The sequence below is a fragment of the Cryobacterium melibiosiphilum genome, from assembly GCF_003602235.1.
In the GTDB taxonomy this organism is placed as follows: domain Bacteria; phylum Actinomycetota; class Actinomycetes; order Actinomycetales; family Microbacteriaceae; genus Cryobacterium; species Cryobacterium melibiosiphilum.
The window spans coordinates 56,336-111,996 of the sequence record NZ_QZVS01000083.1 but is presented as its reverse complement, the minus strand read 5'-3'; the positions used below and the strand labels follow the sequence as shown (position 1 = coordinate 111,996).

Annotated in this window: 42 protein-coding genes and 2 tRNA genes (1 of these 44 cut by a window edge); 22 read left to right on the top strand and 22 right to left on the bottom strand. The window is 68.0% G+C overall.

Translation table 11 applies throughout. The features are described 5' to 3' along the window. Positions 1-679, top strand: a 679-nt coding sequence (locus D6T64_RS11035) for an HNH endonuclease signature motif containing protein (RefSeq protein WP_147364526.1), incomplete at its 5' end; no start/stop codon positions are given. Positions 680-701: 22 nt separating this feature from the next. On the opposite strand, the gene efeB is transcribed toward D6T64_RS11035, so the two are convergent. The 3 genes from efeB to efeU form a co-directional block, all read right to left on the bottom strand. Then, positions 702-2,018, bottom strand: a complete 1,317-nt coding sequence (efeB, locus tag D6T64_RS11030; RefSeq protein WP_119974730.1) for an iron uptake transporter deferrochelatase/peroxidase subunit — start codon at positions 2,016-2,018, stop codon at positions 702-704. 8 nt (positions 2,019-2,026) lie between these two features. Continuing rightward, positions 2,027-3,187 (bottom strand): iron uptake system protein EfeO, encoded by a 1,161-nt coding sequence (gene efeO / locus D6T64_RS11025; protein WP_119974705.1) that lies wholly within the window; start codon positions 3,185-3,187, stop codon positions 2,027-2,029. Positions 3,188-3,250: 63 nt separating this feature from the next. Further along, positions 3,251-4,132, bottom strand: coding sequence for an iron uptake transporter permease EfeU (efeU, locus tag D6T64_RS11020; protein WP_119974704.1), 882 nt, complete (start codon positions 4,130-4,132; stop codon positions 3,251-3,253). Between the two features lie 177 nt (positions 4,133-4,309). Between efeU and D6T64_RS11015 the strand changes: the two genes are divergently transcribed. The 4 genes from D6T64_RS11015 (at position 4,310) to D6T64_RS11000 (ending at position 8,359) form a co-directional block, all read left to right on the top strand. Beyond that, positions 4,310-5,293 carry a PIG-L deacetylase family protein gene (locus D6T64_RS11015; RefSeq protein ID WP_119974703.1) on the top strand — a complete coding sequence of 328 codons (984 nt, stop codon included), beginning with the start codon at positions 4,310-4,312 and terminating at the stop codon, positions 5,291-5,293. A gap of 76 nt (positions 5,294-5,369) precedes the next feature. After that, positions 5,370-5,693: a ferredoxin gene (gene fdxA / locus D6T64_RS11010; protein WP_119974702.1), complete on the top strand. Its 324-nt coding sequence runs from the start codon at positions 5,370-5,372 to the stop codon at positions 5,691-5,693. 18 nt (positions 5,694-5,711) lie between these two features. After that, positions 5,712-6,827, top strand: coding sequence for a succinyldiaminopimelate transaminase (gene dapC / locus D6T64_RS11005; protein WP_325049793.1), 1,116 nt, complete (start codon positions 5,712-5,714; stop codon positions 6,825-6,827). 263 nt (positions 6,828-7,090) lie between these two features. Beyond that, positions 7,091-8,359 carry a citrate synthase gene (locus D6T64_RS11000; protein ID WP_119974728.1) on the top strand — a complete coding sequence of 423 codons (1,269 nt, stop codon included), beginning with the start codon at positions 7,091-7,093 and terminating at the stop codon, positions 8,357-8,359. Positions 8,360-8,812: 453 nt separating this feature from the next. Here D6T64_RS11000 and D6T64_RS10995 read toward each other — a convergent pair whose 3' ends face one another. Further along, complete coding sequence (locus D6T64_RS10995) at positions 8,813-11,446, bottom strand: penicillin acylase family protein (protein WP_119974701.1); 2,634 nt, start codon at positions 11,444-11,446, stop codon at positions 8,813-8,815. Between the two features lie 281 nt (positions 11,447-11,727). Between D6T64_RS10995 and D6T64_RS10990 the strand changes: the two genes are divergently transcribed. Then, positions 11,728-13,209 (top strand): nitronate monooxygenase, encoded by a 1,482-nt coding sequence (locus D6T64_RS10990; RefSeq protein WP_233551068.1) that lies wholly within the window; start codon positions 11,728-11,730, stop codon positions 13,207-13,209. An 89-nt stretch (positions 13,210-13,298) separates the two neighbouring features. Here D6T64_RS10990 and dapD read toward each other — a convergent pair whose 3' ends face one another. After that, positions 13,299-14,297, bottom strand: coding sequence for a 2,3,4,5-tetrahydropyridine-2,6-dicarboxylate N-succinyltransferase (gene dapD, locus D6T64_RS10985; protein WP_119974700.1), 999 nt, complete (start codon positions 14,295-14,297; stop codon positions 13,299-13,301). 29 nt (positions 14,298-14,326) lie between these two features. Between dapD and dapE the strand changes: the two genes are divergently transcribed. The 3 genes from dapE to D6T64_RS10965 all read left to right on the top strand — a co-directional run bounded on the left by dapE (position 14,327) and on the right by D6T64_RS10965 (position 16,952). Beyond that, positions 14,327-15,409 (top strand): succinyl-diaminopimelate desuccinylase, encoded by a 1,083-nt coding sequence (gene dapE / locus D6T64_RS10980; RefSeq protein WP_119974699.1) that lies wholly within the window; start codon positions 14,327-14,329, stop codon positions 15,407-15,409. Positions 15,410-15,426: 17 nt separating this feature from the next. Beyond that, positions 15,427-16,692, top strand: a complete 1,266-nt coding sequence (locus D6T64_RS10970) for a hypothetical protein (protein WP_233551060.1) — start codon at positions 15,427-15,429, stop codon at positions 16,690-16,692. A gap of 83 nt (positions 16,693-16,775) precedes the next feature. Next, entirely contained in the window at positions 16,776-16,952 is a 177-nt protein-coding gene (locus tag D6T64_RS10965) for a DUF3117 domain-containing protein (protein ID WP_119974726.1), read from the top strand. 92 nt (positions 16,953-17,044) lie between these two features. On the opposite strand, the gene D6T64_RS10960 is transcribed toward D6T64_RS10965, so the two are convergent. Further along, complete coding sequence (locus tag D6T64_RS10960) at positions 17,045-17,677, bottom strand: O-methyltransferase (protein WP_119974696.1); 633 nt, start codon at positions 17,675-17,677, stop codon at positions 17,045-17,047. Between the two features lie 87 nt (positions 17,678-17,764). Between D6T64_RS10960 and D6T64_RS10955 the strand changes: the two genes are divergently transcribed. Continuing rightward, positions 17,765-18,175: a Sec-independent protein translocase family protein gene (locus D6T64_RS10955; protein WP_119974695.1), complete on the top strand. Its 411-nt coding sequence runs from the start codon at positions 17,765-17,767 to the stop codon at positions 18,173-18,175. Positions 18,176-18,348: 173 nt separating this feature from the next. Beyond that, positions 18,349-19,101: a polyphosphate kinase 2 gene (ppk2, locus tag D6T64_RS10950; RefSeq protein ID WP_377010477.1), complete on the top strand. Its 753-nt coding sequence runs from the start codon at positions 18,349-18,351 to the stop codon at positions 19,099-19,101. Positions 19,102-19,122: 21 nt separating this feature from the next. On the opposite strand, the gene D6T64_RS10945 is transcribed toward ppk2, so the two are convergent. Genes D6T64_RS10945 through D6T64_RS10935 form a run of 3 tightly spaced genes read right to left on the bottom strand, consistent with a single transcriptional unit; the run spans position 19,123 to position 22,238 of the window. After that, positions 19,123-20,292, bottom strand: coding sequence for an Mrp/NBP35 family ATP-binding protein (locus D6T64_RS10945; RefSeq protein WP_233551058.1), 1,170 nt, complete (start codon positions 20,290-20,292; stop codon positions 19,123-19,125). Then, positions 20,285-20,920, bottom strand: a complete 636-nt coding sequence (locus tag D6T64_RS10940) for a DUF1003 domain-containing protein (RefSeq protein WP_119974694.1) — start codon at positions 20,918-20,920, stop codon at positions 20,285-20,287. The genes D6T64_RS10945 and D6T64_RS10940 overlap by 8 nt, the downstream gene beginning before the upstream one ends. Further along, the gene (locus D6T64_RS10935; protein ID WP_119974693.1) at positions 20,907-22,238 is read right to left on the bottom strand and encodes a magnesium transporter MgtE N-terminal domain-containing protein; all 1,332 of its coding nucleotides are present in this window, start codon (positions 22,236-22,238) and stop codon (positions 20,907-20,909) included. Before D6T64_RS10935 ends, D6T64_RS10940 begins: the two co-directional genes overlap by 14 nt. Positions 22,239-22,306: 68 nt before the next feature. On the opposite strand from D6T64_RS10935, the gene D6T64_RS10930 reads away from it, so the two are divergent. Then, a complete protein-coding gene (locus D6T64_RS10930) occupies positions 22,307-22,870 on the top strand; it encodes a general stress protein (protein WP_233551056.1) in 564 nt (187 codons plus the stop codon). 34 nt (positions 22,871-22,904) lie between these two features. On the opposite strand, the gene D6T64_RS10925 is transcribed toward D6T64_RS10930, so the two are convergent. Continuing rightward, the gene (locus tag D6T64_RS10925; RefSeq protein ID WP_119974692.1) at positions 22,905-24,446 is read right to left on the bottom strand and encodes an aminopeptidase P family protein; all 1,542 of its coding nucleotides are present in this window, start codon (positions 24,444-24,446) and stop codon (positions 22,905-22,907) included. A gap of 106 nt (positions 24,447-24,552) precedes the next feature. After that, positions 24,553-25,650, bottom strand: a complete 1,098-nt coding sequence (locus D6T64_RS10920) for an endonuclease/exonuclease/phosphatase family protein (protein ID WP_119974691.1) — start codon at positions 25,648-25,650, stop codon at positions 24,553-24,555. An 89-nt stretch (positions 25,651-25,739) separates the two neighbouring features. On the opposite strand from D6T64_RS10920, the gene D6T64_RS10915 reads away from it, so the two are divergent. Further along, entirely contained in the window at positions 25,740-26,609 is an 870-nt protein-coding gene (locus D6T64_RS10915) for a PHP domain-containing protein (protein WP_119974690.1), read from the top strand. 325 nt (positions 26,610-26,934) lie between these two features. Here D6T64_RS10915 and D6T64_RS10910 read toward each other — a convergent pair whose 3' ends face one another. Next, complete coding sequence (locus D6T64_RS10910; RefSeq protein WP_119974689.1) at positions 26,935-28,518, bottom strand: DEAD/DEAH box helicase; 1,584 nt, start codon at positions 28,516-28,518, stop codon at positions 26,935-26,937. Between the two features lie 144 nt (positions 28,519-28,662). Between D6T64_RS10910 and D6T64_RS10905 the strand changes: the two genes are divergently transcribed. Next, positions 28,663-29,379, top strand: a complete 717-nt coding sequence (locus D6T64_RS10905; protein WP_119974688.1) for a ferritin-like fold-containing protein — start codon at positions 28,663-28,665, stop codon at positions 29,377-29,379. A 158-nt stretch (positions 29,380-29,537) separates the two neighbouring features. Here D6T64_RS10905 and D6T64_RS10900 read toward each other — a convergent pair whose 3' ends face one another. After that, positions 29,538-29,846 carry a hypothetical protein gene (locus D6T64_RS10900; RefSeq protein WP_119974687.1) on the bottom strand — a complete coding sequence of 103 codons (309 nt, stop codon included), beginning with the start codon at positions 29,844-29,846 and terminating at the stop codon, positions 29,538-29,540. Positions 29,847-29,854: 8 nt separating this feature from the next. Next, positions 29,855-30,079, bottom strand: a complete 225-nt coding sequence (locus D6T64_RS10895) for a DUF3107 domain-containing protein (RefSeq protein WP_119974686.1) — start codon at positions 30,077-30,079, stop codon at positions 29,855-29,857. A gap of 96 nt (positions 30,080-30,175) precedes the next feature. Between D6T64_RS10895 and D6T64_RS10890 the strand changes: the two genes are divergently transcribed. Both D6T64_RS10890 and D6T64_RS10885 read left to right on the top strand, forming a co-directional pair. Further along, the gene (locus tag D6T64_RS10890; RefSeq protein ID WP_233551054.1) at positions 30,176-33,586 is read left to right on the top strand and encodes a UrvD/REP family ATP-dependent DNA helicase; all 3,411 of its coding nucleotides are present in this window, start codon (positions 30,176-30,178) and stop codon (positions 33,584-33,586) included. Beyond that, positions 33,583-37,011, top strand: coding sequence for an ATP-dependent DNA helicase (locus tag D6T64_RS10885; RefSeq protein WP_119974685.1), 3,429 nt, complete (start codon positions 33,583-33,585; stop codon positions 37,009-37,011). Before D6T64_RS10890 ends, D6T64_RS10885 begins: the two co-directional genes overlap by 4 nt. Here the strand turns inward: D6T64_RS10885 and D6T64_RS10880 are convergent. Beyond that, positions 36,933-38,177 (bottom strand): phosphotransferase, encoded by a 1,245-nt coding sequence (locus tag D6T64_RS10880; protein ID WP_119974684.1) that lies wholly within the window; start codon positions 38,175-38,177, stop codon positions 36,933-36,935. The genes D6T64_RS10885 and D6T64_RS10880 overlap by 79 nt on opposite strands. A gap of 104 nt (positions 38,178-38,281) precedes the next feature. Between D6T64_RS10880 and nudC the strand changes: the two genes are divergently transcribed. Continuing rightward, entirely contained in the window at positions 38,282-39,277 is a 996-nt protein-coding gene (gene nudC / locus D6T64_RS10875) for an NAD(+) diphosphatase (RefSeq protein WP_119974683.1), read from the top strand. Then, positions 39,274-41,007 (top strand): ATP-dependent helicase, encoded by a 1,734-nt coding sequence (locus D6T64_RS10870; protein ID WP_233551052.1) that lies wholly within the window; start codon positions 39,274-39,276, stop codon positions 41,005-41,007. The genes nudC and D6T64_RS10870 overlap by 4 nt, the downstream gene beginning before the upstream one ends. A 912-nt stretch (positions 41,008-41,919) precedes the next feature. Here D6T64_RS10870 and adhP read toward each other — a convergent pair. Both adhP and D6T64_RS10860 read right to left on the bottom strand, forming a co-directional pair. Then, positions 41,920-42,930, bottom strand: coding sequence for an alcohol dehydrogenase AdhP (gene adhP / locus D6T64_RS10865; RefSeq protein WP_119974722.1), 1,011 nt, complete (start codon positions 42,928-42,930; stop codon positions 41,920-41,922). 216 nt (positions 42,931-43,146) lie between these two features. Further along, on the bottom strand, positions 43,147-44,457 hold the full coding sequence (locus D6T64_RS10860) for a zinc-dependent metalloprotease (protein ID WP_119974721.1): 1,311 nt from the start codon (positions 44,455-44,457) through the stop codon (positions 43,147-43,149). A 299-nt stretch (positions 44,458-44,756) separates the two neighbouring features. Here D6T64_RS10860 and D6T64_RS10855 point away from each other — a divergent pair, with 299 nt between their 5' ends. From D6T64_RS10855 to D6T64_RS10840, 4 genes are all read left to right on the top strand, one after another. Beyond that, positions 44,757-45,878 carry a YlbL family protein gene (locus D6T64_RS10855; protein ID WP_119974682.1) on the top strand — a complete coding sequence of 374 codons (1,122 nt, stop codon included), beginning with the start codon at positions 44,757-44,759 and terminating at the stop codon, positions 45,876-45,878. Positions 45,879-46,024: 146 nt separating this feature from the next. Next, the gene (locus tag D6T64_RS10850) at positions 46,025-48,946 is read left to right on the top strand and encodes a UPF0182 family membrane protein (protein WP_199719137.1); all 2,922 of its coding nucleotides are present in this window, start codon (positions 46,025-46,027) and stop codon (positions 48,944-48,946) included. Positions 48,947-49,030: 84 nt separating this feature from the next. Next, a tRNA-Met gene (locus D6T64_RS10845) sits at positions 49,031-49,107 on the top strand. 192 nt (positions 49,108-49,299) lie between these two features. After that, a tRNA-Met gene (locus D6T64_RS10840) sits at positions 49,300-49,373 on the top strand. 76 nt (positions 49,374-49,449) lie between these two features. Here D6T64_RS10840 and D6T64_RS10835 read toward each other — a convergent pair. The 5 genes from D6T64_RS10835 to D6T64_RS10815 form a co-directional block, all read right to left on the bottom strand. Beyond that, positions 49,450-50,436 (bottom strand): right-handed parallel beta-helix repeat-containing protein, encoded by a 987-nt coding sequence (locus tag D6T64_RS10835; protein ID WP_119974681.1) that lies wholly within the window; start codon positions 50,434-50,436, stop codon positions 49,450-49,452. 209 nt (positions 50,437-50,645) lie between these two features. Continuing rightward, positions 50,646-52,031 (bottom strand): UDP-glucose dehydrogenase family protein, encoded by a 1,386-nt coding sequence (locus tag D6T64_RS10830; protein ID WP_119974680.1) that lies wholly within the window; start codon positions 52,029-52,031, stop codon positions 50,646-50,648. Between the two features lie 89 nt (positions 52,032-52,120). Next, positions 52,121-53,263, bottom strand: a complete 1,143-nt coding sequence (locus tag D6T64_RS10825) for a right-handed parallel beta-helix repeat-containing protein (RefSeq protein ID WP_233551051.1) — start codon at positions 53,261-53,263, stop codon at positions 52,121-52,123. Then, a complete protein-coding gene (locus D6T64_RS10820) occupies positions 53,263-55,107 on the bottom strand; it encodes a right-handed parallel beta-helix repeat-containing protein (RefSeq protein ID WP_119974678.1) in 1,845 nt (614 codons plus the stop codon). Before D6T64_RS10820 ends, D6T64_RS10825 begins: the two co-directional genes overlap by 1 nt. After that, on the bottom strand, positions 55,104-55,661 hold the end of the coding sequence (locus D6T64_RS10815) for a glycosyltransferase (protein ID WP_119974677.1). It continues 861 nt past the right edge of the window; 558 of the gene's 1,419 nt are visible here — the last part of the coding sequence; its start codon lies off the right edge, out of view — the gene reads right to left on this strand; it ends in the stop codon at positions 55,104-55,106. Before D6T64_RS10815 ends, D6T64_RS10820 begins: the two co-directional genes overlap by 4 nt.

The window sequence follows — 55,661 nt, the reverse complement described above, 5'->3', positions numbered from 1 at the left end:
CGACTGGGCCGAAGCCGCGCACGCCCGCATCACCGATATCGCCCGCAGCCTGCAGGGCAAGGATGAAAAACGCACCCTGAGCCAGTTGCGCTCCGACGTCGCCAGCGATCTGCTGTTGCGCGGCGTGACCGAAGACGGCCTGGGGGCCGGCATCGTCGCCACGGTGCACGTGACCGTGCCGGTCCTGACGCTGATGGGCACGAACGACGATCCCGCCACCCTCGAAGGCTACGGCCCGATCGACGCCCAGACGGCCCGTCGGCTGGCCGGCACCGCGACCAGCTGGATTCGTATCCTCACCCATCCCGAAACCGGTGTCGTGCTCTCGGTGAGCAAGAACCCCGACCAGGTGCCGGCAGACCTGAAACGGTTCTTGCAGGTGCGCGACGGCACCTGCCGGTTCGCCGGCTGCAGCCGACCCGCCCGACTCTCCGAGATCGACCACACCCTCGACCGCCAATTCGGCGGGCAAATGAGCCACGACAACCTCTCCCACCTCTGCAAAATGCACCACCTGCTCAAACACCAAACCGGATGGCAACTCGTGCAGGTGACCGACGGCGTGCTGGCCTGGACCGCCCCCACCGGACACGTGTATTACACCGACCCCGCCACCCCGATCCAGGTGGCCTATTCGAAATGGGACGATCCCAACGGCGACGGCACCCCCGCGTTCTGAGCCGCCGTTCTACCCCGCGAGGTTAGGCGAAGAGTGCGGCGCCCACGTAGCTGCCGGCCGCCGCACCCGGAGGCACCGCGAACAGGGCGCTGCCCACGTGGCGGATGTACTCATTGAGGGCATCGTTCTTGGCGAGGCTCAGCTGCACCCGGCTGAACTGCTCGGGCGATCGTTGAAAACTGATGAAGAACAGGCCCGCGTTGAGGCGGCCGAGTTCGTCGTTGCCGTCGACGAAGTTGTAGCCGCGCCGCAGCATCCGCGTGCCCGCGTTCTGGGTGGGATGCGCGAGGCGCACGTGCGCGGCCTGGTCGATCAGCGGAGCATCGGCACGCCCCACGATCGTGAAGTCGGGTTCGGTGAACTCGGTGCCGCCCGAGAGCGGCGCCCCCGCTCCCTTGTTGCGGCCGATCACGGTCTCCTGCTCGCGCAGCAGGGTGCGATCCCAGGTTTCAATCGTCATGCGGATGCGCCGGGCCACCAAATACGACCCGCCAGCCAGCCAGGCGGGGCCGTCATCACTGCCAACCCAGACCTGATCCGTGACCGCGTCGGGCTCCTCGGCCTTGATGTTCGCGGTGCCGTCCTTGAAGCCGAAGAGATTTCTCGGGGTGGCCTGGCTCGTCGAGGTGGATGACGTGCGCCCGAAGCCGAGCTGCGACCAGCGGATGGCCGCCCGACCGAAGGCGATGCGCGACAGGTTGCGGATGGCGTGCACGGCAACCTGCGGGTCGTCGGCGCAGGCCTGGATGCAGAGGTCGCCGTCACTGCGGCCCTCTTCGAGCATGTCCCCGGGAAAGTGGGGGAGGGCGGTGAGCGCCTCGGGGCGGCGGGCCGCGAGGCCGAAGCGATCGGCGCCATCCGCGGTCTGGAACAGCGTCGGCCCGAAGCCGAAGGTAATGGTCAGGCCCGCGGGCGGCAGGCCCTGCGCCTCGCCGGTGTCTTCGGGCGGGGCGTCGTACGGGCCGTTGACGGCGCCGAACTCGCCCACGTCGCGGCCGGCGGTCATCAGGGCGGCAGCCGTGCTCCAGTCCTGCAGCAGTTCGATCAGGTCGGCACGGGTGAGGTCGGCGGCCACGTCGAAAGCGGCGAAGTGCAGGCGGTCCTGCGCGGGGGTGACGATCCCCGCCTGGTGCGCGCCGAAGAAGGGGTAGGTGACGGATGCCCCGGTGGGCGACGCCGCTGCGGCCACCGCGATCGCAGCCCGGTCACCGGCGACGCCGAGTCCGAGGCCCACGGCACCCGCCCCGGCGAGTCCGAACAGGGCTCGCCGGGAGAAGCCGCGCGCGGGTACGGCCGCAGTCTGCGGAGGGCCGTCGGGGTCCACGGTCTTGTCGGTCACGGCACGGCTCACAAGACGAGAGTGGCGGTGAGCTGGTTGAGCGGCTCGGCGAGGGCGTTGACCTGATCGGCGAAGGCGCGGATCTCGGCCGGTGTCAGGTCGGTGTACAGGGTGAAGTCGTCGCCGACCCGCTGGGCGTCGAGCAGCTCCTGCAGCGACGCGAACTCGCTGTCGAGGCTCTCGGCCAGATCGGCGTCTTCTTCGACGAGGATGTCCCGCACGCCCGCGTAGAGCACCGTGGCGCCGTCGATGTTGGCCTGGAAGTCCCAGAGGTCGGTGTGCGACCAGAACTCCTCTTCGCCGGTGACCTTACCGCTGGCGACCTCGTCGAGCAGGCCGATCGCGCCGTTGGTCTGCTGCGACAGGCTGAACGTGAGGTCTTGCACGTTGTCGTTCAGCGTTGCGGTGTCGGCGACGAGCTGCTCGGCCAGGCTCGAGCGCTTTTCCGGCGTGTACGCGGCGAAGCCCGCTTCGGCCTCGGCCGGCCAGAGGTCCTTCTCGATGGCGTGCCAACCGGTCCAGTCCTGGCCCTCTTCGAGGTCGGCCTCCCGCAGGTCGAGCTTGGGGTCGAGGTCGCCGAACGATTCGGCGACCGTCTCGACGCGCTCCCAGTGCATGCGCGTTGCGGCATAGAGCGTGCGGGCGGAGTCGAAGTCACCCGCGACGTAGGCGGCCGCGAAGGCGTCGGTGCCGGTGACGAGCTGGGCGATCTGGTCTTTCACGTACGAGGAATAGTTCGTGTTCGCGGTTTCGACCTGCTGGTCGAGGTTGGCGTTGACGACGGTGCCCGACTCGCTCGGCGTCACCGTGAAGGCGGCCTTGCCGATGCCGTCGCCGACCATGCCGGGCTTGCAGGCGGTGAAATAGCTGCCCTCGGCGAGTTGCACGACGAGGTCGCGGGTGAGGCCGGGGCCGATGTTCTCGGCCTCGCCGACGATGCGCAGGCCGTCGTCCCCGAGCAGGTAGAACTCGGTGACCTGGTCGCCGCTGTTGGTGACGCTGAAGCTCGTGGTGCCGGCGGCGACCTCACTGGCCGAGACGGAGCATCCGTCTGCGCTGCTGTCGACCGTCAGTGCCGGGCCGGCACCTCCCGGGTTGTTCGCGACACAGCCGGTGAGGGCCAGCAGAGCGGCTGATCCGAGAGCGAGGAGGGAGAAACGGGCGCGCATGGGCAATCCTTCGAGTGGGGCGAGGCGGCGGGACAGTTGTGGGGTGAGTAACGCGTGCAGAAATCAGGGCGCGTCGACGGATGCGCGCGGCCGGCTGGCCGCAACCGGCGCCGTGCTCGGTGCCGTGGCCTGCGCCGGGCGCGTGCCCTGGCGGCTGAGCCTGATGAACAGCCCAAGCGTCGGCACGACGTAGGCGACCCAGACGCCCAGCTCGAGCCAGGTGGTGGCGGGGGAGAAGTTCAGGGTGCCCTTCAGCAGCGTGCCGTACCAGCTGTCCGGCGGGATCGCGGCGCTCACGTTGAAGGCGAGGGCATTCAGGCCCGGCAGCAGGCCGGCTTCCTGCAGGTCGTGCACGCCATAGGAGAGCACGCCGGCGGCGACGACGATGAGAATTGCGCCGCTCCAGGTGAAGAATCGGGCCAGGTTGATCTTCAGCATCCCCGCGTAGATCAGCCAGCCGAGGGCAATCGCCGTGACGATACCGAGCGCGGCTCCGGTCAGCGGCAGCGCCGTCTGGCCCGTCGCCTGCACCGCGGCCCAGAGAAACAGTGCGGTCTCGATGCCCTCGCGGCCCACGGCGAGAAAAGCCACGACGACGAGGCCGAGCCCGGAGCCGACCAGGTGGTGGTCGATGTTGCTGCGCAGGTGGCCCGAGAGGTTGCGGGCGGTGCGCAGCATCCAAAACACCATCCAGGTCACGAGCCCGGTCGCCACGATCGACAGCAGTCCGCCGATGGTCTCCTGTGCCGTGAAAGACAGGCCGTACGTGCCGAAGGTCAGCACTGCGCCGATGCCGAGCGCGAGCAGCACGGCCAGGCCGACCCCGAGCCAGATGCGCGGGATGAGGTCGCGGCGGTCGAGCTTGACGAGGTACGCGATGAGGATGGTGACGATCAGCGCGGCTTCGAGGCCTTCACGCAGGCCGATGAGGTAGTTTGCGAGCACGCGGTCTTCCGGTCAGGGTTTCCAGAGCAGGTAGAATGTTCCGAGAAACGTGGAAAAAGCTAGGCAAGGCTATCCTTACCAACTGAGACTCTAGTGCCGGGGCCGGTGGCTGTCTAGTTAGAATTCGTCGAGGGCGCCCGTGATGCGCTTTCCCACCCCTCCATCAGGGAGTTCTCCATGGTCATGTCCGGAAACGGCGAATCGGTCGTCTTCGTGCACGCCCGCCCCGGCGACGAGTCCCGGCTCACCGGCGGCACCATCGCGCGGCTGCGCTCGGCCGGCGCCCCCGTGCTGCTCCTCTTCGAACACGATGCACCCGCCGCCGACACGGCCCCAGAACTCGACGCCGCCGCGTCGGCTCTGGGCGCGCTCGACTGCCGACTGGTTCCGAGCGCCGGCACCGAAACATCCGTCGAGGCCGTCGGTCTGGATGCCGGGCTTGATGCCTATTTCGCCGAGGTGCTGGGTGAAACCTGGGCGACCGCCGTGGTCATCGGCGCAGCCTCAGAGCGGATGCGCGCGGCCGCCGTGCACGCGGCGCACGTCGCCGGCATCCCGGCCTTCCTCACCCGCGGGGTAGCCGAGGCCACCGGGGAACGCCTGACCGCGATCGACGTGAGCGACCAGGTCGACGAGAAACTCGCCGCGCTGGCGGCCTATCCCTCCCGTTGGACGATTGACGGCCGCACCCTCCTGCTGGCAGACGGCACGCGACAGACCGTCAGCGGCGCCGAGACGTACAGCCGGCTCGACGCGCCGCATCCACCGCCGCCGCCGGCGCCGCCGACGCTCATGACCCGGCTCGGGGCAGGCGCCCTCGGCCTCGTCGTGGGCGCGGTGTTCGCGGTGCTCGGCACGATCGCACACCAGGCCACGATCGAGATCGGTGCCCTGTCGCTGCCGATCGGCCTCGTGATCGCGCTCACCGCCGCGTGCGCCCTGCTGGTGGGGCTGCGACTGGTGCTGCGCGACCGGCTCGTGGTCGGGCTCACCGCCGCCGGGCTGCTGCTCACCTCGTTCACGCTGTCGTTGCGCGGAGTCGGCGGGTCGGTGCTCGTGCCCGAAGGCCTCGCGGGCACGCTCTGGACGATCGTTCCGGCCTTCGTGGCTGCCCTCGTGCTGGCCTGGCCGACAATTTCGGTGACCCGCCGCACGCGGTAGACTGCTGTTTCTGCTCCTTAAGGGGTTGTTCTGCTCGTGACGGGCCGTGTTTGCCCGTGAAAGGACCGTGGATTTAGTGACGTATGTGATCGCTCTGCCCTGTGTGGACGTGAAGGACCGGGCCTGCATCGACGAGTGCCCCGTGGACTGCATCTACGAGGGTGAACGCTCGCTCTACATCCACCCCGACGAGTGCGTCGACTGCGGCGCCTGCGAACCGGTCTGCCCGGTCGAGGCCATCTACTACGAAGACGACCTGCCCGAGCAGTGGGCCGACTACTACAAGGCCAACGTCGAGTTCTTCGACGACATCGGCTCCCCGGGAGGCGCGGCCAAGGTCGGCGTGATCGCCAAGGACCACCCGGTCATCTCCGTACTGCCGCCGCAGGTCGAACACTAACCACCCACGGTCACCGTCGTGCTGAAGCCCCTTCCCGACTACCCGTGGGACCAGATGGTCCCCTTTGCGACGCGCGCCCGCGCGCACGTCGGCGGCATTGTCGATCTGTCGATCGGCTCGCCGGCCGACCCCACCCCCGATGTCATCCGCGCGGCTCTCGCGGCGGCTACGGATGCCCACGCCTACCCGCAGACGGCCGGCACGCCCGAGCTCGCGGCCGCGATCACCGACTGGTACGCGCGCCGCAGGGGAGTGCCCGGCCTCACGAGCGCGCAGGTGCTGCCCACGATCGGGTCGAAAGAACTCGTCGCGCTGATGCCCTTCATGCTGGGCCTCGGCGAAGGCGACACGATCGTGCATCCGCTCGCCGCCTACCCGACCTACGCGATCGGCGCGGCGATGGCCGGGGCGGATGCCCTCGCCTGCGACGACCCCGCGCTGTGGCCGGCCACGACGAAGCTGATCTGGCTGAACAGCCCGGGCAATCCCGACGGCCGGGTGCTGTCGGTGGCGGAGCTGCGCGCATCCGTCGCCCGGGCCCGTGAGCTCGGCGCGCTGATCGTGAGCGACGAGTGCTATGCCGAACTCGGCTGGGAGGCGCCGTGGAACTCGCCGTCGTCGGCCAGCACCGCGATCCCGAGCATCCTCGACCCGCGCGTCACCGACGGCGACACCCGCAATGTCATCGCGATCTACTCGCTCAGCAAACAGTCCAACATGGCCGGCTACCGGGCCGCGTTCGCCGCGGGCGATGCCGCCGTGCTCGCCCGCCTCTTGACCGTGCGCAAGCACGCCGGGCTCATGCTGCCGGCGCCCCTGCAGGCGGCGATGATCGCCGCCCTCGGCGACCCCGACCATGTCGACGTGCAGCGCGAGAAGTACCGGGCGCGTCGCTCGGTGCTCCTACCGGCGCTGCTCGATGCGGGCTTCCGCATCGACCACAGCGAAGCCGGACTCTACCTCTGGGCAACCGAGGGTCGACCGGCCTGGGACTCGATCGACTGGCTCGCCTCGCGGGGCATACTGGCTGGTCCCGGCCCGTTTTACGGCGACCACTTCGCCGAACACGTGCGCTTCTCCCTGACGGCAACCGATGAGCGCATCGCCGCGGCGGCCGCTCGACTGCGGGCCTGAGCCGGGCTTCGCGGCCCGGTGGGGGGCGGCGGTGGGGGCCCCCTGCACTGGGCTGTCGGATAACGCCAATGAATCCGGCGATCTGTTAGCGGATGCGACAGTAGGCGGCCGGGCGGTTTAGGCTGTAGTCGCGACAGCGTTGCCCAGGCTTTTCTTTCTGCGACGTATCGACACACCCATTCGTCAGTGATATCCAGGGAGGCTCCGTGACCGACGTCGCGCAGCAATTAGCATCCGGTGATCAGAAGACCATCGACCCGAACATGGTCACTCTCACGTTCCCGGGAGGGTCCGCAGAGTTTCCGATTCTGACCAGCGTGGACGGCGTGTCCAGCATCGACATTTCGACGCTGACCAAGAAGACCGGGCTCACGACGCTCGACTACGGCTTCGTCAACACCGCGGCCACCCGGTCCGCGATCACCTATATCGACGGCGAGGCCGGCATCCTGCGTTATCGCGGGTATCCGATCGAGCAGATCGCCAAGAACTCGAGCTTTCTCGAGACTGCTTGGCTACTCATCTACGGCGAGCTGCCGTCCAAGCTCGAGCTCGAGAACTTCGACGACAAGATTCGTCACCACACGCTGTTGCATGAAGACATGCGCAGCTTCTTCGCGTCGCTGCCGCACAAGGCCCACCCGATGAGCGTGCTCGCCTCCGGCGTCTCGGCACTGTCCACGTTCTACCAGGACTCGCTCGACCCGAAGGACCCCGCGCAGGTCGAGATTTCCACGATCCGACTGCTGGCCAAGCTGCCGGTCATGGCCGCTTACGCGCACAAGAAGAGCGTTGGCCAGGCCTTCCTGTACCCCGACAACTCGCTCAGCTTCGTCGACAACTTCCTCAAGCTGAACTTCGGCAACCGTGCCGAGCCCTACGTGGTCAACCCCGTCGTCAGCAAGGCCCTCGAACGCTTGCTCATGCTGCACGAAGACCACGAGCAGAACGCGTCGACCTCGACCGTGCGCCTGGTCGGTTCGACCGAGGCGAACCTCTTCGCGTCGGTGTCCTCCGGCATCAACGCCCTCTTCGGCCCGCTTCACGGTGGCGCCAACGAAGCCGTGCTGTCGATGCTCGGTGAGATCAAGGCATCCGGTGAAGGCGTCGAGCGCTATGTCGAACGGGTCAAGAACAAGGAGCAGGGCGTCAAGCTCATGGGCTTCGGCCACCGGGTCTACAAGAACTACGACCCGCGCGCGACCCTGGTCAAGGAGAGCGCCCACGAGGTGCTCGCCGCCCTCGGCGTGAAGGACGACCTGCTCGACATCGCGCAGGAACTCGAACACCTCGCCCTCAGCGACGACTACTTCAAGGAACGCAAGCTCTACCCCAACGTCGACTTCTACACCGGAGTCATCTACAAGGCGATGGGGTTCCCGACCCGCATGTTCACCGTGCTCTTCGCGATCGGCCGCCTGCCCGGCTGGGTCGCGCACTGGCGTGAGATGAACGAGGATCCGGCCACCAAGATCGGTCGCCCGCAGCAGCTCTATGTCGGCTCGCCGGCCCGGGACTACCCCGTTCGCTAACGCCGGTGCTAGCTGGCCCGGTGCTAGCTGGCCCGGTGCTAGCTGGCCCGGTCGCTCAGTGGGCACTTTCTGGCTTCTCGTTCCCGAGGTGCCAGCACTGGGCCCGTGAGCCCGACCTGCAGCACGCGACTTGCCAAGAAATGCCCCATGACTCGATTCAAGGGGCATTTCTTGGCCTCTCGTGTGGTCACCGGGCGTCTCATGAGGCGTTCTCTGGCTTCTCGCGCGCGAGTGGGCGCATATCGCCCCATGGGTTTCACGAGTGGGCGCATATCGCCCCTTGAATTCGCTCCAAGGGGCGATATGCGACCACTCGCGCGGCGGTGGGCGAGTTCATGGGGCGGTTTGCGCCCACTCGCACCAGATCCTTGTGTCCTTGTGTCCTTGTGTCCTTGTGTCCTTGTGTCCTTGTGTCCTTGTGTCCTTGTGTCCTTGCGTTCTGCCTCCGGCCTCTCAGCCACCGGCATCCGCCACCGGAGTCAGCGTCAGCCGGTTGCGCATCCCATCCTCCACGGCTGCCCGCGTGAACCGCCACGGCCGCGTCTGCTGGTTCTGCCACAGCGGCGCCTGGTCGACGTAATTCGGGTGGAAGGCGTGCCCCGACGCGCCGGTCAGATTCACCCAGGTCGACGCGTCGAAGTCGGCGAGGTCTACCACGAGCCGCATCGACGGCACCCAGTTCGCGTCAAACCCTTCTCCATAGCCTCCGTTGGCGTCCCAGCCGACGGCATTCACAACGGATGACCCACCCGCCACCGCATACGGCCCCCGGTTGAAGAGCCACTCCAGCGGCGCGATGCCGCTCGTGCCGAAGCTTGCGTGGGTGAGTTCGAGCTCGTGGATCTGCCCCCACTCCCAGCGCTCTGGGTTGGATCCGAGCAGGTCGCGCGCTTCGGCAGCGGCGTCGACGAGGGCCCGGGCCAAAGCCAGGTCGCGTGGGCCGGAGGCCGCTTCGGGAAGGTCGGCGTAGGCATCCCCTCGCTGATCGACAGCGGTCGTGGCTGCCGCCGCCGCGTTCACCCACCGTTCCGAGTCGGGCTGCCCGAGCAGCGTTTCCACGACCGCGAACGACCGTTGCCCGCCAACCATCGCGGTTCCCTCCGGCAGGTCGGCGAACAGCTGCTCGAGCAAAACCCGCCAGAACACGCTGAAGTATGCCGCCGCGCCGCTGCCCGCCTCGAGCTCGAAGTCCCAGCCATCGAACAGCTCGCGGGCGGCCGCGGTGTCACCGCTGACCGGAAGGGCCTGCAGCACCGGCACCAGGGCCGCGGCGATGGCACTGTGGTTGTCGCCCTGGATGTCGCTCATCATCGCCGCGGTCATCGGCGTGCCGGCGTCGACGAGCTGCTGCAGCCGCCCGGTGATCTGCTCGGCCCGGTAGCCCTGGTCCCAGTCCGCGGTCAGCAGGTAGGGGTAGTCGGGGCCGACGGCAGCGTTGTTGGCCGAGACGATGTATCCGCTGGCCGGGTTGTAGACCTGGGGCAGGGCATCGAACGGGATCGTGCCGGTCCAGCCGTACTCACTGGTCCAGCCCGGAACCGGCACCGTGCCGTCGCCCGTGCGCCGTACCGGGATCGCCCCGGGTGCCTGGTAGCCGATGTTGCCGTCGACGTCGGCGTACATCAGGTTCTGCGCCGGCACGTCGAAGAGGCTCGCGGCGGCGCGAAAGCTCGTGAAGTTCGTCGCACTGTTCAACGCGAAGATAGCGGATGCCGTGCGCCCCGGCGTCAGGGCCGTCCACTGCAGCGACAGCTCGGTTTTCGTCGCGCCCGAGATGCGTTCGAAGTCCGTACCGGCCAGCCCGCTCACCAGCGGCCCGTGCTCGGTCGCGCGCACGTCGATCGTCACCGGGCCGCCGCCGGCGACAAGGATCGTCTCCTGCCGCACGGTGAGGGGCTTCTGCTGCCCGTCGTATTCGTAGCTGTCACCGGTGACCCGCTCCAGGTACAGGTCGGCGACGTCGGGGCCGAGGTTGGTGAAGCCCCAGGCGATGCGCTGGTTGTGGCCGATCACGACTCCGGGCAGCCCCGCGAAGCTGTAGCCGGCGACGTCGAAGGGGCAGTCGGCGGTGACGCTTCGGCAGCGCAGCCCGACCTGGTACCAGACCGACGGCAGCGCGGGCCCCAGATGCGGGTCGTTGGCGAGCAGCGGCGCGCCGGTCGCGGTGTGGGCGCCGGAGACGACCCAGGAGTTCGAGCCGATCTCCCCGCCGGCCGGGCCGAGTAGCTCGGGCAGGGTGGCGAGACGCGCGCGCAGGTTGCTCAGCACCGCTCGGGTGTCGCCCGTGGCGACGGATGCCTCGGCGGGGGGACCCGGGGCATCCGTCGCCGTGGTCGCGGCGGTGGCGACCGGGGCTGTCTCGAGGGCCGTACCGTCGACGATTGTCGGGTGGGAGTCGTAGGGATACGTGGGGTGCAGGCCAGCGACCTGCTCGGGGGTGAGGTCCGCGCCGAGCAGGGCACGGTCGATCTCGTCGTCGAGGTTGGAGCGCAGGTCCCAGGCCATCGCCTTGAGCCAGGCGACGGAATCCGCCGGGGTCCAGAGCTCGGGCTCGTACTCGGGGTTCTGCAGCCCGAGCACCGCGTATTCGAGCGAGAGTTCGGCGCCGCGGTGGGTGTCGAGATAGGCGTTCACTCCCTCGGCGTAGGCCTCGTAGTAGCCGAGGGTGGTCGGGTCGAGCTGGGCGACCTCGGCCTCGGCGACGACCCGCCAGCCGAGGGTGCGGATGAAGGTGTCGGTGGGTAGCTGGCTCTCGCCGAACAGTTCGGCGAGCCGTCCGCTCGTCACGTGTCGGCGAAAGTCCATCTCCCAGAACCGGTCCTGGGCGTGCACGAAGCCCTGGGCGCGAAACAGGTCGCCCGCGGTGTCGGCGACGATCTGCGGCACCCCGGCCTCGTCGCGGTAGACGGTCGTCTCGGCGTCGAGGCCGGCCAGTTCGAGGGTTCCGGCCAGCTGCGGGAACGAGCGGGTGACGGTGAAGACGCCGACCCCGGTCGCGATGAGCACGAGCACCACGAGGGAGGCGAGCAGAAGGATCCCGGCGTGCACGCGTCGGTGCCGCTTGCTGCGGGGTAGATCGGTGCCCATGCCACTCCCTTGTGACCTGCCGTGCTCGTGCTGGCCGTGTTCTCGAGATCACGGCCGTGTGGCAACACCGTAGCAGCGCGCGGCCCGGCTCAGCCCGACCCCGTCACGCGAGTGAGCAGTTTTTGCACTTCCCGGGCCCGGGAAGTGCATATATTGCTCACTCGCGAGATGACCGCGGCTCGCGGGCGCGGTCTGCGACGTATGACGGAGGCGGAATATGTACGGGAATACGCTTTGGGTAGGCCCACAGCAGTGGGATTCGTAGCTGAAAGGTTCGCCTGATGACCCTGCTCGAGATGACCACGTCACCGGTGACCGCCAGCCCGATGCAGCCGCTCATGCAGCCGCTGTCACGGGCGCTGCCCACGATCATCCAGGGCGGCATGGGCGTGGCCGTGTCCTCGTGGCAGCTGGCCCGTGCCGTCGCCCAGACCGGGCAGCTCGGCGTGGTCAGCGGCACGGCCCTCGACGCGGTGATCGCCCGCCGCCTGCAGGACGGCGACGAGGGTGGCGATATCCGCCGCGCGCTCGAACACTTCCCGGTGCCGGCCCTCGCCGACCGGATTCTGCAGAAATACTTCCGGGAGGGTGGCCGCGCCCCGGGTATTCCGTACCTTCCGATCGCGAAGCTGAGCCAGCATCCGCTCGTGAAATCGCTCGAGCTGTCCGTCGTGGCGAACTTCGCCGAGGTGTGGCTTGCTAAGGAGGGCCACGATGGCCTCGTCGGCATCAACTTTCTCGAGAAGGTGCAGCTCGCCACACCGAGCGCCGCCTACGGGGCGATGCTCGCCGGCGTGGACTATGTGCTGATGGGCGCGGGAATCCCCGCCGAGATTCCTGCCCTGCTGAACGCGCTCGCCCGGCACGAGGCCTGCGCGCTCGACCTGCATGTCGAGGGCTCCAGCACTCGCTACTCCGTCGAGTTCGACCCCGACTCCCTGACCGGCGGGGGACTGCCACCGCTGCACCGCCCCCGGTTCCTGGCGATCGTCGCCGCCCACGTGCTCGCCGTCTACCTGACCCGGGAAGAGTCGACCCGGCCCGACGGTTTCGTCATCGAGGGCCCGCGAGCCGGCGGGCACAACGCCCCGCCGCGCGGCCGTGGCGCCCTCGACGAGGATGGCCAGCCGGTTTACGGCCCCCGGGACGACGCCGACCTGGCCAAGGTCGCCGCGGTCGGCCTGCCGTTCTGGGTCGCCGGCGGTTACGGCACCCCCGACAGGGTCGCCGACGCCCTCGCGCTCGGAGCGGCCGGCGTTCAGGTCGGCACCCTGTTTGCCCTCGCGCGCGAGTCCGGCCTCGACGACTCCCTCTGGGCGCAAGTCCTCGGCGAACTCGAAGGCTCCGGCCTGCAGATTCGCACCGACCCGCTCGCGTCATCGACGGGATTCCCGTTCAAGGTCGCGACGCTGCCCGGCACCCTCTCCGATGGCGACCTCTACGAGCAACGCCCCCGCCTGTGCGACCTCGGCTACCTGCGGGTTCCTTACGAGCGCACTCCCGGAGTGCTCGGCTACCGCTGCCCGGCCGAGCCGGTCGCGACTTTCGTGCGCAAGGGCGGCTCGGCCGAGGAGGCGGCTGGCCGCAAGTGCCTCTGCAATGCCCTCACCGCGAACGTTGGCCTCGGCCAGACCCGCCGCGACGGCTATGCCGAGGTTCCGCTGGTCACCCTCGGCACCGACCTCGCGGGTGTCACCGCTTTACTGGCCGCGCACCCCGCCGGCTGGTCCGCCGCCGACGCCGTCGCCTACCTCGAGGGCTGACCCCGTCAGGTTTCGCGAGTAAGCAATAAGTGCACTACCCGCGAGCGGGAAGTGCACTTATTGCTCACTCGCGGGAGAGAATGGCGCGCTTAGGCGTGCAGGGCCTCGTTCAGCACGATGCCCGAGCCGCTGCGGGCGAGCACCTCGACCGCGCCGCTGAGCGAATTACGGCGGAACAGCAGGTTCGGCACGCCCGAAAGTTCGACGGCCTTGACCGTCTGCGGTGCCCCGTCGGCCGTTCGGGGCGAGCCGACGAGCACGACCTTGGTGCCGGCCGTTACGTAGAGTCCGGCTTCGACGACGGTGTCGTCGCCGATCGCGATGCCGACCCCCGAGTTCGCGCCGAGCAGCGCGCGGGCGCCGATCGACACCCGTTCGGTACCGCCGCCCGACAGGGTGCCCATGATGGATGCTCCGCCGCCGATATCCGCTCCGTCACCGACCACAACGCCCTGCGAAATGCGGCCCTCGACCATGGATGACCCAAGCGTGCCGGCGTTGAAGTTCACAAAACCCTCGTGCATCACGGTGGTGCCGGGGGACAGGTGGGCTCCGAGCCGCACGCGCGAGGCATCCGCGATGCGCACCCGGTCGGGAATCACGTAGCTGAGCAGCGGCGGGAACTTGTCCAGGCCCGTCGCCGAGATACCGTGCCGTTGCAGCGCCGGCCGCAGGCGGGCGAAATCGGCGGGCAGCACCGGGCCGGCGTTGGTCCAGACCACGTTCGGCAGGTGCGCGAAAATACCGTCAAGGTTGATGCTGTTCGGCTTGACGAGCAGGTGCGACAGCAGGTGAAGGCGCAGGTAGGCATCCGAGGTGCTCGCCGGCGGAGCCTGCAGCTCGATTTCGATCGTGACCGCTCCGACGTGCACGGCCCGGCGTGGGTCGTCACCGGATGCCGCATCCAGCTCCGCGGGCACGATCCAGCGGTCCCGTTTGGCCGGCAAGGGGCCCAGCTGAGGCTGCGGAAACCAGGTGTCGAGCACCGTGCCCTCGTCGGCGACGGTCGCGAGGCCGTAGCCCCAGGCGTGGGTCGGGGTGGGGGACAGATCGGGGACAGGGGACTCTGGGGGCACGACGGCAGACATGCATCTAGATTAGTAGAGTGCCTGAGACCATGATTCTGAACCTGTCCGCGTCCGTCATCGACATCACCCGGCAGCTCTGTGATCTGGAATCGGTATCGGGCAACGAGACCCCGCTCGCCGATGCGATCGTGGCGGCGCTCGCCGGCTGCGATCACCTGGAGATCATCCGCGACGGCGACACCATCGTCGCCCGCACCGACCTCGGCCGCACGCAGCGGGTCGTCATTGCCGGCCACATCGACACCGTCCCGCTCAACAACAACCTGCCGACCCGCTTCGAAACCCTCAAAGGCGTCGACTACCTCTGGGGCCGCGGCACGGTGGACATGAAGGCCGGCGTTGCCGTGCAGCTGAAGCTCGCCGCCGAGCTCGTGGCCCCCGAGGTCGACGTGACCTGGATGTGGTACGACCACGAGGAGGTCTCCGACGACCTCAACGGCCTCGGCCGCCTCGCCCGCAACCGCCCCGACCTCTTCGCGGGCGATTTCGCGATTCTCGGCGAGCCGACGAACGGCCGCATCGAGGGTGGCTGCAACGGCAACCTCCGGGTCGAGATTCGCTCTTTCGGGCTGCGGGCGCACTCCGCCCGGGCCTGGGTCGGCGAGAACGCCATCCACAAGGCCGCACCGATCCTGAACATCCTCGCCGCCTACGAACCGCGATCGGTCGAGGTGGAAGGCCTCGTCTACCGCGAGGGCCTCAATGCCGTCGGCATCACCGGCGGTATCGCCGGCAACGTCATCCCCGACGAGTGCATGGTGCACGTGAACTACCGTTTCGCGCCGAGCCGCAGCGGCGCCGAGGCCCTGGCCCACGTGACCGAGCTGTTCCCCGGCTACGACCTGACCGTGGTCGACCTGGCCGGGGGCGCTCGCCCGGGCCTCGACGCCCCCCTCGCGCAGCAGTTCCTCGCCGCGGTCGGTGGCGGCGACGCGATGCCTAAGTACGGCTGGACTGATGTGGCCCGGTTCTCGGCGCTCGGCATGCCCGCCGTCAACTACGGGCCCGGCGACCCGCTCAAGGCGCACGCCGACGACGAACGTGTTGCCCTGACCCAGATCACTGACTGCGAAACCGGTCTGCGATCGTGGCTCACCGCCCCCGCGCAGTAGCCGGCCCGGCGTCCGGCGTGACCGGCACGGCCCCGCCCGCGCGCGCGTCGCCGCGAATGCACGCGGCGTCGGCGGCCCCGAGATCCTCGTCGATACCCTCGTCGGCACCGGCCGGGCCGCGCTGGCTGCGCCCGTGGTGGGCGCAGGTGATGCTGATCTGGGCCGCCTCCCGCGTGATCACGACGACCCTGGTGTCGATTCTCGCGAGTGTGCAGGGCCCCAACGCCTGGACCGGTGCCAGCCCGGGCTACGCCGATTTTGCCACCATGTGGGACGCCCACTGGTACAACATCGTCGCGGTCGTCGGTTACCCGTCGGCGCTCCCGATCACCGACCTCGGGGAGATCGGCGAGAGTGCGTGGGCGTTCATGCCCGGCTATCCCTCCCTCGCCCGACTGCTGATGGAGCTCAGCGGCCAGCCCTGGGAACCCGTGGCGGTCTTAGTCTCCGTGGTCTTCAGCCTCGGCACAGCGCTGCTCCTCTTTCGGCTGATGAGCCGGGTACTCGACGACTCCGCCTCCCGGTTCGCGGTGGTGCTGTTCTGCGTCGCCCCGCTCTCACCGATGCTGCAGTTCGGCTACGCCGAGTCGATGTACCTGTTTTTTCTCACCCTCGCGCTGTTGCTGTTGCTCGAGCGTCGCTACGCACTGCTCTTTCCGGTCATCGCGGTGATGGCCCTGACCCGGCCGAGCGGGCTGGCCTTCGCCCTCGCGCTGGCCCTGCACGTGATCTACCGCTGGTTCACCCGGGCAGCGGATGCCTTCCCGCTTCGGGAACGGGTGCTCGCCGCATCCGTCGCCGTCTTCAGCGGGGTGATGGGGCTCGCCTGGCCGGCAGCCGCCTGGATCGTGACCGGCAGCATGACCGCGTACACCGATACCGAACTGGCCTGGCGGGCGCCGTATATCGGCTATGTGGAACTCATTCCCTTCACGGCATGGTTTCAGGGTGGCCTGTGGTGGCTGGGCATGCCGCTCGGGATACTCGCCGTGGTGGCGCTGATCCTCGGCTTCACCATGCTGATGTTCACTCCTGCCGTGCGACGGCTGGGAGTTGACCTGCGCCTGTGGGTGGCCAGTTACGGACTCTACCTACTGGCGGTGTTCTTTCCCCAGTCGAGCACCTTCCGGCTGCTGATGCCGATGTTCCCGCTGCTCGGTGCTGTCGCCCTGCCGCGCAGCCTCTGGTACCGGGTCGGCGTGGTCGTGCTGTGCATTCTGGGCCAATGGGGGTGGCTGCTGCTCTGTTGGGGGGTAGACGGCGCGGACTGGACGCCCCCGTAGAAATGACTGCGCGCGGCGGGGCAATTTTCCTCCGCGCCGATAATGGTCGATAATGGTAGTAATCACTGATGGAAGGGGAGTTCATGGCGGCCATGAAGCCACGGACCGGAGACGGTCCAATGGAGGCTGTAAAAGAGGGGCGCCTCATTATTGTGCGTGTTCCGCTCGAAGGTGGAGGCCGACTTGTCGTCTCCGTGAACGATGCAGAGGCCAAGGAACTCCACGATGCTCTCGCCGGGGTCGTCAACCCCGTCAAGTAGTAAATACGTTAGACAATCTTAAGAAGGCCGCCCAGAATCTGGGCGGCCTTCTTTAGTGTTGTCGAAGAAGTGTTGTGGAAGACTTCCCTGCCTCAGGCGCGCAGTTTGGTGATCTGCAGCAGGCCGTCGCCGACGGGGGAGAGGGCGCTGATCACGGCGTTGCTCGAGGCGATCTCGGTGAGCAGGGTTCGAAAGCCGGTGGCGACGTCGTCGCGCTGGGCGGGGTTCGCGACCCGGCCGCGCCAGAGGGCGTGGGCGACGAGCACGGTGCCGCCCGGCCGGGCCAGGCGCAGGCCGTGCTCGACGTATTCGATGACCGACTGCGGGTCGGCGTCGATGAAGACGATGTCGTAGGAGTTCTCATTCATGCGCGGCAGTACCTCGGCCGCGCGCCCGGTGATCAGCCGCACCCGGTTGGCCGGGATCTTCGCCTCGAGGTAGTTCGCCCGGGCGTGCTGTTGGTGATCGATCTCGGTGTCGATCGAGGTCAGGGTCGCGCTCGGCGACCCCGTGAGCAGCCAGATTCCCGAGACACCCGCGCCGGTGCCGACCTCGAGGATGCTGCGTGCCCCCGTCGCCGCGGCAATGACGGCGGTCTGCGCCCCGACAGACGGGGCGATCGCGTCGATGCCGAGTTCGAGGGATTGCTGCCGCGCACGCGCGACCGCGTCGGATTCCACGACGGAGTCGTCGGAGAATTTCCAGTTCAGTTCAATGTCAGACACGATGCCAATCCAGTTGATGATTAGGTCAAGACTAGGGCCGCCACACCCGTGGTCAGGGGAGGCCTCGCCGGGGGTTATTCTGGGGATATGTTTGGGTTGACGTTCGAAAAGCTCCTGCTGATCGGGATTATCGCCGTCTTCCTGCTCGGCCCGGAACGTCTTCCCCACTACGCCGCGCAGCTGGCCCGTCTGGTGCGCCGACTGCGCGACATGGCCAACGGTGCCAAGGATCGCATGCGGGACGAGATGGGCCCGGAATTCGACGACCTGGACTGGAAAAAGCTCGACCCGCGCCAGTATGACCCGCGCCGCATCATTCGCGAAGCCCTGCAGGAAGATCCCGCCGATCCGACGGCGAAGGGCCAATCGGCGTCTGGTCCGGCGACCATCTCGCGCGGGGCATCCGCCCCCGATTGGGCCGCGGCCCAGCGCCAACGCGCCGCCGACCGCAGCCTCGCCGCCGCCCTGCCGGCTCCCTTCGATTCAGAAGCCACCTGAGCGACCCGTTGCCACTTCAGCCCATTCAGACCCTTCAGGCCGTTGAGGCCCACAGCTAGTCCCACTAGTCAGGAGAAATCGTGTCGGAGACCGAACAGCCCGCCCCGGTGCAGCGCGTCAACAAGGTCCTCTATGAGGCGGAACTTCGCCGCCTGCAGGCCGAGCTCGTCACCATGCAGCAGTGGGTGAAGGCATCCGGTGCCCGCGTCGTGGTGATCTTCGAGGGCCGGGACGCGGCCGGCAAGGGGTCCGCGATCAAACGCGTCACCGAGTACCTCAATCCGCGCATGGCCCGCATCGTGGCCCTGCCGATGCCCACCGAACGCCAGCGCGGGCAGTGGTATTTTCAACGCTACATCGAGCACCTGCCGACCTCGGGCGAGATCGTGCTGATGGACCGGTCCTGGTACAACCGGGCCGGCGTCGAGCGGGTGATGGGCTACTGCACCGCCGATGAGTATCGGCGGTTTCTGCACCAGGCTCCCTTATTCGAGCGGATGCTGGTCGAAGACGGAATCCTCGTGGTCAAGTACTGGTTCTCCGTCAGCGACCACGAGCAGGAGAAACGGTTCCGCTCACGCCTGAACGACCCGATGCGCCGGTGGAAGCTCTCGGAGACCGACGTGCTGTCGATCACCAAGTGGGCGGACTATTCCAAGGCGAAAGACGAGATGTTCGTGCACACCGACATCGCCGAGGCACCCTGGTGGGTCGTCGAGAGCGAGGACAAACGCGCGTCCCGGCTGAACATGATCAACCACCTGCTCTCGCTCGTACCCTATGAGCACACCGACCCGCCGAAGGTGCACATCCCGCCGCGTCCGCCGGACTCCGACTACGAGCGTCCGCCGAGGGAGCTCAACCACTCGGTGCCCGACCACGCGGCCACGCTCACGCAGAAGAAGAAGAAAAAGAAGAAGTCGTAGCGCCGGGCCTGGCGCCGGGCGTCAGCGGGGACTGATGCCGAGACTGCGGCCGGACAGTCCCCGCGCCCGCGTCGCCAGGCGCGCAGCCACGGTCTGGATCATGACCGCGGCCGGGTCATCCGGGTTCGACAGCACGATCGGGGTGCCGGTGTCGCCGCCGCTTCGCAGCGGCACGCTGAGCGGCACCTGCGCCAGCAACGGCACGGCTGCCAGCGGCTCGCTCTCACTCAGCCGCCGGGCCACCTCGAGGCCGCCGCCCGAGCCGAAGATCTCGAGCACACTGCCGTCGGGCTGCGCCATTCCCGACATGTTCTCGATCACGCCGTAGAGTGTCTGCCCGGTCTGCCGGGCGACGATACCGCTGCGCACCGCGACGTCGGCCGCGGCGGGCTGCGGGGTCGTCACGACGATGACCTCGGAGTGCGGCAGCAGCTGCCCGACGGTGATCGCCACATCGCCGGTTCCGGGCGGCAGATCGAGCAGCAGCACGTCGAGATCCCCGAAGTAGACATCCGTCAAAAATTGGGAGATGGTGCGGTGCAGCATCGGGCCGCGCCAGGCGACGGCGACCGAGGGGTCGTCGACGAACATGCCGATCGAGATGACCTTCACATCGTGGGCGACCGGCGGCAGGATCATCTCCCCGACCTGGGTCGGTTTCACGGCGAGGCCGTCGTGCACGAGACCGAGCAGGCCCGGAATCGAGAAGCCGTAGACGTCGGCGTCGATGATGCCCACGCGGAGCCCGCGGCCGGCGAGGGCCACGGCGAGGTTCGCGGTGATGGTGGACTTGCCCACGCCGCCCTTGCCGCTCGTGATCGCGTAGATGCGGGTGAGGGAGTCCGGGCCGAACTGGGTGACGCGGGTGGCCGCACCGCCGCGCAGCCGCTCGGTCAGAATGGTGCGCTGCTCGCGGGTCATGACCGTGACGACCACCGTGGCGTTGCCGGCGCCGACGACCGACTCGGTCGCGGCAAGCACATCGGCCTCGATGCGGGTGGCGGCGGGGCACCCGGCGATGGTGAGGCGGATGCCCACGGTCGCCGCTCCGTCGTCGTCCACGTCGACCCCGGCCACCATGTCCAGCTCGGTGATCGGCCGACGAATCTCGGGGTCGATGACGAGGCCCAGGGCCGCGAGCACCGCCGACTCGGTCGGAGTGGGAGCGGTGGTCTGGGGGGTGTCAGTCAAGGGCAGATCTTCCTGTGCGTTCGCGTTCGGTGCGCTCCCGCGCAGAACGGTTGCGCTCGGTGCGGTCAGGTCGGTCGGTTGGTGCCGGGCGGGTGAGCCCGGCGGCTTCGGCGGCGTCAGCGGCTTCGGCCTCGTCGGCCGCGTCGAGGATCTCCAGCAGTGCCCGCAGTTCGCTGCGGATGAAGTCCTTCGAGGCGAGATCTTTCATGGCGATGCGCAGGGCGACGACCTCGCGGGCGAGGTACTCGGTGTCGGCGAGGGTGCGTTCGGATCGTTGCCGGTCCTGTTCGAACTGCACCCGGTCCCGGTCGTCTTGACGGTTCTGGGCGAGCAGGATCATCGGCGCCGCATAGGAGGCCTGCATCGACAGCACCAGGGTCAGCGCGATGAAACCGAGCGACACCGAGTCGAACCGCCAGGACGGCGGGGCGAGGGTGTTCCAGAGGATCCAGGAGATCGCGAAGACGGTCAGCCCGAGCAGAAACCACGGGGTGCCCATGCCGCGGGCGATGGCTTCGGTGAACCGGCCGAAGCGGTCGTTTCCGGCGCCGCGCCGGCCGCCGAGGGTGCCCGAGCGCAGGCCTTTCGGCGCGTCGAGGCGCAGGCCGGCCTTGCTAGCCCTGGCCATGACCCAGCCTCCGAGCGCCCGGCAGGGGGATACTGCCGGTCTTCAGGTGCGTGCGCGCGACCGCCCGGTGGTGCACGTCGTCGTTGCCGTCCTGGCTGCGCCAGTCATCGGGCAGCAGGTAGTCGAGCACGTCGTCGATCGTGACGACCCCGACCAGGCGGTGGTTGTCGTCGACGACGGGCACCGACACGAGGTCGTAGCTGGCGAGGATGCGGGACACTTCGGCCGCCGAGGTATCCGCGGTGACGGGATCCAGGCCCTGGTCGAGCAGCGTGCCGAGGCGTTCGTGGGGCGGGTAGCGCAGCATCCGCTGAAAATGCACCATGCCGAGGAACCGGCCGGTGGGGGCCTCGTAGGGTGGCAGCGTCACGCAGATCGCCGCGCCGAGAGCCGGGGCCAGATCATGGCGACGGATGCGCGCGAGCCCCTCCGCCACGGTGGCGTCGGCCGAGACGATGACCGGCTCGGTGGTCATCAGCCCGCCGGCGGTGTCGGGGGCGTAGGACAGCAGAAAGCGCACGTCCTCGGCCTCTTCGGGCTCCATCAGGTCGAGCAACTGCTCGCCGCGCTCCTCGGGCAGCTGGGCGATGAGGTCGGCAGCGTCGTCGGGCTGCATCTGGTCGAGCACGTCGGCGGCGCGGGCGTCACCGAGGATTGTCAGGATGCCGACCTGGTCGCTCTCCGCCATCTCCTCGAGCACGTCGGCGAGGCGGTCGTCGGGCAGTTCGCTGGCGACCTCGAACATGCGCTCCCGCGGCAGGTCGAGCAGCGTGTTGGCGAGGTCGGCGGGCTTGAGGTCGGAGTAGGTGGCGATGAGCTGCTCCGCCGACTGGGCCTGGCCCTCGGTTGACTTCTCGTGCACCTCGCCCCAGGTCACGAAGTCGGTGACGCCCTTGTTGAACGGAGAGGCCGTGGCCTTCGGGCGGCGCACGAAGAGCTGGCTGATCTCCCACTCGGCCTCGTCGGTCTCTTTCATCGCGACGTCTTCGATGGTCGCGTCGCCGGTGCCGTTGTTAAAGGCGACCGTGCGGCCGAGCAGTTCCGCGATCACGCGCACCTCGCCGCCACGCTGTTCGAAGCGGCGCACGTTGATGAGGCCGGTCGTGATGATCTGGCCGCTGCCGATGCTCGTCACCCGGCCGATCGACACGAAGACCCGGCGTTTGCCGGGGATTTCGACGATCAGTCCCACCACGCGGGGCGGGTCGCTTTTTCGATAGACGACCAGGACATCGCGCACCTTGCCGACGCGGTCTCCCGCGGGGTCGAAGACGGTGCACCCGGCCAAACGGGCGACAAATACTCTGGTGGCACTCACAGTACAAATCTAGGCCACGTGAGGCGTTCTGCCGTCCGGCGTCATGGGGGGCGTGGAAGAATGACACCATGAGTTCACCCAGCCCCTTCCCCCGACGCGGCGCCCAGCTGACGCCGACTCTGCCCAAGGGCGAGGTCATGGCGACCTACAACACCTATGCCGAGGCCCAGGCTGCGGTGGATCGGCTGGCCAAAGCCGATTTTCCCGTGAAACAGCTTTCGATCGTGGGCAACGACCTCAAGAGTGTCGAGCGGGTGACCGGAAAACTGACCTGGGGCCGCGTTGCACTGGCGGGGGCGGCATCCGGTGCCTGGCTCGGAATCTTCTTCGGCCTGCTGTTCTTCCTGTTCTCCCCCGACGGATCGAGCCTGCCGTTCGTGTTCGCGGCGGTGCTGATCGGTGCCGGTTTCGGCATGATGTTCGGCCTCGTGAGCTACGCGATCAACCGTCGTCGCCGGGACTTCACGTCGACGATGCAGGTGATCGCCAGCAACTACCAGGTGATCGTCGACGGAACCCTCGTGAACCGGGCCCGCAACCTGTTGACCGGCCAGGGCGAGCCGCTCGTCGAAGCCGCCCCGGCCCCCGTGCCTTCACCCGAGGTTCCTGAAGGCCCGCGCGACACCGCCTGACCCCGCGTGGGGGCCGGCGGATGCCGCGGCCCACTCAGGCGGTCAGCGTCGCGATCCAGGCTTCCACATCGCTGGCAGTGCGGGGGATCGCCGCGGACAGGTTCTCGCCGCGGGTCTCCGTGACGAGGATGTCGTCTTCGATACGCACGCCGATGCCGCGGAACTCCGCCGGCACGGTGAGGTCGTCCGGCTGGAAGTACAGGCCCGGCTCGATCGTGAAGACCATGCCCGGTTCCAGCACACCGTCCATGTACATGTCCCGGCGGGCCTGGGCGCAGTCGTGCACGTCGAGGCCGAGGTGGTGGCTGGTGCCGTGCACCATGTAGCGGCGGTGGTGGCCGTTGTCGGGCAGCACGGCCTCCTCGGCGGTGACCGGAAGCATTCCCCAGGCGGCCGTGTGCTTCGCGATCACGGCCATGGCGGCGGCGTGCACGTCTCGAAAAATGGCGCCCGGGCGAACCACGGCGAGGGCGGCATCCGCTGCCTCGCGCACCGCCTCGTAAACCTGGCGCTGCACGGGGCTGAACGTGCCGTTCACCGGCAGGGTGCGGGTGATGTCGGCGGTGTAGTAGCTGTCGAGTTCGACGCCGGCGTCGAGCAGGATCACGTCGCCGGGAACGAGGGGGCCGTCATTGCGGGTCCAGTGCAGGATGCAGGCGTGCGGGCCGGAGGCGGCGATGGTGTCGTAGCCGACCGCGTTGCCGTCGCTGCGGGCGCGGGTATTGAAGACTCCCTCGACGAGGCGTTCGCCGCGTGCGTGGCTGCTGGAGCGCGGCAGGTCGCGGATGACGTCGTCGAAGCCGCGGGCGGTGGCGGCGACGGCGAGGCGCATCTGGGCGATCTCGTATTCGTCTTTGACGAGGCGCAGTTCGGACAGGTCGCGGGCGAAGTGCACGTCGGGGTCGTGGGCGCCGTTGATCTCCACGCTGAAGGGGGAGTCGGCCGCGTTCGAGCCGAGCACCCGCTCGGCGGCGAAGCGCAGGCGGGCCTCGTCGACGCGGTCGGTGAAGGCCGTGTCGGCCTCGCGCACCACGAGGGTTTCGGAGTCGGTGACGTCGAGCACGCCGGCGAGGTCGGCGATACCGCACACGGTGAGGCCGAGGTCGCTGGCGACCTGGGCGATCGAGGGACGCGGGCCGATCCAGAATTCGCCGATCTCCGGGTTGGCGTAGAACTCGTCGGAGTCGCGTCCGGCGCGCTCCCGAAAGTAGAGGGTCGCGTCGTGGCCGTTGCCGGTGGGTTCCAGAACGAGCACGGCGCCGGGCTCGCTGTCGCTGCCCCAGCCGGTCAGGTGCGCGAAGGCCGAGTGGGCGCGGAACGCGTAGTCGGTGTCGTTGGAGCGCTGCTTCAGGCTGCCGGCGGGCACGATGAGGCGCTGGCCGGGGTACTGGGCGCTGATCCGGGCGCGGCGGGCGGCCGCATAGGGGGCCTGCTCACGGGAGGCGGGGAGCACGTCATCTCGTTCGGCCCACTGGCTGGAGATGTAGGACTTGAAGCCCGCCGAGCCCGGGGTGGTTGATCGGTTTTCATTGGTGCGTGCCGGAGCGGTCACGGTGGTGGTGCGGGTAGTAGCCATTTATCCATTCTGGCATTGCCGCCTGAGTTTGGCCCGGCATCCGTTGTGCTGACTGCCGGGTGCAGCCGCCGGGCCCCACGGCGGGGTGCAGCTGCGGGCGTGGAGATCAGGCGGGCGAGAGCGTCGCGACGACCGGGCGGTGGTCGCTGCCGGCGCCGTCGAGAGAATCGATGACACGCACATCGTCGACCTGCCAGTTCGGCGTCGCCATGACGTGGTCGATCGGGCTGCCGAGCAGGGCCGGCATACGTGTTGGCCAGGTACCGACCGCGCCGGAGCCGACCGCGCTCGCCGCATCGATGCATTCGCCCAGCACCGCCGCGGGAGATTCCGCAGTGGATGCCGCCCGCCCGGCCATGTGGTCGAGCGTCGCGTTGAAGTCCCCGGCCATGATCACGTTGGCCGGTGTCGAACCGTTCCCGCTGCACTGCTCGGCCAGCCAATCGAGGTCGGAGCGCCAGTTCGACATCTCATAGCGGATGGGCGCAACCGCGTGCACGGCCACGATTGTCGGGCCGGTGGCGGCCGTGGGGGTGGCGACGACGGTGGGGAGTACGTTGGTGTTGCCGGGCGGTCCGGAGCCGGCCGCCGACGTGACGGTGTAGTCGCCGAGGTCCGGGCTGATGAGTACGGTGGTCGAGCGGGCTTTAGAGACGAGGTCGAAGGCAACCGTGTGCACCCACATCGGCCGGCCGGCGGCTCGCATCAGCTCGGCGATGGCGACGCCGGTCTCTTCGGTGGTCTCGGGCAGCGTGACGACGTCGGCGCCTTCGGCGAGGGCCAGTTCGGCGATGACCGACGCGCCCGGAGCGTCGCCGAGGGTGTTCCAGCTGAGCACCGTGACGGCATTCGCTGTGCCGCGGGTCACGGGCGTCGTAGCGTCTGACGGGCCCGACGCTTCGGCACCCGCGACGAGCGCGTCGGTGTTGCCGAGGCCGCGTTCGGCGAGAATGGTCGCGTTGACCGCACCGAACAGCACCGTCAACACCAGCAGAATGGCGACCGTGCGACTGCGACGAATCACCAACAGGGCCAGCATCAGCAGGGCCCCGGCAGTGGCGGCCACGACAAAGGCCCCCCGGAACGAGACCGCGTGCGCGACAATCCATGTGTTCTGCAGCCCGACGGCTTGCGGCCAGGTGAGCACGACGAGGCCGGCCGCGAGCAGGGTCGCGGTGAGTGCGCGCAGGATTCGGGTGAACATAGACCGATCACACTAGGCGAGGAGTCTGGGCGCATGCCGGTCGGGACAGCACGGTTCGCGCGGTGCGGGCACCCAACTAACATGGGGGAATGTCAGCACATGTGGGCTTCCCGGGGCCGATCGACCTGCACACCCACTCCAGTGTGTCCGACGGCACGGAAACCCCCACGGAACTCGTGCGTGCCGGCGTCGCCGCGGGCCTGGGTACCATGGCGCTCACAGACCACGATTCCACCGCCGGCTGGGCCGCGGCCAGTGCCACCGCGCGGAGCACCGGAATCACGCTCATCCCCGGTATGGAGTTCAGCACCCGTGTGGGCTACGCCAGCGTGCACCTGCTGGCCTACCTCTTCGACCCGACGGATGCCGCGATCGTCGCCGAAACCACCCGCATCCGTGCCGCCAGAGTCACCCGGGCCGAACAGATGGTCGCGCGCATCGGGCTCGACTACGCCCTGACCTGGGCGGATGTTCTCGCCCAGACCACGCCCCACGCCACCGTCGGGCGCCCCCACATCGCGGATGCCCTGGTCGCCCGCGGGCACGCCCTCACCCGCAGTGACGCTTTCGCCGGAATCCTGCACTGGAAGGCGGGCTACTACCAGCCGCACTACGCGCCCGACCCGCTGAAGGCGGTGCGCCTGGTGCGGGCGGCCGGGGGAGTGCCGGTCATCGCGCATCCGGCGACGCGCGGAGTTGATGACGTGATGGCGGAGGCCCGCCTGGTCGAACTCGTCGATGCCGGACTGTTCGGGCTGGAGCTTGAGCACCGGGAGAACCGGCCGGAGGCCAAGGCACGGCTCTATCACCTGGCCGAGAAATACGGACTGGCCGTGACGGGCTCGAGCGATTACCACGGAGAGGGTAAGCCGAACCGTCTGGGCGAGAACACCACACCGTCCGAGGTACTCGAGCGCATTGTCGCCGAGGCCACCGGGTCGGCCCCCGTCACGCCCTGACGCTCCTGCCGCCCGCCGCCCGCGCGCGACGTGCGCGGGTGCTGCGCCGCTGCGCGGGTACTTGCGCCGCTGCGCGGGTGCTGCGCCCCGGTGGGGTTGGCCGTTTGTGAGCTGCGCGGTACTTGCGCCGCTGCGCTGTAGGCGCGCCTACAGCGCAGCGGCGGAACTGTCGCGCGCCGCGGCACCAAGCTAAATCGCCCGGTGCTGCGCGGTACGTGCGCCGCTGCGCGGTACGTGCGCCAGGGGACGTGCTCTGAAGCGATTGTGCCTCGGGGCCCGCAACTCGGCCGTTAGCCGCTCTCGCGACGGGACGTGCGGGTCGGGGCTACTCCTGGGGGGAGCGGCGACCGCGGCTGCGGCTGCGGCGACGCGGCGCGCTGTTGCCGTCGTGGTGCTCGGCGCCGCCGCCGTCGTGGGTTCCGGCGGCCGGCGTGGCGGCCGGGGCGTCGGGGTTGGTGGTCGATCCGACACGTACCCGGGTGCGGGTGGGTCGATCCGCGTTCTGGTCGCCGGCGCGCGCAGCGTCGGGACGAGTGGATGCGCCACGCGCGGCATCCGCCCGGGCAGGCTCGGTGCGCCCCGGCTCGGTGCGCCCCGAGTCACGGCGGCCATCGCTGCGACCGGAACCGGTGGAGCCGCCGCGACCGCCGGAGCGTGAGCCCGAGCCCGAGCGGCCCGCGTCGGAGCGGCCGGCGGGAGCGCCGGCGACGACGTCCTTGATCGGGGTTGCGCGCAGGCGGCCCTTCGAGCCGACCGGGATGTTCAGGTCGGCGTAGAGGTGCGGCGACGAGGAGTAGGTCTCGAGCGGCTCCGGCACGCCGAAGTCGAGCGCCTTGTTGATGAGCGTCCACTTGTGCAGGTCGTCCCAGTCGACGAAGGTGACGGCGATGCCGGTCTTGCCGGCGCGGCCGGTGCGGCCGACGCGGTGCAGGTACGCCTTGTCGTCTTCGGGGATGGTGTGGTTGATCACGTGGGTGACGTCTTCGACGTCGATTCCGCGTGCTGCGACATCCGTGGCGATGAGAATGTCTTTCTTGCCGGCCTTGAAGGAAGCCATGGCGCGCTCGCGCTGCTCCTGGTTGAGGTCGCCATGAACCGCGGTCGCGTTGAAGCCGCGGTCGCCGAGCTCTTCGACGAGCTTCGCGGCGGCGCGCTTGGTGCGGGTGAAGATCACGGTCTTGCCACGGCCCTCGGCCATCAGGATGCGGCCGATGACCTCGTCTTTGTCCATGTTGTGGGCGCGGTAGACGAGGTGCTCGATGTTGGCCTGCATGAGGCCTTCATCGGGGTCGGTCGCGCGAATGTGGATCGGACGGTTCATGAAGCGGCGGGCGAGCGCCACGATCGGGCCGGGCATCGTCGCCGAGAAGAGCATGGTGTGGCGGTTGCTCGGGGTCTGCGCGAAGAGCTTCTCGATGTCGGAGAGAAAGCCGAGGTCGAGCATCTTGTCGGCCTCGTCGAGCACCATTTCGCGCACGTTGGCGAGGCTGAGCAGGCGCTGGCTGGCCAAGTCGAGCAGGCGGCCGGGGGTACCGACCACGATCTGCGCGCCGGCCTTGAGCTGCTCGATCTGGCCTTCGTAGGCCTTGCCACCATAGATCGACACGATCTTGGTGTCGCGGCCCCGGGCGGCAAGCTCGAGGTCTTCGGAGACCTGTACGCACAGCTCACGGGTAGGAACCACGATCAGGGCCTGAACGCCGGGCTCCGGGTTCAGGCCGAGGCGCTGGATGACCGGGAGGCCGAAGCCGAAGGTCTTGCCGGTGCCGGTCTTGGCCTGGCCGATGATGTCCTGGCCGGCGAGGGCGAGGGGAATGGTCTGGGTCTGAATCGGGAACGGTTCGAGGATGCCCTTGGCGGCAAGGGAGTCGACCATGTCCTGGTCAATTTTGAGTTCGGAGAAAGTCACGAATGTATGCCTGTCAGTAGCTGGAAGCGGTATGCGCCATCTTTTGTCGTAGGCGCAGGGCCACCGAACCGTGTCGGTGACGTGCCGCCATCTTACCGGTGTCGCCTGAGCACCCCGGGAGGCGCGCTGTCCTATGCTGGGCAGGTGAACCCCAGCTTTGGTCGACGCCCGCCGCGCACGGAGATTCCCCGAGTGAGCACCCGCGGCAGTGCGAAACCCACGACCAAGATGGACATCAGTTCGCTCACCCCCACCCTGAACCATTTTCTGGGCCAGTCGGCCTACTGCGAGCTCGGCGCCTTCGAGAGCCTGTCCCGGGCGGTCTTCACCGCCCCGGACCTTGCCTCAAAAGAGGGCCTCAGCGCAGCTGCCGGTCGTGCGCTGTCCAAGCATCACGGCCTCGTCGCCGAAATTCGTCGCCGCGAGGCCGACCCGGCCACCGAGATGGCGCCATTCGCTCCCGCCCTGGACGCATTCAGGGCGAAGACGCACGGTGCCGACTGGCATGAGCTGCTGCTCAGCTGTTATCTAACCGGCGGACTGCTCGACGACTTCTTCATTCGGCTCTCCGACGGGCTGCCGCGCGACGTGGGCCCCCGCATCGCCCAGTTGCTCGGCGACGATACGGGCACGGATGTCCTCGTGCGTGAACTGCAGACCGCGATCCAGGCCCAGCCCGCGCTCGGGTCGCGCCTGGCCATGTGGGGCCGGCGCCTCGTCGGCGACACCCTGCTCGTGGCCCGGTCGGCGATGCCGGCTTCCGAAGCGGAAGCCTTCACCGAGCTGCGCATCGAACCGGTGTTCACCGACCTGATCGCCGCCCACACCCGCCGCATGGACGGTCTCGGCCTCACCGCCTAGGTGCCGCGAGCCACAGGCACCTGAGACACACAGGCACCTGAGACGCACAGGCACCTGAGACACACAGGCACCTGAGACACACCGGCGCTTGAGGTACGGAAAAAGCACCGTCGTTTCGACAACGAAGGTGCTTTTTGCGTATCTCAGCACGGGACGTGTCAGTGCGAGACGGGTGAGCCGCCCTGGATCAGGGAGTGCAGCATCCGCTGGTCAGAGAGCGACCGGGTGCGGGTGAGCACGACATCACTGACAACGGATACGAGACCCGCCACCACGAGCGACACCGCCCAGATCCAGCCGCCGTCGTAGGCCCAACCGAGCCAGGTCAAAGCGACCCAGACCAGCGCGGCGACGGCGGTGCCGATCGCCGGAATGAGCACGGAGCCCTGCGTGGACCGGCCGGGCAGCAGATAGCGTGCGGCCAGGCCCAGAACGGTTCCGCCCAGGGCGACGAACAGCAGTTCCACGGGACGAGTTACGCGACGAAGCCGACGCGGCGGGACTCTTCCGAGCCGATCTCCACGTAGGCGAGGCCGACCGTCGGAACGACGTAGACGCGGCCCTTGTCGTCTGCGAGCTTGAGGTACCCGCTCGGGTCGGCGAGGGCAGCGGCAACCGCTTCCTCGATCACCTTTGCGGGCTGTGAGGTCTCGAAACCGATCTCACGGGGGGAATTGAAGATGCCAATGCGGATATCCACCAGGTATGCCTTTCGTCGACTCCGATCAGATTACGGCAGAACGGCACGCCGACCCGACCGAGTTCACTGTCGGCGGAACCTTGTACCGTTGCAGACGTGACCAGCCCCCGACCCGACACCACCCTGAATGACCCGGCCCTGCCCGATTCTGAGCTGCTCGATTCTGCGCTGCTCGATTCTGAGCTGCGCGAGCAGGCCCTCGTCGAACAAGCCCGACTCGATCCCGCGCAGCTCGCCGTACTCGATCTGGCCGATGGCGACAGCGCCGCCGTCGTCGGGGCTCCCGGCTCGGGCAAAACGACCACCCTCGTCGAGCTCGTGGCCGATCGGGTGCTCAATCGTGGTTACTCACCGAGCGAGGTGCTCGTGCTCGCACCCACCCGCACCGGCGCCACCGCGCTGCGCGACCGCCTCGCCCTGCGCCTGGGCATCCCCACCAACGGGCCGCTCGCCCGCAGCGCCAACTCGATCGCCTTCCAGCTCGTGCAGGGCGCCGAGACCCAGGCGGGGCGGCCGAGCCCGACCCTGCTGACCGGCGGCGAGCAGGACCAGATCATCGCCGAGCTGCTGCAAGGCCATCTGGACGAGGGCACCGGTCCCGCCTGGCCGGCGAGCCTCGGCCCCGAGGTGCGCCGCCTGCGCGGATTCCGCACCGAACTGCGCGACCTGATGATGCGCTCCGTGGAGTACGGCGTGACGCCGGCACGACTCGCGGCGCTCGCAACATCCGCTGGCCGGCCGGAATGGGCGGCGGCCGCCGAGTTCGTGAGCGGATACGAAGAGGTCAAAGACCAGACCCGTCCCGGCCAGTACGACTCCACCGAACTCGCCCAGTTCGCCGCTGCGGTGGTGCGGGTGGCCGCTCCCGGGCCCGCAGGTGCCGCGACCCTCGGAACCCTGGCCGGAGTGCGACTGCTGATCCTCGACGACGCCCAGGAAGTCACTCAGGCCACCCTCACGCTGCTCGCCGAGTTCGCCGCCCGCGGGGTCGCGATCGTCTTCTTCGGTGACCCCGACATCAGCACCGGGTCCTTCCATGGCGCGCATCCGGATGCCCTCGGTCGCCTGGGGAGTTACCTCACCGCATCCGCGGCGCGCGGCGGTGCGCAACCCACGCAGATCCGCCTGGTGCCCACGCTCTACCTCGATACCGTCTATCGCCACGGGCCCGCGGTGCGCGCCATCGTGAGCGAGATCACGAGCCGCATCGGCGCTGCCGCCGCCGGTCCGCAGCGTGCCGCACGGGCGATCGAGGCGTTGCCCCCGGCGACTGCCCCAACCAATGCGGCCCCAACCAATGCGGCCCCGACGGATGCCGTCCCGCTCGACGCCGTGCAGACCGTCGTGGTCGCCAGCCCGGCCGACCAACTCTCGGTGATCGCCCGGCGCCTGCGCGAACGCCATGTGCTCGGCGCGGTACCGTGGTCGCACATGGCCGTGATCGTGCGCGCCGGCTCGCTCGTGCCCGCCCTGTCGAAGGGACTCGCCGCCCTCGAAGTGCCGACCCAGGTGTCCACCGCGCAGACCGCCCTGCGCGACGAGTTCGCCGTGCGGGCGTTCATCCTCGCGCTCGACGTGACCCTCGGGAGGCGTCCGCTCGACGCGCAGGCGGCGGTCGAACTGCTGCGCGGCCCGCTCGGCGGCCTCGACCCGATCACCCTGCGCCGCCTGCGCGCCGCCCTGCGCCTGCTCGACCTCGCCGACGCGGACACCGCCGAAGCCGACACCGAAAACGAAGCCGCCGCCGAAGCCACACCGCCCGCACCGGCCCGGACACCCGATGAGCTGCTCGTCGCCGCGCTCACCGTGCCCGGCACCCTCGACCGCATCGATAACCGCACCGCCCGCCGGGCGGCGGCCTGCGGGGCGAGCCTGGCGGCGGCATCCGCTGAATACGACGCCGGCGCCACGATCGAAGAGCTGCTCTGGGGGCTCTGGACCCGCAGCGGTCTCGCCACGACGTGGTTCGACCAGGCTCAGGGCACCGGCATCGGCGCCGACGAGGCCAACCACAACCTCGACGCCGTCGTCGCGCTGTTCTCCGCGGCCCAGCGTTACGTGGAGCGCACCCCGGCGGCCCCGCCCCTGCTCTTCCTGGAGCACCTCGTCGACACCGACGTTCCCGAGGACACCCTCGCCCCCCGGTCGCTCGGCGATGCCGTCACCGTCTCGACCGGCAGCGGCACGATCGGCCAGGAGTTCGACATCGTCGTGCTCGCCGGCGTGCAGGAGAACGTGTGGCCCGACCTGCGTATTCGTGGGTCCCTGCTCGGCGCGGGGGATCTCGCCCTCGCCGCGGTCGGTGACGCCGCCGCCGGAGGCGCTGCCGACGGCGGTGCGGCCCGGCTCGCCGTGCTGCACGACGAGTTGCGCATGTTCGCCCAGGCCGCCTCCCGCGCCCGCCACGAGCTGCTCATCACCGCCATCAGCAACGACGACAACCAGCCCTCGGTCTTCCTGCGCATGCTCCCAGCGCCCGACCCGGCCCCGCTCGGCCGGTTCCCGTTGTCCTTGCGCGGCATGGTCGGCCGCCTGCGCCGCGAGGTGACGGATGCCGTCCGCGCCGCCGGTACGGGCGCATCCGTCTCGCTGCGAGCCGCCGAAGAGGCAGCGACGCTCGCGCGACTGGCCGCCGAGGACGTCGCCGGTGCCGACCCGGCCGAATGGTACGGCCTGACCGAACCCAGCACCGTGCAGCGCCTCAATGACCCCGACGCCGGCGACGAGAAGATGCGGGTGTCGCCCTCGAAGATGGCCTCCTTCGAAGCCTGCCCGTTGCACTGGCTGATCGGCCAGATCGGCGGCGGCACCACCAACACCGCCGCGAACCTCGGAACGATCATCCACAAGGCGATGGAAGACACCCCGCCCAACCAGCCGGATGCCCGAACCCCCGAGGCGCTCTGGGCCGCCGTCGAGGCCCGCTGGGGCGAGCTCGTCTTCGACTCGGACTGGCAGTCGCAGGTGCAGAAGGTCGAGGCGCGGCAGCTGACCGACCGGCTGGCGTCCTACCTCGGGGACTTCGACCGGTCCGGCGCAGAGTTGGTCAGCGCCGAGGGCCGTTTCGAACTCGCGGTGGGTGGCGCGGTGCTCTCGGGAACCATCGACCGGGTGGAACGCCTCGCCGACGGCCGTGCGGTGATCGTCGACCTCAAGACGGGCAAGGGTGACCCCACCGGCGACAAGGGGGTGGTGGACCACCCGCAGCTGGGTGCCTACCAGCTGGCCTTCGCCGACGGCGCGATCACCGGCATCGACCCCGAGACGACCGATCTGGCCGGCGCGCGCCTGGTGATCGTCTCCTCGGGCACCCAGAAACAGAACTACCGCAATCCCACCCAACAGGTCTTCACCCCCGACGAACTCGAAACCTTCCGCACCCGCGTCGGCGATGACGCGACCGCCATGGGCGGCGCCGTTTTCCAGGCCGAAATCGCCAGCCACTGCCTCGACCCGCGCTCCTTCGGCGCCTGCCGCATCCACATCATCAAACAGGTGAGCTCATGACCCTTCCCGCCCAGCCGTCCCGTGCCGTGCCGGTGCCGATCTCCGCGCTCACGATCGCCGCGACCCTGCAGATGCCGCCCCCGACCGCGGAGCAGCAGCGGGTCATCGAGGCTCCGCTCACCCCGACCCTGGTGGTGGCGGGCGCCGGCAGCGGCAAGACCGAGACCATGGCCAACCGGGTGCTGTGGCTGCTGGCCAACGGGCACGCCCGCGCCGACCAGATCCTCGGCCTCACGTTCACCCGCAAGGCCGCGGGAGAGCTCGCCGAGCGCATCAACAGACGCATCGGTGAGCTTGCGGCCGCCGGCCTGATGCCGGTCCCCGCCATGCCCGAGGCAACCGAGGACAGCTTCACCCGCGACACCTCCGACCTCTTCAACACCCCCGCCGTCTCCACCTACAACTCCTTCGCGAGTCGGTTGTTCACCGACAACGCCCTGCTTCTCGGGCGCGAGCCCGAATCCGTGCTGCTCGACGAGAACTCGGCCTGGCTCCTGGCCCGCCAGGTCGTGATCAGCCAGGGAGACGGCCAGCTCGTGCCGTTCGGCAAGAAGGTCGACGCCGTGACGGATGCCGTGCTCGCCCTGAGCCGCGCCCTCGCCGAGAACCCCCCACCCTTCATCCCCGTTGCCGACCGGCTCGACGTTCCCGGCCACGACCTGGCCGGCCTCGCCGCGGGCTTCGACTACCTCGCCGAGTTGCCGTACGGCTCCCCGCGCAAGAAGATCCCCTATGCGTCGGTCACCGAGTCGATCGCCGCCGTGGCCCCGCTGCCGGTTCTGGCCCGGCTCGCCGCGAGCTATCAGGCCGAAAAACACCGCCTCGGCCTCATCGAATTTTCCGACCAGGTCGCCCTCGCCCTACAGGTCTGCCAGAAGGTACACACCGTGGTCGACCGCTACCGCGACCAGTACCGCATTGTCCTGCTCGACGAATACCAAGACACCTCCGTGCTGCAGACCGAGCTGCTGCACACCCTGTTCGCCCACCACCCGGTGATGGCCGTGGGGGACCCGCACCAGTCGATCTACGGATGGCGCGGCGCGTCATCCGCAAACCTGCTCGGCTTCTCGCGCAGTTTCGCCGGGCTCTCCAACGCCGAAGCGCCGGCCATGTCCCTCTCCTGCACCTGGCGCAACCCCGTCACGGTGCTCGGCGTCGCCAACGCGCTCGTCGCCCCCCTGAGCGAGCAACTGCGCGCCCAGCCGGGTGGCATCCAGGTCGAAACCCTGAAAACGCCGCCCGGCAAGACCGAGGGCACGGTCGAGGCCGCGATGGTGGAGACCATCGCCGACGAGGCGCAGGCGGTCGCCTCCTGGTTCGCCGCGCGGCTGCCGAGCACCGGCAGCACGATTGGCAGCGACAAGACCGGGGCAATGCTCTTTCGGGCCCGCCGGGAGATGGACCTCTTCGCCGAGGTGCTGCGCGAACACGGGGTGCGCGCCCACGTACTCGGCCTCGGCGGACTACTCTCGACCCCCGAAGTCGCCGACGTCATCAGCGTGCTGCGTGCCGTACATGACCCCTCGGCCGGCAGCGAGCTCGTGCGCCTGCTCAGCGGCGGCCGCTGGCGCCTGGGCGTGCGTGACCTGCAAGCGCTCGCCGGGGTCGCCGGCTGGCTGGCCACCCACGACTGGGCGCAGAAGAAGGTCAGCGACGAGGTACGGGCCCGCCTGCGGGACTCCGTCGTCGCCGACGACGGCCGGTCCCTCGTCGACGCCCTCGATTTTGTGGCCACGGCCGCCCCGGCGCATGGCCAGCTCGTCGCGTTCAGCGAGACCGGCCGGGAACGGCTGCGCGATGCCGGCCGTCAACTGGCCTTCTTCCGGTCACGGGCCGGGCTTCCGCTGCTCGACTTCGTGCGCTTGATCGAACAGGAACTGCGCCTCGACATCGAACTCGTCGCCAACGAGACGCGGGGCCTCGAAAACCTGTATGCCTTCCACGACACGGTCGGGGCGTTCCTCGACAGCGACGAACAGGGCACACTGGGCAGTTTTCTGCGCTGGCTCACCCGCGCCGAGCGCAACGATGATCTCGGACCCCGCCCCGAACCCGGTGAAGCGGGCGCCGTGCAACTGCTGACCATCCACGGTGCCAAGGGACTGGAGTGGGACTTCGTGGCCATCCCCAACCTCACCGCGAAGAGCCTGCCGGCGCCGGCGCGCGAGGTCAGCGGCTGGCTGCGCTTCGGCGAACTGCCCTACCCGTTCCGCGGCGACCGGGCCGAACTGCCCCAGCTGCGCTGGGGGCAGCACGACACCCAGCTGTCCTACGACGCCGAATTCCTCGCCTTCAAAGACGAGCTCGCCGCCCGGCACGATGCCGAGGAACGCCGCCTCATCTATGTCGCGACGACCCGGTCACAGCACTCCCTGCTGCTCACCGGCTCCTACTGGGCCTCGGGCAGCACCGTGCGTGGGCCCAGCCCGTACCTCGTCGAACTCGCCGAGGCCGGACTCATCCCCGCCCTGCCGGACGGCAGCGTCGACACCGACAAGCCCGCTTCGACCGACACCGGCCGTGAGATCTGGCCGTTCGACCCGCTCGGTATCCGCCGCCCGGTCGTCGAAGCCGCCGCGGCCCTCGTCGTGACCGCGCAGGCCGCCCGGCAAGCCGCGACGCCGAGCGACGCCGCAGCGTCGACGTCCGCAGGCTCCGAGTGGGCCCGGGAGGTGACGCTGCTGCTCGAAGAGCGTGCCCTGCGACTGGCCGGCGGCGTCGCCGTGGAGCTGCCGGTACGCATCCCGGCCTCCCGGTTCAAAGACTACGTCGACGACGCCGCAGCCGTGACCCGCGGCCTGGCCCGCCCGATGCCGGAACGCCCCTACCGGGCAACCCGCCTCGGCACCCTCTTCCACTCCTGGGTTGAGCAACGGTCCGGCGGGGTCGCATCCGGTGACCAGATTGATGCCGGCCTGTTCGAGTTGGATGACGCCGATCCGCTCGATGCCGGCCCGCTCGATGCCGGCCCGCTCCACGATGCCGGCTTGGGCGACAATCAGCCGGGTGAACGCGAACGCCTCGCCGTGCTCCAGCGCACGTTCGAGCAGTCGCCGTGGGCCTCGCGTCGGCCCGTCGACGTCGAGATCGAGATCCACCTTGCCCTCGCCGGACAGGTGTTCATCTGCAAACTCGACGCCGTCTACGAAACCCCCACCGGCTACCAGGTCGTCGACTGGAAAACCGGACGAGCCCCGAAAAACGCCGCCGACCTCGAACTCAAGCAAACCCAGCTCGCGCTCTACCGGCTGGCCTACGCACGTTGGAAGGGAATCGACCCCGGCATCGTCGACGCCGTCTTCTACTTCGTCGCCGACGACACCATCATCGCCCCCGACCGGCTCTACTCCGAAGAGGACCTGCGGGCCGCGTGGGCGTCAGCATCGGCGCCCGTGGCGACTCCGGCGCCATCGGTCCGCTGAGCGGTCGCGGCCGGGGTCTCGGTCTCGGTGTCGAAATGGGTCTCGGTCTCGGTGAACCCCGTTGCGTCTCTGAACGCCTCCGAACCCGATTCTGAGTCGGCGAAGTCGCTCTCGGCGAATTCGGCGGCATCGTAGGTGTCGGTGTGCATCGCGGTGTGCTGGCCGTTTCCGCGCGCCGCGACGGGAATCTCGTCGAGCATGCTCTCCACGTCCCGCACGGTCATGATCGGACCGGTCTCGGGGGAGAGCGGATGCGACGAGCGGTCGTGCACGGTTCCCACGAGCCCGTCGAGCATGCCGATCGCGTCGTCGATCACGGCCTGGTCGTGACTGTCGACGCCGTGAAGCAGCCAGCGAGCCAGTTCGAGTTCGGCGTAGAGCATGGCGCGCTGCACGATGTGGGCGTCACCGCCCTGGCGTGCCGTGATGTAGGTCTCCATGGCCGTCTCGGCAAACTGGCCGCGGGCGGCCAGGAGCCAGTGCAGGTCGCGGGCGGGATCATTGACGCTGAGGCCGGCCCAGCCGAGCACCCCCGAGACGGCATCGTCGGTGATCAGGATCGAATCGGCCGAGAGCGAGCCGTGCACCACGCAGGGGGCGAACTGCCACAGGGCGTCGTCGTCGGTCGCCTGCTCCCAGCGCCGCAGCAGCGCGGCCGGCAGAAAGCCGGTCGCCGCAGCGCGATCGATCAGGTCGATCACGCCGGTGCGGCAATCCTGGGCACTCTGCTGCGGCAATCCGGCATCCTGGATGAACGCGGTCGGCAGGGCGTGCACGGCCGCGATGGCCCGGCCCAGGGAGCCGGCGACGCCCGCGTGGGAGGTGAGGGCATCCGCATCGAAGCTGTCGCCGGGCAGCAGCTCATAGACGATCGCGCGGGTACCCGACGCGGGAGTCTGGCCGACGAACTGCGGCACGTCGAACGGCAACCGGCTGCGGTTGCCGACGGTGAGCGCGCGCAGCGCCACGAGGTCCGCGGACTGTTCGGTTTCGGCCGACTGGGTCATCGGCACCCGAATGATGAGTTCGCGCCCGTCGCGGTCGACCAGCAGGGCGGAATCGAACATGCCGGTGCCGCCGTGGCTGTACTTGCGGGTGCGGGCCACGTCGAGGCCCGAGAGAGCAGAAGTAGCCAACGCGGCTAGAGTGAGATGAGATCTGGCCATGCCTACTAGGTTAGGTCGACTTTCCCCCCTGGTGGTCGTTCGCCACGCCCCCACACCACTTCGGCACCGTGTCCGTGCCCCCCAAGCAGCCTGCGGAGTTCCCGATGTCGTCCGAAGTCAGATCGTCAGATTTCACCCTGTCCGACTCCGCATCGTTCGCTTTCACCGCCCGGCTGCCGCTGTCCCGTTACCTCGTCGACCGCGACCACGAGGCGCGGGCGCTGCCCGACCTGGTCGCCACCCTCTGGGCGGATGCCGCCACTCGGGTCGTTCCATTGTGGAACGGCACAGCCCTGGTGCTCCCCGGCGACGCCCGTGAGCCGCACCTGGCGTTCCTGCCGCCCGCGATTCTCCCCCCGCTCGATCCCACCGCCATCATCGTCTACCTCGGCCGCTCCCTCGATCCCGGTGCCCCTGAACCGGTCGGCACCCCGCTGCTCGCCATCGAACTCGACGATGACCAAGCCGCCTCCCTCGAGTCTGATTCCGCTCGCTGGCGGAGCCTGCGCGACCTGGCAGCGACGCTCGGCGACCGGGACACCGGAGTCTTCGCCGAGGCCCTCGGCCTGCGCAACTGGCACCATTCGCACCGGTTCTGTCCTCGGTGCGGAGCCGCGGCGGCCAGCGAAGCGGCCGGCTGGGTGCGGCGCTGCACGGCGTGCGGCAGCCAGATCTTTCCGCGCACCGATCCGGCGGTGATCATGCTGATCACGGATGCCGCCGATCGCCTGCTGCTCGGTTCCAACGCCCTCTGGGAGAACAACCGGTACTCGCTGCTGGCCGGATTCGTGGAACCGGGGGAGTCCCTCGAGGCCGCCGTGCTGCGGGAATCCTTCGAAGAGTCCGGGCTGCGCGTCACGGATGCGACCTACCTCGGCTCCCAGCCCTGGCCTTTCCCGGCCTCGATCATGTGCGGCTTCACCGCGCGCGTCGCCTCCGAGCAGGATCCCGCAGCGCTCGCGCCCGATGGCGCGGAAATCCTCGACCTGCGCTGGTTCACCCGGCAGGAACTGCGCGCCGCCGACGCCAGCTGGCTGATGCTGCCGGGTCCCTCGTCGATCGCGCACGCGATGATCGAACAGTGGCTGGCCGCCGGGTGAGCCCACGCACGATCACGGCGGAGGGACTCCTGGCCGGCCTCGATGACCAACAGCGGGTGGCGGCCGAAGCGCTCATCGGCCCGGTCTGCATGCTCGCCGGAGCCGGCACCGGCAAGACCCGCGCCATCACGCACCGCATCGCCTACGGGGTCGCGACCGGTGCCTATGCACCGAACCGGGTCATGGCGCTCACCTTCACGTCCCGGTCCGCGGCCGAACTGCGGGGCCGACTGCGCCACCTCGGCGCCGGCGGGGTGGCCGCACGCACTTTTCACGCCGCGGCACTGTCGCAGCTCAATTACTTCTGGCCGCACGTGGTCGGGGGCCAGGCGCCCCGCATCCTCGACGGCAAAGCTCGACTGCTCGGACATGTCGCCGAGACGCTGCACCTGAAGATCGACACCGCGACCCTGCGCGACCTGGCCGCCGAGATCGAATGGCGCAAGACCAGCGGGCTCAGCCTCGACCAGTACGGCGCCGGGATCGGCGGCCGCGCCCTGCCCGGGAGACTGGACCTCGACCAGGTCGTCGCGATGCAGGAACGCTACGAGCGTCTGAAAGACGAGCGCAAGCAGATCGACTTTGAAGACGTGTTGCTGGCCATGGCGGGGATGATCGAGGCCGAGCCCTCTGTCGCACTGCAGGTGCGGGAACAGTATCGGTTCTTCGTCGTCGATGAGTTCCAGGACGTCTCCCCGCTGCAATACTCCCTGCTGCTGCTCTGGCTCGGTGAACGCCGCGACCTGTGCGTCGTCGGCGACGCGAGCCAGACCATCTATTCCTTCGCGGGAGCGCGCAGCGAGTACCTGCTCGAATTTCCCGGACGTTACGAGGACGCGACCGTGGTGCGCCTGGAGCAGAACTACCGATCCACCGCGGCCATCGTGGCAACGGCCAACCAGCTCATGCGCGGCCGGCCGGGTGCGCTGACCCTCCAGGCCGCCACAGCGTCCGGCGCCGGAGCCGGCACGGCACCCGTCGTGCGTGACTTCGCCAGCGATATCGCCGAGGCGCGCGGCATCGCGCAGGCGGTGGCCGACCTGATCGCCGGCGGGACCCGGCCCGAGGACATCGCCATCCTGTTCCGCATCAATGTGCAGGCCGCGGTGCTCGAAGCCGCCCTCGGCGACCTCGGGGTCAGCTTTCAGATCCGCGGTTCCAAACGATTCTTCGACCTGCCCGAGGTGAAGCAGGCCGTGATGAGCCTGCGGGCGGCATCCGTGTCGATCGTCGGCGAGCCGCTCTTCAAATCGGTCAGCGACGTGTTGCGCTCGCTCGGCTGGAGCCAGACGGCGCCGGATGCCCCGGGTGCGGTGCGCAATCGCTGGGAATCGCTGAACGCCCTGATGGGGCTCGTCGACCAGGCGGCCCCCGGGACAACCTTCCGGCAGTTCACGGATGAGCTCATGGAACGCCAGGCCGGCCAGCACGAGCCGACGGTGTCGGCCGTGACCCTGTCGACCATGCACTCCGCGAAGGGCCTGGAGTGGGAAGCCGTCTTCGTGATCGGGCTGAGCGAAGGGCTCGTTCCGATCACCTACGCCGCCGGGCCGCTGCAGGTGGATGAGGAACGCCGCCTGCTGTACGTCGGGATCACGCGAGCCCGCACGCGGCTGGCTCTGAGCTGGGCGGCGACGGGGCCGCAGCAGCGTGCTCCGCGGGAACGGTCCCGCTTTCTGGAAGAGCTCGGCATCCGCACAACGCGTGCGGCCGGTGCACGCGGAGCGTAGCGGCTCCGGAGCGTCCCTCGACCACGACCGAATGCGCCAGGAGCGGTGAGGGGATGCCGCTCAGAAAATCGTGCACGTGCACGGCCGTGCGGCCGGCAACGTCGATGCTGCGGCGGGTGGTCTCGGTGGGGGCGGTCTGAGCCTGCAGTTGGCTGGCGATGCGCGGCCAGGCCGCATCGGCATCGGTGCGGTCGAGCTCGAGGCAGTACAGGCACGGGCCGCATCCCGGGATGACGAGCGGGCCGATCCGCACCTCCGTGTCGCTGAAGACCACGGGCAGGTGCGGGATATCGCGGCGCAGCCAGAACGCGTGCCGGCCGGGGAGCAGTGCGTAATGACCGACGATCACGGCGAGGGAAAAGCGCTCGGGGACATCCGCTGACTCGACGCGGGAACACACCGGAACGCCATAATCGGCGAGCAGGGCGCGCACGCGGCGGGCGGTGGGCCCGTCGCCATCAACACAGACCGGAGTGGCCAAGCCGACAGGGGAAGGCTCGCGGGCCTGGGTGTCGATCAGGGTCGGCCCGAGTCGGGTGAGGAGCTCCTGGACCTCGTCGGGGGTCGCCCCGGCATGCACGCCGAGCAGTTCCGCCGCGGCCAGGGGAATTCCGCTGCACAGTGCCGCGACGACCGCTTCGATGGCGGTGGTAACTCCCGGCACCACCACGGGGTCGTCGACGCCGAGCTGCAGGGTGTCGGGGGTGCGCCAGACGAGGGGGATGTGGGGATCGATACGGATGACCATGCCGACACCCTAGACAGGCATCGGGGGTGCCGCGGGGTTGTCCACAGGCTTTGTGGCGAGATCAGACTTTGTGGCTGGTTCAGGCTTTCCGGGCGGAGCAGCCAACAAGAATGCACTCCCGATCGGCACGCAGGCGTGACGACCGGGAGTGCATTCCGTGAGATCTAGTACGTGATGACCACGCGACCGTCGATTTTGCCGTGCTTCATCTCGTCGAAGATGTCGTTGATCTCGCCGAGTGAACGGGTCGATACTGTGGGGTGGATCTCTCCGCGGGCGTAGAACGCGAGGGCTTCCTCCATGTCCTGGCGGGTGCCCACGATCGAGCCGCGGATCGTCAGGCCCTTGAGCACGATGTCGAAGATCGGCGCGGGAAAGTCGCCCGGCGGCAGGCCGTTGAAGACGATCGTGCCGCCGCGCCGGGTCATGCCGATCGCCTGGCCGAAGGCGGCCGGGTGCACGGCGGTGACGAGCACGCCGTGGGCGCCGCCGGTCTGGCGCTGCACGGCTTCGACCGGGTCCTCGGTCAAGGCGTTGATCACGATTTCGGCGCCGTGCTTGGTGGCCAGGGCGAGCTTGTCGTCGGCGACATCGACCGCGACCACACGCAGGCCCATGGCCTTGGCATACTGCACGGCGATGTGGCCGAGTCCGCCGATTCCCGAGATGACGACCCACTGACCGGGTCGGGCTTCGGTCATCTTCAGGCCCTTGTAGACGGTGACGCCGGCACAGAGCACCGGGGCGATCTCGATCAGGTCGCTGCCTTCGGGGATTTTCACCGCGAAGCGCGCATCGACGAGCATGTACTCACCGAAGGACCCGTCGACGCCGTAGCCGCCGTTCTTCTGGGACTCGCAGAGCGTCTCCCAGCCGGTACGGCAGTACTGGCAGTTGCCGCACGCCGACCAGAGCCAGGCGTTGCCGACGATGTCACCGACGTGGTGGTTGGTGACCCCGTTGCCGAGGGCGACGACGGTTCCGACGCCTTCGTGTCCCGGGACGAGCGGCAGGGTCGGCTTGACGGGCCAGTCACCCTCGGCCGCGTGCAGGTCGGTGTGGCAGACACCGCTGCTGATGAGCTTGACGAGGATCTGGCCGGTGGCCGGCTGGGGAACGGTGATTTCTTCGACGGAGAGGTCGGTGCCGAATTCGGTTACCACCGCCGCCTGCATTCGGGTGGCGCGGGCGTCTCCGGTCGACCCGGCGGAGGCCGTGGTCTCGGTGGCGTAAACAGTCATGTTCTAACTCCTTCGTTAGGGATTCTCTGTCCGTAATGAAGAGGCTAGGTCGGTCAAGGTTGCGCCGGGTTGCGCCGGGTTGCACTCAGTTCACCCCCGTGCTGGGGCGGCTGCAATCCCGCGCTCGCCGCCCCGGCACACGCAGCGGGGTCAGTCTTCCTTGGGCCGTTCGGCGCCGTCGTCGCGCAGCAGGTCTTCGAGGGCCTGGTCGACGTCGTCGAGTTCGGCGCCGTCGCCCTTGGCGGCATTCGTCAGCCGCGCGACGAGGGCCTGCGGGTCATCGAGGTCCGCCATCGTGGGCAGAATGTCAGGGTGTGCCCAGAGGGCGTCCCGGGCTTCGTTGCCCACGGCATCCGTCACCGCCTGCCACATCGCTGCGGCCTCGCGCAGCCGTCGCGGCCGCAGTTCAAGGCCCACGAGGGTTGCGAAGGCCGATTCCGCCGGACCGCCGGACGCCCGGCGGCGTTTGACGGTCTCATTGATCGCATCGGCCTTGGGCAGCCGGCTCGTCGCCTCGACCGTCACGACGTCGACCCAGCCTTCGACGAGCGCCAGCATCGTTTCAAGCCGGGCGAGGGCTGCCAGCTGCGCCTCGGACTTCGGTGGAATGAGCGAACCGTTCTGCATGGCCTCGCGCAGCTCTTCGGGGTTCGACGGGTCGAAGCCGGACGCCAGTTCTTCGAGGCGGCTCGAGTCGATCGTGATGCCCTGGGCGAAGTCGGTGATGGAGCTGATCAGGTGCAGGCGCAACCAGCGCGAATGACGGAAGAGCCGCGCGTGGGCGAGTTCCCGCACAGCGAGGTAGATCTGCACCTGGTCGGTGGGCACATCGAGGCCCTCGCCGAACTCGGCGACGTTCTGCGGGAGCAGGGCGGCCTGGCCGTCGTCGAGCAACGGAATGCCGACGTCGCCGCCGGAGACGACCTCGCTTGCGAGCTGTCCGACGACCTGGCCGAGCTGCATCGCGAACAGGGTTCCGCCGATGCTGCGCACGATCTGGCTCGCATTGGCGATCATGCCCTGCAGCTCTTCCGGAGCCTGGTCGGTGAGCACCCGGGTCAGCGACTCCGAGATGCTCGTCGCCACCGGTTCGGCCAACTGGCTCCAGAGCGGCAGGGTCGCGGTGACCCATTCCTTGCGGGTCATGAGGCGCGGCACGGCCGTCAGTTCGGCGACCGAGATGATGTCGTCGAGCCAGAGCGCGGCGATGTGGAAGGCCTGGTCGAGCTGGGTGCGTTCCACGGTTGTGGGGGTCAATTGCCCGGTGGCGGCCCGTTCCTGGCCGGCTTTCAGCGCAATATCCCAGTTGATGGCGCCGGTGCCGGCCTGGGCTCCCTGCAGGGCGCCCTGCAGCTGGCTCATGAGTGCCGCGATACTGGCGGGGTCGCTTGGCAGCCCGGCAGCGCCGGCCAGCTGGCTGGGATCAATCGTGGATTTGCCCGACAGGATGTTCTGGAGCATGTCCCGGAATTCGTCCTCGGGGTTCTGCCTGCCTGGGTTCTGGCCATCGTTGCTCGGGCCATCGTTGCTCCGGCCATCGTCGTTGAGACCATCGTTGTTGAGACCATCGTCGTTCTGGTCATCGTGGGGTCGGGAGTCGTCGGCCACTTCAGGCACCTCTCAGTTGCGTACTTCTACGCTAGTCGGAGAAATCCGGCGTGACTGGGAAATGTCCTAGGCTGAAGAGCTTCGGTGTCCGCCTGTCGCGAACACGCTTCCACGGACTCATACCCGACTCGAACACATGTGAAAGGAGAGCCGTGGCTCTCTTCAGCGATTACCCGACTGCCAGCCCCCGGCGCGCACGGCGTTCCGGCACCACCGGTTGGGTCATCCTCGGGGTCGCCCTGGTTGCCGGAGTGATTCTCGGCCTCACGCCCTCTCCCTACGTCATCGAACGACCGGGTCCGGTTTTCAACACTCTCGGAACCGTTCCGAATCCCGACACCGAGGATGACGCGGCGGACGAGCTCGAACTCATCACGATCCCGGGGGAAACGGTGTATCCCACGGAGGGGAGCCTCGACCTGCTGACAGTGTCCGTGGTTGGCAACCGGGAGAACCGGCCGAGCTGGCTCGCGGTCGCGCGCGCCTGGCTCGACCCGAGCGAGGCGGTCTTGCCGCTCGACGATGTCTACCCGGCCGACGTCACGACCGAACAGCGGGAAGAACAGAACGCCACGGCCATGGTCAACTCCCAAACCGACTCGGTCGCCGCAGCCCTCACCCACCTGGGCTACGACTACCCGACCACCGTGTCCGTCGTCTCCCTCGCAGAGGGATCACCGGCTGACGGCATCATCGACCCCGGCGACGAGGTTGTGTCCGTGAACGGTGTCTCCGTGCGTGACATCACCGAGCTCCGGCTGGCCCTGCAGGACAACGGCACGACGGATGCTGCGACGGTCGCGATCGTCCGCGACGGCCAGGGCGAGAACGTGCAGGTGACGCCGGTCGACTTCGAGGGGGCAGCCATCGTGGGAATCAACGTCACGACGGAATACGATTTTCCCTTCGAGGTCAAAATCCAGCTGGACCGCGTGGGTGGTCCGAGCGCCGGCATGATGTTCGCCCTCGGAATTATCGACAAGCTCACCCCCGGTGCGCTGCAGGGCGGCGAGAATGTCGCCGGGACCGGCACCATCAACCAGGCCGGCGAGGTCGGGCCGATCGGGGGCATCCAGCAGAAGCTTTACGGAGCCGAGGATGCCGGTGCCGACTGGTTCCTGGCCCCCCTCGCCAACTGCGACGAGGTGACCGGCCATATTCCCGACGGACTGACGGTTTTCGCCGTCGAGACCCTCGATGAGGCTGTCACGGCCCTCGACGCGTTGGCCAGCGGCTCGGATACGAGCACCCTGCCCACCTGCCCCGTTGCGTGAGCGACTCCCGGCGGTCGCGGAGGTGACCGAAACGAGATCGAATTCTCAGCGAACCGGGAGTTCTGTATCTCTGCGCTGACGTTCGGGTTGACTGACCTGTTGTCTAGAATGGGTGGACCCGACCACTGAGAGCTAGAGGCCAATTCGTGACTTCATCTTCGTCCAGCGCTCCTCCCCGGAGCCGAGCCCCGCTCGCCATCACGGCAGCGATCATCGCCGGGCTGGTGATCTTATTCTTTATCTTCGCCGGACTGTATACCGATGTGCTGTGGTTCGATCAACTCGGGTTCGTCAACGTTCTGACCACGCAGTGGATCGCCAGCGCGGTGCTGTTCGTGATCGGCTTCATCGCGATGTCCGTGCCGGTCTGGGTGAGCATTCAGCTCGCCTACCGGATGCGCCCCGTCTACGCGAAGCTCAATTCGCAGCTGGACCGCTACCAGCAGGTCATCGAGCCGCTGCGCCGCCTCGCCATGTACGGTATCCCTGCGCTGCTCGGCCTCTTTGCCGGCGTCGCGGCCGCCACCCGCTGGCAGCCGATCCTGATGTGGCTCAACCGCACGCCCGTCGGCCAGACCGACCCGCAGTTCGGTTTTGACATTTCCTTCTACCTCTTCGACCTGCCGTTCTACCAGGCCGTGCTCGGCTTCGCATCCGCCGTCGTGCTGATCTCGGCCCTGGTCGCCGCAGCCACGAGCTACCTGTACGGGTCCATTCGCCTGAGCGGGCGAGAGGTGCTCATCAGCAAGGCTGCTCGGGTGCAAATCGCCGTCACCGCGAGCCTCTACCTCATGCTGCAGGCCGTGAGCATCTGGTTCGACCAGTACTCCACCCTGACCGCGCAGGGCGACATCATCACCGGCGCCGCGTACACCGAAGTCAACGCGACCATTCCTGGCCGTGCAATCCTCGCCGGCATCGCCGCCCTCGTGGCGATTCTCTTCATCGTCACGGCCATCATCGGTCGTTGGCGCCTGCCGGTGATCGGCACGGCGCTGCTGATCATCAGCAGTCTGCTGATCGGGTCCCTGTACCCGTGGGTGGTGCAGCGGTTCCAGGTGGACCCGAGCGCCCGGGCTCTCGAGGCGCCATACATTGAACGAAATATCGACCTCACTCGGGATGCCTACGGCCTCTCCGACATCGAAGAGATTGCGTACAACGCGACCACCGAGGCCGAGCCGGGCGCCCTGCGCGCCGACGCGGAGACGACCGCCAACATTCGCATTCTCGACCCCGCACTGGTCAGCGATTCATTCGGTCAGCTCGAGCAGTTCCGCCAGTACTACCAGTTCCCCGAGAACCTCAGCGTTGACCGCTACATGATCGATGGGGTGTCTCAGGACACCGTTGTCGCCGTTCGCGACCTGAACCTCGAGGGTCTCAACGCCGGCAACACCTGGGTGAACTCACGCACCATCTACACGCACGGTTACGGCGTCGTTGCGGCCTACGGCAACCAGCGTTCCGCCGACGGTCAGCCGGTATTCCTGGAATCCGGCATCCCCACCACCGGCGCCCTGGGCGAGTTTGAACCGCGTATCTACTTCGGAACCACGTCGCCGGAATACTCCGTCGTCGGAGCTCCCGAGGGTACCGACCCCATCGAACTGGACTACCCGTCCGGCGAAGAGGGTGCCGGCCAGACTTATACGACGTTCAGCGAAGATGGTGGGCCCACGCTCGACAACGTCTTCAAGCGACTGCTGTACGCACTGAAGTTCCAGTCCGAGCAGATTTTCCTCGCCGACTCCGTGAACGACGAGTCCCAGATTCTCTACGACCGCGACCCGGTCACCCGCGTGCAGAAGGTCGCCCCTTACCTCACACTCGATTCCGAGGCCTACCCGTCCGTCGTCGACGGCCGCGTGCAATGGATTGTCGACGGGTACACCACCTCCGCCAGTTACCCCTATTCCACGCCGGTGAGCTTGAGTGACGCCATCGCCGACACCGAGACGCCGCCCCAGCCGTTCGCGCTCGACAGCGTCAACTACATGCGCAACTCGGTGAAGGCCACCGTCGACGCCTACAGCGGTGAAGTGGTGCTCTACGCGTGGGACGAGGAGGAACCCCTGCTGCAGACGTGGCAGAAGATTTTCCCGTCCACGCTCAAGCCCATCTCCGAGATGAGCGGTGACCTGATGAGCCACGTGCGTTACCCCGCCGACCTCTTCAAGGTGCAGCGGGCCATCCTCGGGCAGTACCACGTGACCGACCCGGGTTCCTTCTATTCCAAGGACGACGCGTGGATCTCCCCGAACGACCCGGATTCGCCCGCCGCGAATCCGACCCTGCAGCCGCCGTACTACCTCACCATGAAGGTGCCCGGCGCAGACGCTCCGTCGTTCTCGCTGTACTCGACCTTCCAGCCCGACGCACAGGGTGAATCGAGCCGCAACGTGCTCTACGGTTACCTCGCCGTCGATGCCGATGCCGGATCCGAAGACGGGGTGCGCGCTGAAGGGTACGGTCAGCTGAGACTGCTGAACCTGCCCAAGGACGGCACGGTTCCCGGACCGGGTCAGGTGCAGAACGTCTTCAACGCCGACCCCACGGTCTCGACCGAGCTCAACCTGCTGCGTCAGGGTTCCTCGAGTGTGCTGAACGGCAACCTGCTGACCCTGCCGGTCGGTGGCGGCCTGCTCTACGTGCAGCCGGTCTACGTGCAGTCCACGGGTGAAACCAGCTACCCGCTGCTGCAGAAGGTGCTGGTGGCCTTCGGCGACCAGATCGCCTTCGAGGACACCCTCGACCAGGCCCTCGATGTGCTGTTCGGCGGTGACTCCGGTGCCAATGCTGGCGACACCGAGGTACCGGTGACCGAGGATGACACCTCCACCACGAGCCCGACAGATGAGACCGCAACCGACGGGTCCACCGACGGTGCTACCTCGACGGGTGATCCGGCGACGGATGCCGAACTCAAGGCCCTGCTGGAGGTCGCCAACACGGCGCTCGCTGAGAAGCAGGCTGCGTTGGCCTCGGGTGACTTCGCCGCCTTCGGCGAGGCTGACGCCAAACTGACCGAAACCATCGCGAGCATGCTCGCGCTGCTCGGCGAGTAGCACGAGCGTCGACCGGGTCCTGCCTCGCCGTTCGCGGCGGTGGTCGGTCCCGGTCACCCGGGTGTGCTAAATTAGATCTTGTAGCGCGGGGTGGAGCAGTTCGGTAGCTCGCTGGGCTCATAACCCAGAGGTCGTAGGTTCAAATCCTGCCCCCGCAACCAAGATATAAACGCAACGAAGATATAAAAAAGAAAGTCTCGGTCTCGACAGAGACCGGGATTTTTTTGTCGGGATTTCTCGGTGTGGATTTCTCGGTGTGGTCTTTCGGTGTGGACTTTCGGTGTGGACTTTTCAGGGCCCGAAATTGGAGTGGTCAGCGGCCCTCGAATCAGGGGGTATAGTTGATCCAGTAGCGCGGGGTGGAGCAGTTCGGTAGCTCGCTGGGCTCATAACCCAGAGGTCGCAGGTTCAAATCCTGTCCCCGCAACGATAAATACAGAAATGGCCCGGAACCGTGAGGTTCCGGGCCTTTTCTGTATTCGTACCCGTTATCTATCCAAACCCTACTTGCAGGCGACGTTCGTCAGGCCCATGCCCGCAGTCGAAGACTTACAGGTCACGACGTTGCCGGATGTCTTCGAGGCGATGTTGACCTCGTACCCCGGAACGTTGGTCGCGCTGTTGCCGCTGAAGGTGTTCGACCCGCCCCAGCCCGACAGCACCGAGTGCACCTGGAAGGCGTCGAGCCGGGTTCCGCTGCCGGAGTTGCCCGTGACGACGTAGCCGTTCCCCTTGACATCGACCCATGAGTCGGCCGAGTTCGCGCCGGAGTATCCCGAGTTCTTGAAGATGTTGCCGATGATGCGTCCACCGGTGGTGCCCTCCTTGATGTCGATCCCCTCGGCGGTGGTGTTGGTGATGGTGTTCTTCTCGATCAGAACGTTGTTCGACTGGTCAGGCTTCGACGACGATCCCATCACCGAGCTCCAGTTGCTATTGGCGCTGCCGACATAGATGCCCTCACCGTACGCCGCGGTCTTCACCCCGGTGTCGTGGATGAGCGAGTTGCGGATGGTGACATTGGTGCTGCTGGTGCGCATGTGCACCGCCTCCTGGCCGATGTTCCCCACGTCGACACCGTCGATGACGGAATAGTCAGAGTTGTCCAGCACGATTCCCTTCGCCGACTTGGTCACGCTGAAACCCTTGAGGTTCCAATAGCTTCCCTTGACGTTGAGCGCGTAGCCCGAATCAATGGACCCGGTCGTGAGGATCGCCTTGCGGGAGCCGACGAGGGTGATGGGCGCCGACGAGGTGCCGGCGGCCGTGGCGACCCACTTGCCCGAGTAGGTGCCATCGGCGAGGGAGATGACCTGCCCCGCCTTGGCTCCGGCGAGTGCCGTCTTGAGCTGGGAGGAGGAGGTTACGCTCACTGTCGTGGCGGCCTGGGCCGACGGCACGGCAGCGGGGAAAGCGACGGAGCCCGCGACCAGTGCTGCCGCCCCGAGCGTTCCGATCCAAATGCCAACTACGTTGCTTCGTTCGAACATGTAACTCACTGCCTTCTACAGTTGCGGCAAAAAATCGCCTTGTTGTGGAGACAGCGACGCTACGCGCAGAGAGATGAGCTTTCATCGGATCGCACGCCTTTGAAGCGCGATTGGCAGGCTCGACGGATTGCTCGCAACCTTTCGACACGGCTGTGGCCCGGCACCACGGGGGTGTCGGGCCACGGGGGCTCGGTGCGGGCCGTCAAACGCTACGTTGCGGCCACCTCATCGCGGCGGTCGAGCCGCAGTGCGACGGTGCCGGACTGGGCGGGCCGCCCCAGGGCGCGGTACTCCCAGCCTTTCAACCGGTAGTCGTCGGCGTCGAGGGCGTGACGGCCGTCGACGATGCGTCGGTACCGAACGAGGGCCCCGAGCTCATCGGGATCTGCATCCCGAAACTCCTGCCACTCCGTGAGGAGCACGACGACGTCGGCATCCCTCACGGACTCTGACAGGGAATCGGCGTAGTTCAGATCGGGGAACACCCGGTGTGCATTGGCGTTCGCCTGGGGGTCGTACACCGACACCGACGCCCCCTCGAGATACAGCATCCGCGCAACGTCCAGTGCCGGCGCATCCCTCACATCGTCGGAGTTGGGCTTGAAGGCGGCCCCCAGGGCCGCGACCCTGACTCCGCTGAGGTCACCCCCGGCGAGTTCGCGCACCAGGTCCACGGTGCGCACCCGGCGACGGATGTTGATCGAGTCGACCTCGCCGAGAAAGCTCACGGCCTGTCCGATCCCGAGTTCTTCGGCGCGGTGGCGGAAGGCGCGGATGTCCTTGGGCAGGCATCCGCCGCCGAACCCCAGTCCGGGCTTCAGGAACCGCCCGCCGATGCGGTCGTCCAGGCTCAGCGCGGTGGCGAGCAGGCTGACGTCGGCTCCCGTGGCCTCACACACCTCGGCCATGGCATTGATGTAGGAGATCTTGGTGGCCAGGAATGAGTTCGCGGCGACCTTCACCAGCTCGGCGGTCGCGAGGTCCGCAACGATGACCGGGGTGCCCTCGTCGACGATCGGTTGGAACACGCGCGCGAGCTGTTCGCGCGCCCACTCGGAGGAAACTCCAAAGACCAGCCGATCCGGGTGCAACGTATCGGCCACCGCGAAGCCCTCGCGCAGGAACTCGGGGTTCCACGCCAGCTCCAACTCCGGGCCGAGGGGGGAAATCGTCTGCACGAGGCTCGTCAGCCGGGCTGCGGTGCCGATCGGAACCGTGGACTTGCCCACGAGCAGCGCCTTGCGGGTGATGCGTTCGGCGAGACCGGCGAAGGCAGCGTCGACGTAGCGCAGGTCGGCCGCCGCCGAGTCCCGCGCCTGGGGTGTGCCGACGCAGATGAAGTGGACGTCGCCGAATGCCGCGGCCTCATCGAGGTCGGTGCTGAAACGCAGCCGGCCCGAATCGAGCGCTTCAGCAAGTTTCTCCGGTAGTCCGGGCTCGAAAAACGGAACCCGACCGGATTGCAGCAGGTCGATCTTGCTCGAATCGACGTCCACTCCGAGCACGTCAAAACCCAGAAGGGCCATACATACGGCGTGTGTGGCACCCAGATAGCCGGTGCCGATAACGGTGATGCGCGGGTTGTTCGTGGACATAGTTATCTCCTTGCAGGGTGGGGATGGGGGATGGGGATGGGGGTGCAGGATCGAAGCTCGGTCGGTGTCACCGGCCGACAGTGGCGTGCTCAGCTGCCGGTGCACTCCACGTTGGAGCGGCCTTCTTCGGCGTCGGAGGCCGAGTTGTTGCACTCGACGATGTTGTCCCGTTCGGGCGCGAGGGCATAGCCGTAACCGGGGCCGTTGACGTCGGCGGTGTTGTTGCGGAATACGTTCCAGGTTCCCCAGCCGTCGAGGATCTCGTGGGTCTGGAAGCCGTCCTGCGGCGCGTTCGTGCCGGTGTTGCCGTCGATGATCCAGTTGTTGCCCTTGACGTCAACCCAGGAGTCTGCGGCCGTGATGGCGGCACCGTCCAGGGTGTTGTTGCTCAGCACCCCGCCGGTGGTCCCCTCCTTGATGTCGACGTTTTCTGACGTGGTATCTGCGATGTCGTTTCCGGAGATCTGATTGCGGTCGCTGCGGTCGGGCTGGCAGTCGCTCACATCGCACCAGTTGCTCTCGGCGGTGCCGATGTAGATCCCCTCGCCGAACTTGGGTTTGCGCAGTCCGGTGTCACGAATGTGATTGTCAGCAACGAGATTGTCCGTGCTGAATCGGCGCAGGTGGATGCCCTCGTCCCCGATTTCCGACACCGTCAGTCCGCGGATGACCGATCCAACAGTCTCATCGGCCATCACGCCCTTTTGCCCATTGCGCACGGAGAACCCCTGCAGCGTCCAGTAAGAGGCGCCGTCGAGGTGGAACACGTAGCCACCGTCGATGGCCCCGCCGTCGAGCACACTGTCGGCCGTGCCGCAGAGCATGATCGGCTCGCTTTTCGTGCCCTGGGCCGTGGCCGTGAACGTGCCCTGGTAGGTGCCGGGGGCAAGAAAGATGACGTCTCCCGGCGTCGCCGCGGTCAGGGCGTCCTGTAACTCTGCGGCCGTCGTCACCGTGGTCGATGGCGGGCAGTCTGCGGGCGGTTCCGTGGGCACGCTCGATGGGGGAGGCTCGGCGTCGCCGGTCGGGCGCGTCGCGTCGGGAGTCTCATCTCCCCCCGGTGCGAGCACCAGAACGAGGACGAAGGCCACGATCACGGCCACTCCGGTCAGCAGTGCCAGAACCCCGAGGAGGGCAGGAGACAGGTTCTTCTTGCCCAGCTTCTTCTTGCCCGGGCCGGGAGGCGTGCCCGGCCCGGTGGGTGGGGAACCGGGGGTTGAACCGGCCATCATCAACTGCCACCCCCCACCACGTCACGGGACAGCGAGTCGCGGGAGACCACACCCCGCGTTAGCGAGGTGAGTGGCACATGCTCCGCGTAGGGGTTGCGGAAGGCACCGAACTGCGGCCCGTGTCGGGTCAGGGCGGTGCCGATCAGCAGGAGTCCGAGCAGCAGCCAGACGACGGTCAGGGGCTGGAAAATGGTGCGCACCACACCCTCGAACGTTGCCGCGGGACGCCAGTCGCTGAAGTCGTTCAGGGCGACGACACCGCCCGTCGCCTCTTCATTCCACACGGCGATGGCCCCGAAACCGCCAATGGCGTTGCCGGATACTTTCACTTCGGGCACCTTTCCGACCAGCGACACCCCGTGGTTGGACACCTCGGTGATGCGGTTGGATTGCACCACCGCGCCGGCGTTGCGCACGTTGATGCCCGTGTCGCCGCCCGTGATCGCGTTCCATCTGATTTCAGCATTGGACACCGTGTCTCGAATGGAAATCGCCTGCTTCACCTGATTGGTCAACACGTTGTCCGAAATCGATACGCCCGCTGTGCCGTGGTTGACCACGATTCCGGCTTCGTTCCCGGCGATGCGGCTCTTGGAGACTTCCACGTTGCGCCCGCCGCTGATCTCCACCCCGTAGCGCGCGTTGTCCCGCAGGGTGCTGTTGGTGATGCGGTTGTCGCCGTACAGGTCGACGGCCGTTCCGCGTGCGTTCGGCCCGAGGGCCAGCGGCTGCCCGTCGAGCGAGACGCCGTCGCGGCCGTTCCGCTCGGACGTGATCCCGTCGAACACCACGTTCTGGCTTGATCGATCCACCGCGAACCCATCGATGGCGTTGTCTGAGGACACCGTGCCCGACACGACCGAATCCGTCACGAAACGGTGGAAGACGAGCCCGTTCACGAGACTGCCGCTGATGCGGGTGTCTCGAACGGTGACACCCTTCGCGTCCGAGACGAAGATTCCGAAAGTATTGCCGGTGACCGTCACGTTATCGATGGCCGCGGACACGTACCCGTAGTCGGGCGCGACGGGATCCGCGCCGTTGGCAAGCGCACCGGACGGGAGCAGGCGCGCGCCGGCGACCGCGGGGGCTTCGGCGGCGTCGGTCGCTGCATCGAATCCGGTGACGGGGTGGGTGCCGGTCAACGCCAGACCGCCGGTGTCACCACTCCAGAACCCGAGAGACGACAGGCTGGCGTTCTGAACCGAGGCATTGCCGCCGATGACCCGCAGGTAGGCCCGACCATCGTTTGTGGAGGTGTCGACCGTGCCCGCGCCCGCGTCCCAGCTTTGGATGGCAAACGGATGCTCCGGGGTGCCGGCTATTTTCAGGGACCCACCGAAGGTCACGATCGAGACGAAGGCGTCGGCCTGGCTCTGCATGCGCAGGGTGAGACCGTCCGCCGACTCCAGGTTCAGGGTGGCGCCACCCAACACGACGATGTTCTCGGACAGCAGGTAAGAACCGTCCGGCTGACGAACGAGGGTGTCCGGTGCCAGGGACAGCAGATCGACCATGGTGTACGGCTGGGCCCGTGCCGGGAGCACCAGGGTGAGGGTCGGGGACGTGTGCAGCCGGTACGGGCCGTCGAGGTCATCCACACGCCAACGCGCAGCGGAGGAGACGGTGCGCACGTAGACGAGTCGTTCGTCCTCAGCACGCACGAGTCGCGCCTCCTGGTCGGGATTGCCCGGATACGCGCGTCCCGAAACGACGGGGGCGGTCTCGGTGGACTCGTAGGTCGGGGGCATCCACAGCGGCGAGGCAATGATCGCGAGGGCAGCGAAGACGACGATGACGAATCCCGCGAACAGTCCGAGCAGGATCGCCTTACCGGCGGTCATGCGCCGACTCGATCGGCGCTGGTCCCGAAGCCGGAGCCGTTCGGGGCGTTCCGGTCACCCAATACGGCCGTCGCCAGAACCGGAACGGGCTGCGTCGTCGGCTGAATCTGGGGTGTCGCCTGAGTCTGGGTTGTCGGCTGAGTGGGGCGTGACGGGGCGGGCTGCGCGAGGGAGTGCGAGTCCTGGCTGTCTCCGCCGACCTGGTCGGCGTGGCGGGTGAGCCAGCCTTGCTTGTTCATCGTGGCGAAGGCATAGACCTTGATCGGCAGCGCGATGACGATCACCGCGAAGGCGACGATCGGCAGGATCAACAGGTCTTTCGGGTACCGGCGAAGGTGGGAGATGCCCCGGATGCCCCGCCCCAGCAACAGCCACCCGACGGCGGCGAGGATACCCACCGTCGTGAAATCCAGCCGACTGAAGAGCAGATAGAAGATGGTCATGCCCATGGTGAGCGGGGTCAGCAGAATTTGCAGCACGGTCACCTTGGTGATGAAGGGGACGCGCCACAGCCAGCCTTTGGCGATTGCCGTCAGGTAACACCGGTAGGAGTT

Bases quoted from the DNA above. Each gene is read 5' to 3' on its own strand.
- nudC (WP_119974683.1), top strand. From the start codon at position 38,282: ATGTCGTCCGAAGTCAGATCGTCAGATTTCACCCTGTCCGACTCCGCA.
- D6T64_RS10825 (WP_233551051.1), bottom strand. From the start codon at position 53,263: ATGATGGCCGGTTCAACCCCCGGTTCCCCACCCACCGGGCCGGGCACG.
- D6T64_RS11000 (WP_119974728.1), top strand. From the start codon at position 7,091: ATGGTCACTCTCACGTTCCCGGGAGGGTCCGCAGAGTTTCCGATTCTG.
- dapD (WP_119974700.1), bottom strand. From the start codon at position 14,297: ATGTCTGCCGTCGTGCCCCCAGAGTCCCCTGTCCCCGATCTGTCCCCC.
- D6T64_RS10860 (WP_119974721.1), bottom strand. From the start codon at position 44,457: ATGCTCCAGAACATCCTGTCGGGCAAATCCACGATTGATCCCAGCCAG.
- D6T64_RS10965 (WP_119974726.1), top strand. From the start codon at position 16,776: ATGGCGGCCATGAAGCCACGGACCGGAGACGGTCCAATGGAGGCTGTA.
- D6T64_RS10940 (WP_119974694.1), bottom strand. From the start codon at position 20,920: ATGGCCAGGGCTAGCAAGGCCGGCCTGCGCCTCGACGCGCCGAAAGGC.
- D6T64_RS10915 (WP_119974690.1), top strand. From the start codon at position 25,740: ATGTCAGCACATGTGGGCTTCCCGGGGCCGATCGACCTGCACACCCAC.
- D6T64_RS10990 (WP_233551068.1), top strand. From the start codon at position 11,728: ATGACCCTGCTCGAGATGACCACGTCACCGGTGACCGCCAGCCCGATG.
- adhP (WP_119974722.1), bottom strand. From the start codon at position 42,930: ATGCAGGCGGCGGTGGTAACCGAATTCGGCACCGACCTCTCCGTCGAA.
- D6T64_RS11015 (WP_119974703.1), top strand. From the start codon at position 4,310: ATGGTCATGTCCGGAAACGGCGAATCGGTCGTCTTCGTGCACGCCCGC.
- ppk2 (WP_377010477.1), top strand. From the start codon at position 18,349: ATGCAGCAGTGGGTGAAGGCATCCGGTGCCCGCGTCGTGGTGATCTTC.
- D6T64_RS10880 (WP_119974684.1), bottom strand. From the start codon at position 38,177: ATGGCCAGATCTCATCTCACTCTAGCCGCGTTGGCTACTTCTGCTCTC.
- D6T64_RS10820 (WP_119974678.1), bottom strand. From the start codon at position 55,107: ATGACCGCCGGTAAGGCGATCCTGCTCGGACTGTTCGCGGGATTCGTC.
- D6T64_RS10955 (WP_119974695.1), top strand. From the start codon at position 17,765: ATGTTTGGGTTGACGTTCGAAAAGCTCCTGCTGATCGGGATTATCGCC.
- D6T64_RS10920 (WP_119974691.1), bottom strand. From the start codon at position 25,650: ATGTTCACCCGAATCCTGCGCGCACTCACCGCGACCCTGCTCGCGGCC.
- D6T64_RS10885 (WP_119974685.1), top strand. From the start codon at position 33,583: ATGACCCTTCCCGCCCAGCCGTCCCGTGCCGTGCCGGTGCCGATCTCC.
- D6T64_RS10995 (WP_119974701.1), bottom strand. From the start codon at position 11,446: ATGGGCACCGATCTACCCCGCAGCAAGCGGCACCGACGCGTGCACGCC.
- dapE (WP_119974699.1), top strand. From the start codon at position 14,327: ATGATTCTGAACCTGTCCGCGTCCGTCATCGACATCACCCGGCAGCTC.
- D6T64_RS10835 (WP_119974681.1), bottom strand. From the start codon at position 50,436: ATGTTCGAACGAAGCAACGTAGTTGGCATTTGGATCGGAACGCTCGGG.
- D6T64_RS10925 (WP_119974692.1), bottom strand. From the start codon at position 24,446: ATGGCTACTACCCGCACCACCACCGTGACCGCTCCGGCACGCACCAAT.
- D6T64_RS10830 (WP_119974680.1), bottom strand. From the start codon at position 52,031: ATGTCCACGAACAACCCGCGCATCACCGTTATCGGCACCGGCTATCTG.
- efeO (WP_119974705.1), bottom strand. From the start codon at position 3,187: ATGCGCGCCCGTTTCTCCCTCCTCGCTCTCGGATCAGCCGCTCTGCTG.
- D6T64_RS10930 (WP_233551056.1), top strand. From the start codon at position 22,307: ATGAGTTCACCCAGCCCCTTCCCCCGACGCGGCGCCCAGCTGACGCCG.